Genomic DNA, 57671 nt, shown 5'->3' with positions numbered 1-57671 from the left:
CATATATAATCTACCGCCCCACGTATCAAAATAATTCTCTAACACTGGATTTTTTTCAAGTTCGTCCGCAATAATTCTCCTAAACGCTTGTTTATAACCCAAAGGAAAACTGTTATTGTATGTATCCAGCGTATAAAACCCATTGTACTGTGCGATAGTTGGATGCATTCCAATACTTACCACTCGGTAATCTTCGAGATTCTTACCAATATATAACTGAATTTCAGTAAACAATTCTTCAGAATAAAATTCTTTAAATGTCGGTGTGCCAATAGAATTATATTTACTTTCCTCATTTAATGGAAATAAAACCAGCCCGCATTGAGCAATAATTAAAAAAACAGCAATGAATCTACCAAAGCGAAGGTGTTTCCAAATAATTGCCAATGCTAAAGCAAAGCAGATGTACCAAATAGCTGGATCGAAAAAGTGAATCCGGGCAAAATTGAAGGTGTTGGCAATCATAAAATTATCCTTCACTACACGCCATCCCTCCCAATACCAAAATGCATACCAGATGGAAAGGGAAAAATTAATAAAAAATAATCCTAATAACCATGTTGGTTTAATAGACCGATAGCCTGCAATGATAAAGGCAAACCCAATTACCGGTATAATAATCCAGTAATGCTGTGCCATATCATGGGTATGACCATAGAGGAAATTTTCAAATGATAACTCTACACTTCGTTGCAAGGAATTATGCCCTAAATTTAATGCGTCGCGATGAGAAGTGAATCCCGAACTAAAAAACATGGACGTGATTAATAGGTAATTTTTTAGTACATAAATACTTGTCATTGCTGCAATTGCCCCAAAAAACGGCCAATGAAACTGCTTCAAGCGAATCCAATCGATAAGCCAAATTAGACCCATGATGGTTAAAAAGAAAACAAAGGTTAGCACAAAACTAGACAGAAATGGGATAAGCAATAGGGTTAGCCAATAATACCAAGGTGTTGCTTTCCCATATTTCCGAATGGATAAAAATAAGAACAAGGCTAGTGGTAATCCAGCAATCGATAGCATACCTGATGGCCAATAGGGTAATAAAGCAAACCCTAACGAGGAACCAACAGTAATGATTGGTATCTTCCTACCAAACGAAGTGAAATGCTTTAATAATAGATACATACCGAAAAAAGCCACGAACCGCATGATAGTTTGCCCAATGCTGTACGCTGTCATGGGTTCAAACATGGTATATAGCCATACCATTGCATCTAATCCAGAAGGTAGGGAACTTCTTGGTAACCCATTAATGATGTTGGGAAATGTCGTATCCGTTAAGCTAAAAATTTGGCCACTTTCTGCAAGCAAGTGATACCATACGATATTGGAGTCTAAATTATCGTGTACACGAATATGTGTGTCTTCACCTAGAATGTAATACGGCATCAGGTAGGTAACGATAACTAGACAAGCAATGCCTACCAGAAGCTTATGGTTGGAAAAACAGTTGTATTTTGTTGACCACATCATTAATTGCCTCTTCTCCTATCCCATAGTAAAGCGGTAAGCGTAATAAGCGATTACTTTCCGTTGTAGTATGCGTATCCTCACCAATAAATGCACCGAATTGTTTCCCAGCATGTGCGCTATGTAAGGGAACATAATGAGTAGCTGTCACAATCTCATGTTCGTCTAAAAACTGTTGCAATTGATATCTTTCTGACTGGTTTTTCATTTTAATATAATACATATGTGCATTATGTTCACATGGATTGGGAACGGTTGGTAAATCAATCTTTCCAGCCAGCTGTAAGTTTAGTAAACCGTGATTGTATTGGTTCCAACTATGTAGACGATCGTGATGGATCTTACTAGCGTGTTCAAGCTGTACGGATAAATAGGCAGCATTAATTTCACTTAATAAATAGGATGAACCAACATCTCTCCATGTATATTTGTCGATCTCTCCACGAATAAATTGAGAACGATTCGTTCCTTTTTCCTGGATCATCTCTGCCCGTTCGCTAAGGGAAGGATCGTTAATGAGTAATGCACCGCCCTCACCACACGTATAATTCTTAGTATCATGAAAGCTAAGTGTTCCCATGTGTCCAATCGAACCAAGTGCTTTTCCTTTATATGTACTCATTAAGCCTTGTGCGGCATCTTCAATAACCCATAAATTATGGCTGTTTGCTAACGTTAATATTTCATCCATATCACAGCTTACACCAGCATAGTGAACGACCACAATGGCTTTGGTCTGATCGGTAATCGCCCGTGCCACTTCCTTTGGATCAATATTCATGGTGCCTGGATCAATATCAACAAATCGAATCGAAGCACCGCGTAATGCATAGGCATTGGCAGTAGAAACAAATGTATAAGAAGGCATAATAACTTCATCATCTGGTTGAACATTCAATAATAAAGCGGTCATCTCTAATGCTGCGGTACAGGAAGGGGTCAGTAATGCTTTATCACAAGTTAACTGGTTCTCTAACCAGTTCGTACATTTTTTTCCAAATGAACCATTACCCGAAATTTTGTTGGACGTGATAGCTTGTTGGATAGCGGTCATCTCTGAACCAATCACACAAGGTTTATTAAACGGAATCATAGAATCACCTCATTATAATAATACCTGCAATTACAAGGGAAAATCCGACTATTTTTGGAGGAGATACTGGTTCCCCAAATAGTACAGCAGAAAGTATAAATACAAGTACAAAAGAAAGACTCATAAAAGGATATGCATAGCTAATATCAAACTTAGTCATCGCTGCCATCCAGCATAGCGCTGCTAGAAAAGCAGAAAACAAGCCAGATAGAATCCATGGATTTAGTAATAACTGTAGTAGGAAATTGATTTTCCCCATAAATGCATTTGGTAAACTTCCATATTGATCAATTTTCCATTTTAGAATTAATTGGCCATAAACTGTGAACCCAATGGTCCCAAGAATATACAGATATCCCATTGTTACACCCCAACTGGTAAAGAGCCATTTAATTTATGATAGACATCTACAGCACCATTTAATCGGAAGCCTAATGAAATAAAAACATTTAATGATGCCGGATTCGAAGGAGAAATCGATGTTCTGACTTCCTCATAATTGCCAATACGAAACAATTCATCAACACAATGGCTGGTAAACGATTTTGCAAGACCTCTCCCGCGATAGGATTTATCCATCGCTAGTAGAAGGACTTTATTAGAATCATAAGCAAAGAAGCCAGCTAAATGATTTCCGTAGATTAGCGCAACAATTTTATCTGCTTGAATTAAATCATTTACCCAGTTTTTATAGCGATGATCAGCCATGAAATTAGGAATATTAAAGTCACGATGAAATCGTCCATTTGTAAAGACTTCACCAGCGATTTCTAAAATATGTGCTTTATCATAATCTCTAGAAAGCTCCATACCATCTTGTTTGAATAATTTCAATTTGCTTTTTTGGCATACTGGTTCTATTAACGTATCTGTATAATAAAAGCCGTATTTATACAACTTCTCTGTATTGATAGTTGGATCAATCTTTAGAGTGAAATGTCCTTCTATTTGATTCGTTTCCTGTAAGGCTTCCTCTGAAGCGCTGGTGAGCTCATACGTATTAATATGAAAATTCCGTTTATCCCAAGGGGTTGGTTTTAAGTATGTGTCCATGCTATCAGCTCCGTTTGTTTGTTTCATATTCTTTACTGTCTGTTGTTTCTCTTATCAAATAAAGCGGCCGATCTTTTGTTTCATTAAATACCTTTCCGATATATAATCCTAGAATTCCAAAATTAAAGAAAATCAATCCACCAATGAAATAGATAGAAACCATGACACTTGTCCAACCTTGTACAGGTTCAGCAAGGAAAAAATATCTACCAAATAAGTACATACCGTAAATAAAGGATACAGAAGAAATAAGAAATCCGAATTGAATGGATAGCCTCAATGGCTTATTAGATTGGGAAATAATCGCATCCGTTGCTAACGTAATTAATTTCTTTAGATTATAGGAAGATTTCCCTTCTTTTCGTGCGTCATGTTCAATTGGAATAGAGGTGCTTTCATATCCCATCCACTGCAAAAACAAGGGAAAAAAACGATTTTGTTCTCGCATTTGTCGATAGCCTACTACTACTTTTTGAGATACGATACTGTAATTGGCAATTGTATAATCAGATGTCCCACCAGAAAAATAATCATAGATGCGGTAGAAAAATTGTGATGACTTCTTCTTCAACCAATTATCTCTGCGTTCCATACGTTTTCCGAAAACCACCTCATAACCTTCTTGACTCTTTTTATACAATTTTTTTATTTCTTCTGGTCGATCTTGTAAATCACAATCCATGACGACAACCCAGTCTCCGTTTGTGTAATCAAGTCCTGCCGTTATTGCATGGTGTTGTCCAAAATTTCGAGCTAAGTTCAATCCTCTAATTTGTTTATCTTTATTATTCAAATCTTTAATGGTCTGCCAAGCATTATCCGGACTAGCATCATTAACTAGAATGATTTCGTATTGGGCTGGAATCTCTTCTATCGTAGTTTTGATTCGACTGCATAATTCACGGAGGCATTGTGTACAGCCGTAGACCGGAATAACGACAGAAATTAATGGACTTTGCTTTTCGCCCATTGCCTTATATACCATTTTATAGTCTTCTGAAGGCCGGTATGAAAGTCCTCTACCGGTTTCCAGCCCAATTCTGTTCGTATTTTTTGATCGTCAACGGCATAACGTTGATCATGTCCAGGGCGATCTTTTGTATACGTGATAAGCTCCCCATGCGAAGAAAGGCCATTTTCCCTTTTAGACTCAGGAGTTAGCTCATCTAAAATGTGACAAACCTTCTTAGCAATTGCTATGTTTGTCTGTTCATTGGAACCACCAATATTATATTTTTCCAAAGATTTCCCATGATGAAAAACAAGATCGAGTGCACCACAGTGGTCTGACACATATAACCAATCACGAATATTAGATCCGTCACCATAAATAGGAATTGCTTCCCCTTTTAGTGCTTTTCGAATAATGGTTGGAATTAATTTTTCATCATGCTGTTTTGGACCGTAATTATTTGAACTACTCGTCACCACTACATCCATTCCGTACGTGTATCCAAAGCTTTTAACGAGCATATTTGCCCCAGCTTTTGATGCACTATAGGGATTTCGAGGATTATAAGGTGTTGTCTCCGTAAATTTCCCTTTTTCACCTAATGAACCGTAAACTTCATCTGTAGAGATATGATGGAATCGTCTGTGTTGTAATTGCCGCTTTCTTTGCCAATCATTTTTGGCAATTTGTAGTAACACCATGGTTCCAAGCACATTTGTTTGAATAAAATGGTTAGCATCTTCAATAGATCTATCTACATGTGATTCAGCTGCAAAATGAATAACACCACCGATATCATAGCGATTGAATATAGTTGTAACAAGTTGTTCATCCGTAATATCTCCATGAATAAAATGGTAGTTAGGTGAATCACTTACCTCGGTTAAATGTAATAGATTACCTGCATACGTCAGTTTATCGAGATTGATAATAGTATAGTCTGGGTGTTTTTTCATGAAATATGGAATGAAATTAGCACCGATAAACCCTGCGCCGCCAGTAATTAAGATAGTAGATTTATTTGTTTTCATTATTCAACCAGCCCTAGCATTGGATTACGATCAATAGTATCCCAATATTGTTGTGTGTGTTTACGGTCAGCGATTTCTAATAGATAGGCTCCATAATCGTTTTTTTTCATCGCTTTTCCTTTTTTATATAATTGCTCCCTAGAAATATACCCTAGGTAATAGGCGATTTCCTCGAGACAAGCTAACTTAAACCCTTGACGTTGTTGAGTAATTTTAACAAATTCCGATGCGTCAAACAGTGATTCATGGGTTCCAGCATCCATCCAAGCAAATCCTCTGCCAAGCAGTTCTACATCTAGCTGCCCTCGTCTTAAATATGCTTTATTTAAATCTGTGATTTCGAGTTCTCCTCTTGCTGATGGTTTTAATGTATTTGCTAGTTTCACAGCTTGATTGTCGTATATATAAAGTCCAGTCACGGCAAAGTCAGATCTTGGCTCCTCCGGTTTTTCTTCGAGTGATATTGCCTTTTGTCGATGGTCAAATTCTACGACACCGAAACGACCTGGGTCCTTTACACGGTAACCAAAAATAGTTGCATGCTTATGATTTCTAAGCGCATGGCGAAGTAGTGTTGTAAACCCTTGTCCGTAGAATATATTATCTCCTAGAATTAACGTGACAGCGTCATTCTTTAAAAAATGTTTAGAAAGTGTTAAAGCTTCTGGAATGCCATTAGGTTGTTTTTGTTCACTATACTTCAAGGTAATACCTAGTGATGAACCATCTCCGAGCAGTTCTTCAAATCTTGGCTTAGCTTCGGGTGTACTAATAATCATGATTTCCTTAATACCCCCAAGCATGAGAACAGATAATGGATAGTAGATCATTGGCTTGTCATAGACTGCTAGCAAGTGCTTATTGATACTGTCTGTGCTAGGAGAAAGTCTTGAACCACTTCCCCCAGCTAAAATGATTCCCTTCATGTACGACACCCCTTATCTCGATATCAATGCATCCATATTTTAACAATAGTATCTTATATAGTATTACCTCAAATGTCTTCATTCTAATCTTACATTTTTATTTCAAAAGTATGTCAAAGATAAAAAAGGGGGAATGAAGGAGTTGAAGAAGTAGAGAAATAAGTATATCATTTGATAATTAGCTAGATTTTAAGTTTTTATTTCGAACAACAAACTAGTATCACATATCTACAAGTGAAAGCTAAATTGTTTTAAATGGTTCATTTTCTATACGTAGTAGTCTGTTATGAAGTCGTTGAAAACTAGAAAAGATTGCCTCTCATCTAGCCTAGAAGGTCAAGAGAGGGGCAATCTTTTCATGTATCTCGTAAATTGCTATAAGCGTGGCATAGAAATAGTTTATCTAAAAATAGAAAAACAGAAGCTCTGAAAGAATCGTAAAATAAACATGTTCTTTGCTAGTGTACGAATGACTTTTAAAATAATTATAGGTTGTTTCTAAATTCGCTTATACTTTTTGATGCTAATTGTATAATGGTCATATCATCCATTGGTGGATTATGCAATCCAGCACGAACATCTCTATAGTATCGTTGAAGTGGGTTACTGCTAGATAGGCTACGCGCTCCGTTAATTCGCATCGCTAAATCAACTACTTCAATGGCTTTATTAACAACGGATAGTTTTACTGCGCCTAACAGAGGTTTCATTTCTGAGCGCTGATCTATCGTAGCATGGTCCCATTTTTCTGATACACCATAGAGAAAGTATTCGCTTTCCATTAATAGAAGTTCCATTTCTCCTAGTTTTTGCTGTACGTTTGGTAAGTCGGAGATGGTCCCCTTAATGCTATTTGGAGAGTAGCTAGAAGCAAATTGTAGGGCAGTTTCCTGGGCTGCTCTAGCAATACCTAAATAACATGCAGGAATATGGAGCAGCCAACCAACTGCTGGTTTTTTCTCTGATGAAAGCTCCTCGACAAAATCGCTGTCGTCCAATTTCACTTGATCTAAAACTAAGTCGTGACTTCCTGTACCTTTCATCGCAATAGAGTCCCAAGTCTCATCAATAGATACACCGTCACGTTCGCGTTCTACTAAAAAATTCCCTGTCTTATCCGTTCCCTTTATAGAAGCACTTACTATAAAATATGAAAGCACTGGTGCTAATGTTGTAAATGTTTTTCTTCCATTAACAAGCCAGCCGTCATTGGTTCGTTCTGCTGTAGTTTCTGGTCGCCCACCCCTAGTAGGACTACCAGTGGCTCGTTCAGACGCTGCATTATTTAATAATGCACTATTTGTCAATACATCTTTCATAACGGATTCATACTTTTGAGGTTCCCAAGCGTCTGTTTCTCCTAAATGCTTCGTAATTCCCATATGCCAACCTATTCCTAAAGCCGTTGAGCCATCCATTTTAGCAATGATTTCTTGCATCTTGAGCATTTCAGTTAGTGAAATGCCTAATCCTCCATACTTTTTTGGAATGGTTAGTGAAGGGTAGCCAATTTCTTTTAAATCGCGGAAGTTTTCGAAAGGAAATACATCATCCTTATCCAGTTGGTATGCACGCTCAGCAAACACGCTTACCTTATCTTGTAAGATTGCTACCCTTTCCTCTGCCGTTTTAAAATCTGCAAGCTTCATTATAATGCCTCCTCATGTTTTGTTGCCTGGAACTGCCTTTACATTGTATAGTTCCGTTAAAATTCATGGGCTATTTTCACTTATTAGCATTCAATGGTTGATTTTTGTGCTTATCTTTATTATTCCATTAATCAAAACATCCTGTAAAGCAATCAGAATAGTAAGGATTTAGAAAGGAAGCTTCCATTTACTATTAGATATAAACGAAAATAAAGAAAGGTAATATTATTTAAATTTTTAAATAATATATATCATAGTCAACTATTACAATTACGTTACATTTCCATAACAGCAAAAAGGGGGCAATATCATTGATGAAAAATAATAAAACACTACTAGAAATAAAAAATTTACATACTGGTTTTTCAATTAATGGACAAATATATCATGCTGTTGATGATGTGAGCTTTGAGATTCAAGAGAAGGAAGTTATTTGTGTTGTTGGTGAATCTGGCTGTGGAAAGAGTGTGATGTCCTTATCCATTATGCAATTACTTCCGCAAGAAAATGCAAAAATTACAAAAGGAGAAATAAGGTTTAATGGGATGCCATTAACAAATAAAACGGATAAAGAGATGAATAACGTCCGCGGAAAAGAAATAAGTATGATCTTCCAAGAGCCTATGACAGCGCTTAATCCGGTTTTTACAATTGGTTCACAAATACAAGAGGTACTACATAATCACTTAGATATCTCTAAACAAGCAGCACGTAAAAAATCGATTGCATTGATGAAGCAGGTTGGAATTTCTAGACCAGAGAAGGTAGTAGATGAATATCCCCATCAATTATCTGGGGGAATGAGACAGCGTGTGATGATAGCGATCGCCATTGCTTTAAATCCGAAATTATTGATAGCTGATGAACCTACAACTGCGCTAGATGTAACTGTTCAAGCACAAATATTAGAATTGCTTACATCCATTCAGCAAGAAGCGAATACAGCAATTATGTTAATTACACATGATTTAGGAGTTGTAGCTGAGATGGCAGATAGCGTAATGGTTATGTATGCAGGGCAGATTGTAGAAACGAGTACTACAGTAGAATTATTTTCTAGCCCAAAACACCCTTATACAGAAGCCTTATTACATAGCATTCCTAAAATGGAAGAAGATGTTGAACGTCTCCATACAATTGGAGGAATAGTGCCTTCGTTAACGAGTATGCCGCAAGTCGGCTGTCGATTTCGTGACAGATGTCCAAAGGCTTTTGCGGATTGTAGGTCTATAACACCAAAGCTCGCTCCTGTAGGTGATGGTCATTTGGCCAGATGTCTCCTTTATCATTCATGCTATCCAAAGCAGCATAGAACAGCAGAGGAGGGAGTTGAAAAATGAAGGAGCTAAAAAAAATAGAAGAGGACTATGAACTACTGCGAGTCAAGAATCTAAAAAAATATTATCCAATTCATGGAGGATTCTTTAAACGGAAGATTGGTGATGTAAAAGCGGTTGACAGAATCTCCTTAACATTAAAGAAAGGCGAGACTTTTGGGCTTGTAGGTGAATCAGGCTGCGGAAAATCAACTGCTGGTAGGACCATACTACGTTTGACAAATGCAACAGACGGCGAAATTATTTTTGATAACCAAGATATTACAAGGTTAAGAGGTAGAAAGCTTAGAGAAGTTCGTCGGCATTTTCAAATGGTTTTTCAGGACCCTTATGCATCCCTAAATCCCAAAATGATGGTTGGTCATATTGTTGATGAGCCAATACGGAACTATAGTTCGAACAATCACCGTGACATACGGCCAAAAGTGAAACAACTTTTAAATAAGGTTGGCCTTCGGGAAGAAGATTATTATAAATATCCCCATGAGTTTTCTGGAGGCCAAAGACAGCGAATAGGTATTGCTAGAGCATTGGCTTTAAATCCAAAATTAATTGTAGCAGATGAACCAGTCAGTGCATTGGACGTTTCCATTCAATCACAGGTTTTAAATTTATTAAAGGATATCCAAGAAGAATTTGATCTAACTTATCTTTTTATTGCGCATGATCTAAGTGTTGTGAAACATATGAGTGATCGAATCGGTGTTATGTATTTAGGGAATTTAGTAGAAGTAGCTACAAAACAAGACATGTATAAAAATCCAATGCATCCCTATACACAAGCGTTAACGTCAGCTATACCTAATCCGAATCCACTTCGTAGAAAGGAGCGAATTATCTTAAAAGGAGATGTACCTAGCCCCCAACATCCGCCAAGTGGTTGTGTTTTCCATACACGTTGTCCAATGGCGATGGAGGCCTGCAAAAAGGTAGTTCCTGAATTGAAGGAGGTGAGGCCGAATCATCAGGTCGCATGTCTTTTATATGATAGATAGACTTTCTTATTTTAGGGGGGAGCTAATTTGAAGAAATATTGGTTTTCATTCATGTTATTGCTTATGTTAACAATGTTATTAGTGGCTTGTTCAGAAGAGGAGGGCGATAAGGAAAAGGAAAATAATGAGACGCAATCGGAGGAAGGGGATAAGGAAGAAGCTACAGGTCCAGTTGATGGTGGGACATTAGTTTATGCACTTGATTCGGCTCCTGAGGGATTATTCAACATTAATTTCTATGGAATAGCAGTTGATGCCGAGGTGATCGATTTTTTAGATGATGGATTAATTACGTATGATGAGGAACTAAAACCACAACCAAATGTGGCGGATTGGAAAACAGAAGATAATCAGCATTATACATTTACCTTCCAAAAAGGGGTGAAATGGCATAACGGCGAAGAATTAACTGTACATGATTGGGTTTTTGCGATAGAAACACTAGCACACCCTGATTATGATGGACCACGATATACTAATGTCCAAACCATAAAGGGTGTACCAGAATTTAAAGCCGGAGAAGCTGATGAAATCGAGGGAATACATGTAGTCAATGATTATGAAATCGAGATTACATTTGATAAAGCTCGTGTTAATAACCTAGAAAACTTGTGGACATATCCTCTCTCTAGAAAGGAATTTGAGGGTATTCCAGTAGCCGAAATGTCGGAATCTCCGCAAGTGCGTCAAAAACCTATCGGAATTGGACCTTTTAAAGTAAAAGAGATTATTCCTGGTGAATCTATTCAGTTTGAGGCGTTTGACGATTATTGGCAAGGGAAGCCTCATTTAGATAGTATCGTGTTAAAAGTTATTGACCCAAGCTTAGTAGTTGGCGAGCTGGAGAATAATCAATTGGATATGACAGCTTTTCACCCAAGTAATTTTGAGTCTATTCAAGCACTTGATAATACGGATGTAATAAGAGCACCAGGACTCTCTTATTACTATGTTGGGTTTCGATTAGGAACGTGGGATGGAGAAAAAAATGTCATGGATTATGAGAAGTATCATGATAAGCAGCTTCGGAAGGCGATGGCTTATGCTATTGATCGGGAGTCGTGGATTAACGAATTTTTCTTTGGTTTAGGTCAGCCTGTAAATCGACCAATTCCAACTGCTCACTGGATTTCAGCGGATGATTCTGATGTAACAGTGTACAATTATGACCCTGAAAAGGCAAAGGAATTATTAGATGAGGCAGGATATGTGGATGTAAATGACGATGGTATTCGAGAAGATCCAAATGGTGAAGAATTTAAAGTCAAGTTCAGTCATTATGCTACACAGAATCCGACGTTTGAAGCTCGTGCAAAAGCACTAACACAATATTGGAATGATGTCGGATTAGCTACAAAGTTAGAAATGCCAGAAGCGAACCTTTATTATGAGCAACTTGAAGAAGCAGATGAATCTATGGAAGTATTCTTTGGAGGATGGAGTACGGGGACAGATCCAGATCCGACAGCCTTATGGGGCAGTGACCAATTATGGAATTACCCACGTTGGGTAAACGAAAAAAATGATCAATTGCTTGCAGATGCAATTGATATCAATGTAGTGGGTCAAGATCAAGAGAAAAGAAAGCAAATCTATATGGAATGGCAAAAAAATGTAAGTGAAGAAGTTCCAATGATAACGATTGCTGAATTGGAAGAGGTAATGGCTGTTAATACAAGAGTACAAGGTGTTGAGATGGATGTATCAGGATTAAATAGTTCCCATGAATGGTGGATTAAACCTAACTAAAGGCTAGATTTTTAATCTGTAATAGATAAGGAGTATGGCACTATGTGGAAGTATTGCTTAAGAAGAATATTAGGTATGATTCCAATGTTGTTCCTTATCTCCATTGTGGTATTTACCCTGGCAAAAATGATGCCAGGGGATGCCCTCTCTGGAGAAATAGATCCGCTTAATACAGATCCAGTTTATATTGAAGATATGAGAGAAAAGCTTGGGTATAATGATCCGTATCATATCCAATATGGTCGTTGGATTTCTGATTTTATTCAGGGTGACTTTGGTCGTTCAGTACGTTATAAAATGCCGGTATCAGATTTAATAGGTGAAAAATTAGAAAATACTATTTTTTTAGGAATAAGCGCATTAATTATTACGTATTTCCTATCCTTTACGATGGGGATTTTCGCTGGTAGGAAACCTTATACAATAGGTGATCATATTATTGGTGCTGCTAATTATTTTGGAATGGCAATTCCATCGTTTGTTGCCGGAGTGTTTGCTATTTATTTCTTTTCTTTTCATTTAGGTATATTTCCTTCCAATGGTTCTGTTGACATAACCTTACAAAATGGAACAGTGGAATACTGGCTTAGTAAACTACATCATGTTATTTTACCTGCACTCGTTTTAGGATTATTGAGTACTGCGAGCTATACACAATTTTTACGAAATGACATTATTGAAAATAGCCGAAAGGATTTTGTACGGACCGCGCGTGCTAAGGGAACAAGTAATAGAAAAATCTATCATGTACATATTTTGAGGAATTCTATTATTCCGCTCATCACGTTTTTAGGTTTTGATATTGTTTCCTTAGTTAGTGGTGCTATCATAACCGAAACTATTTTTACCTATCCTGGAATAGGACAACTATTTGTACAATCTGTTCAAACGAATGACTATGCGGTATTAATGGCATTAACAATGATGTTTTCATGTTTAGTTTTAGTTGGTAATTTAGTAGCAGATATTCTATATGGAGTCGTCGATCCAAGAATTCGATTAGATTAGGAGGGGGGAGTTTGTCATGATCAATTCTCCAAAGCATTTGAAATATAGTAAGAAAATGTCACCATGGGCAATGGCAAGAAAGAAATTTATGAAAAATAAACTTGCTATGGTAAGCACATGCTTCTTATTGTTTGTGATTGTTATTTCTTTTCTTGTACCTTATATAACTACTACGGATATAACTAGAGTTAATATTGGTGAAACTTCGTTACCACCCTCCTCCGATCACTGGTTAGGTACTGATAAGAGTGGAAGAGATGTATACACACGTTTACTTTACGGTGGAAGGGTTTCTTTAATGGTAGGCATATCCGTTACTTTCATTGTTATAAGTTTTGGTTCTTTAATTGGATCTATTGCAGGCTACTTCGGTGGTGTTGTTGATAATCTACTTATGCGCTTTACAGATTTTGTCCTGAATTTTCCTTTTCTAGTATTCGTTATTGTATTAAATGCAATATTATTTGGTACAGTTTCTGGCGTATGGGTGTTAATTATTGTTATTAGCCTTCTAAGCTGGGGAGGAACAGCAAGAATTGTGCGAAGTAAAATTCTTGCTGAGAAAGAAAATGAATATATTATAGCAGCTCAATCAATCGGAACTTCATCTGCAAAGGTTATCATTCGACATTTATTACCAAATGTTATTTCGGCAATCATTGTGCAAGCAACATTATTATTTGCAGGCATGATTGCCGTTGAGGCTGCCTTGAGCTACTTAAATTTTGGAGTGCCACAAACAGTTCCTAGCTGGGGGAATATGCTTTCATCAGCTAATGAACCAGATGTACTACAAGGAAAACCATGGATTTGGATCCCACCTGCACTTGCGTTAATAGTTACGATTTTATCCATTAATTTTATTGGAGAAGGATTAAAGGACGCACTAAATCCAAAGTCCACGAGGTGATTGTTTTTCTTGAGAAAAACTTATCCATAACGGAAGTTTTGTAATTGTCAATTATGAATTTGCATATAATGGCTAGGTAAATGTAAAGCATCAAGAGAGGGGGACATTATTTTGTGTGGAATTACAGGTTATATCGATTGGCAAAAAGACGTTAGAGAAGATAGCGAAATGCTTAAGAATATGACGGAAACATTGTCATTACGTGGACCAGATGAGTCAAACATATGGTTGGATCAGCACGTTGCCTTTGGACATAAGCGGCTTTCCGTTGTTGACCTCATAGGGGGGAAACAGCCGATGCAAAAAGCTAAAGATAACTATTCTTACACAATTGTTTATAATGGCGAGTTATATAATACGGAGGAATTACGGCAGGAATTACGGAAAAAAGGATATGTGTTCCGTACGATGTCCGATACGGAGGTTTTGCTTACAGCTTATATCGAATGGGAAGAAGCTTGTGTTGATTACTTGAATGGAATTTATGCTTTTGGCATATGGGATGGAAAAAAGGAACAGTTATACATGGCAAGAGATCGACTTGGGGTTAAGCCATTGTTTTTTTATGAATCCGAAGGTCAGTTTATTTTTGGTTCAGAGTTAAAAGCGATACTAGCACATAACGATGTGAAATCAGAGGTTGATCTATCAGGTTTGGCGGAAGTTTTTGGATTAGGTCCGTCTCGAACACCTGGGCATGGCATATTTAAAAATATGAAGGAATTACGTTCCGCGCATGCGCTTACCTTCTCAACGAATGGTTTAAACATATGGAGATACTGGAATGTAAAAAGTCAAGAACATACAGATTCTATTGAAGAAACGACACAGAAGGTAAGGGAATTATTTGTTGATGCGGTAGAACGACAGCTTGTTGCAGATGTACCTGTATCCACGTTTTTATCTGGTGGTCTAGACTCAAGTGCAATTACCGCTATTGCTTCGAACTATTTTACAAAGCAAGGAAAAGCACCGTTAACAACGTTTTCTATTGATTATGAAGGAAATGCAGACTATTTTGAAGCAAGTAAATTTCAACCTGCGATGGATCAGCCGTGGATCGATAAAATGGCGGCTACGTTTAAAACAGACCATCATGATGAGGTGATTTCTGGCCGAGAACTTGCTGATCATCTCAAGGAGTCTGTTTATTTACGTGATCAACCGGGGATGGCAGATATTGACTCCTCCATGCTATGGTTTTGTAGGCGAATAAAGAAGCGTACAACGGTAAGTCTTTCTGGAGAATGTGCGGATGAAATTTTTGGTGGGTATCCTTGGTTCCATGATCCGACTACAGCCAGTGGAGCAGGGTTTCCATGGATGCGTTCATTAGATTCACGTATTGACCTTCTCCATCCTGAGTGGCAAGAAAAATTAAATCTAAAGGATTATGTTTTCCAACAATATCAGGAAACGATTGAAGAAACACCTCGATTGGACGGTGAATCAGAAATTGATGCACGTAGAAGAGAGTTATTCTATTTAAATATGCATTGGTTTATGGCACAACTCCTCGATCGTAAGGATCGAATGAGCATGGGAGCAAGTTTAGAAGTTCGTGTACCCTATGCAGACCATAAATTAGTAGAATATGTATGGAATATTCCATGGGATATGAAAATGCTTGAAGGAAGAGAAAAAGGTATTCTTAGGAAGGCAATGGAAGGGATTCTTCCTGATGAAGTGCTATACCGAAAGAAAAGTCCGTATCCTAAAACGTTTCAACCAGAATATACGAAGGCAGTAAAAGCATGGATGGAGCAAATATTATCAGATAAAGATGCCCGTTTATTTGAATTTTTAAATCGTGATAAAGTAGAAGCTATTTTACAAAGCGAAGGGCGTGAATTCAAGGACCCGTGGTATGGTCAATTAATGAAAGGACCACAATTAATCGCTCATCTTTGTCAAATTGATTATTGGTTGCGAACATACGATATAACGGTAAGTGAATAAGTAATAGAGATATAAGACTTTGTTAATGGAAAACAGCTTTCTAGAGACTGGGACAAAAGAATTTTTAGCAATGTAAAACCCAAACCTTATCTGAAATATTTTAGATAGGTTTGGGTTATTATTTTGGAGATAGGTAGTTCATTCATCGCTTAGTCAACATGCTTCGCTTTCCGCGGGCACGTCTGGGCACATCTTCAGGTCGAACTTTTTGCCGTAGGATAAGGAAAGCTTCGGCAACGATACATCATACGCAGAAAAAGCGTTCTTCTTTTTCAAGGAGTCTACGTATTTTGGCTGCGCTTCGTATTAACAATTATTTTATTAAATTAGAGGCTTTGCTACTGTGGTTAACGCTTTTTCTATTAGGAACCAAAACTTTGCCTTATAGGATCTTCCATTATTCGTGCCATCGAATGGTTTCCCCAATTTATTTACTTTCTCTTCAAGTCAAGTTCAGCTTGTTGTCTAGTTAAAGTCAATCAAGCCAATTGTCAAACATTATCCTTGTTTCTCTATGGATAGAATTTCATCTTTACCTGCGGAAACAAATCGTGATTCCATTTGCGAAATTCGCTGCATATCAGCGGTATTCGTAATAATAATTGGAGTAATGGCACTTGCGGCTTTTTCTTTAATTAAGTCGACATCAAAGGAAATTAATTTCTCTCCTAATTGCACGTTATCTCCTTCTTTGACAAAAACCTTAAAGCCTTCTCCTTTTAAGCTAACAGTCTCAAGACCTATATGTATGAGGATTTCTATATTATTCACGCTTTTAAGACCAATTGCATGTTTAGTAGGAAAAACCTGTATAACCTTCGCATCCACTGGTGAAACTAATATCCCGTTACTTGGCTTAATAGCGACACCATCTCCCATCATCTTCTCAGAAAATACAGGATCTGGAACATCTGCTAACTTTATTAAATTACCATCAGTTGGAGCAACTAATTTCAATTGGCTACTCCTACTATTAAAAAGTTTTTGAAACATATAATTCCCTACCTTCTATAAAAATTCAACCACAAAATTAGCTAACTTTTTTGAAAAAGCTGTCTGTAAGCGGTAAAAAACACTTGATAAAAATAGTTTACACAATTAAAATTAAAATGTAAATTATTTTCATATCAAAGAAATGAGGTGGATCGTATGAAGAATGCTTTTTTTGAAAAGGCACAACGGTTTGGTAAGTCATTCATGCTACCAATTGCCGTTCTTCCAGCTGCTGGGCTGCTACTTGGAATAGGTGGGGCATTTAGTAATCCTGCAACCATTCAAGCATATCCAATTCTTAATCATGCATGGCTACAAGCAATTTTTACAATTATGAGCTCTGCTGGAAATATAGTTTTTGCCAACTTAGCATTAATTTTTGCGGTAGGGGTAGCTATTGGACTGGCTAGATCTGATAAAGGTACAGCTGGCCTAGCTGCAGTATTAGGTTATTTAGTAATGAATGCAACGATTAACGCAATGTTAACGATTACTGGAAAGCTAGCTGAGGAAAACCTTGCAGAAGTAGGGCAAGGAATGGTGCTTGGTATTCAATCATTGGAAACGGGTGTATTTGGTGGTGTAATTTTAGGCTTGATGACGTATTGGTTGCATCAAAAATATAATAAGGTAGAATTACCAAAATTTCTCGGATTTTTTGGAGGATCACGATTTATTCCAATTATCACTGCATTTATGTCAATTATATTAGGTGTCATCTTATTTTATGGTTGGCCAGTTATCCAATCAGGAATTTTCTCTCTCGGTGGACTTGTAGAAGTAACAGGATATATAGGTACATTTATATACGGATTCATTCTTAGACTACTTGGACCTTTTGGGTTACACCATATATTTTACATTCCATTTTGGACAACGAGTTTAGGTGGATCAATGGTTATAGATGGTTCACTGGTAGAAGGAACACAGCGGATTTTCTTTGCACAGCTCGCACAACCGGATGTCGAACAATTTTTTATTGGAACAGCTCGATTTATGGCTGGTAGACATATTACTATGATGTTTGGACTTATTGGAGCATGTTTAGCAATTTATCATACTGCAAAACCGAAGAACAAGAAGAAAGTCCTTGGTCTAATGCTATCAGCGGGGTTAACTTCTTTCTTAACCGGTATAACCGAACCGATAGAATTTTCATTTTTATTTATAGCTCCAGTTTTATATGTTATCCATGCGTTTTTTGATGGACTAGCATTTATGCTAGCACATATTTTTGAAATAACGATTGGCCAAACATTCTCGGGAGGTTTTATTGATTTCCTATTATTTGGAGTGCTGCAAGGAAATGAAAAAACAAACTGGATTATCGTTCCTATCATTGGTATAGTTTGGTTCTTCCTATATTACTTTACGTTTAAGTTTATGATTAAAAAATTTAATTATAAAACACCTGGACGTGAAGATGAAAATACAGAAACACAGACTTATACAAAAAGTGAAAGAGCAGAGGCTATTATTTCAGGATTAGGTGGCGAAGCAAATATTAAAGATGTAGATAATTGTGCTACTCGCTTAAGAGTTAGTGTATTTAAAGCGGATTTAGTGAAGAAAGACGACTTAATGAAAACTGGTGCCAAAGGTGTCGTAGCTAGCGGAAATGGTGTGCAAGTTATTTATGGCCCTGAAGTATCCACCATTAAAAATCAAGTAGAAGAAGCGTTAGGAGAAATTGAGTAATGAATGTTTTAAACCAACTAGAAAAACAATTAATTGTATCATGTCAAGCTTTAGAGGAAGAGCCACTTCATTCTTCAAAAATCATGGGAAAGATGGCTATCGCTGCTCTAGAAGGAGGTGCTAAAGGGATACGTGCTAATTCCGTAGCGGATATCTTAGAAATTAAAAGTCTGGTAGACCTTCCAGTTATAGGGATTATTAAGCAGGAGTATGCAGATAGTAACGTCTATATTACTCCTACACGAAAGGAAGCAGAGGCATTATTGGCAGCGGGAGTAGACATTATTGCAATGGATGCAACAAATCGTAAAAGACCAAAGAATGAAAAGCTAGCTGATATTATACAACTGGTGAAGTCTCAATCTGCAAATGTAACTCTCATGGCAGATATTTCTACAGTTGCAGAGGCAATTCAAGCTGAAAAGCTAGGATTCGATTGTATATCGACAACACTAGTAGGGTATACCGAGGCCACTCAAGGAGCGAATATTGCCGATGATAATTTTGCGTTACTAAAGCAAATGATTCGGTCAGTTTCAATCCCTGTAATTGCTGAAGGAAAGGTCGATACGCCATTGAAGGCGGTAAAAGCATTGGAAAATGGCGCCCATTTTGTTGTGGTGGGAAGTGCGATTACAAGGCCACAAATAATTACCAAGACTTTCACAGATGCTTTAAAAAAAGGTTAATCAAGACATAGGACCGGTAATCGCCGGCCCTATATTTTTTTATACTCATTTAAGGCATGTAATGTTAAGTCATGTTTTTCTTGTGCATCTTCTTTATGTAAGAGAAGTAGCATGCTTAATATATCTAATGAGAGTAGAATGGATAGTTGGCTATTCATAAAACCAATTTCCTGATATGTTTTTAAGTTTGAAGTATATAATATAAGGTCGGAACTGTTTGCTAATTTTGTTTTGGAAAAATTTGTAACAGCTATAATTTTTGCATTGTTTTTTTGGGCGAGCTTTACACCATCAATAACTTCCTGCGTTTTTCCTGAACTGGAAATCGCAATGACTAGATCCTCACTTGTAAGAATAGAAGCATTAATAATCATATCATGTGAGTCCGTGTGTGTATCTACTGTAAAACCCATTCTCGCCAGCCGAAGCTTTAATTCCTGTGCTGATAATCCTGAGCTCCCTAGTCCATAGATATGGATAGCTTTTGAAGAAACAATCCAATCACAAGCCGTTTCATACTTCTGTATAGATGTAAGAGAGTTTGTAGATTTAATGACGGAGTGATAAATTTGATCTACTTTCTCAACCGCATTATGAGTTTCTAAAGTTTCCTCTACGGCGTCTCTAAGTAAGATTTTAAATTCAACAAAGCTAGTTGCACCTATTTTTTTACAAAAACGGGTAATAGTAGCGATGGACACATTGATTCTATCGGCTAATTCCTGTATATGTATATTTAATAATGTTTCACTATGGTGTATTATATAATCAGCTATTTTCTTTTCTGTTTTACTTAGTGTTTGGTACTTTAGTTGAATTTCATCTAAAATTGACCTCATTTTCTACCTCCAGCATTTTTCCCCACTTCTAATATATACTAATTTTATTATATAGAAGAAATAAATAAATGAAAATATAACAATGCTTGGGAAAGGTGTTTTTCGATATTCCTCCCGTAAAAAGAGTGGCTGTAATTATTTGGAGAGAGGATAATAATCCATGCTTGGCGAATAGTATTACATAAAGGAAGGTGGTTAATAGTGGAAGAAAGAATACCTAAAGAACAACCAATGAAAAGAAAAAAAAGAAATAAGAAGAAAATTGTCTTATTTAGTTTTAGTGTGCTATTAATAGTGAGTATATTTTTATTTTTGTTTGTAAACGCATACATAAATCGGTCATTGGCTCTGGTGGAGGGGAAGATTGAGTTGCCAATGCTGAAAAAGGATGTTCTTGTACGTACGGATGATAACGGAGTTCCGCATATTCAAGCTGCTAATGAGCATGATTTATACATGGCACAGGGTTATGTACAAGCACAGCATCGTTTATTCCAAATGGAGATGTCGAGAAGACAAGCATCTGGTACATTAAGTGAAGTAGCTGGAGAGTCAGCAATAGATCATGATAAATATTTTCGTACTTTAGGTCTGCGAAGAGCAGCTACTAAGTCTTATGATGTATATAGTACTGAGGCCAAGCAGGTACTTGATGCATTTGCTGCTGGGGTCAACGCGTATTTGACAGAAGCGATAGAAACGAACAGTTTGCCTATTGAATTTACATTAATGGGCTTTAAACCGGAAAAATGGACGCCGATAGATTCACTTACAATAGGTAAATATATGGCTTTTGACTTAGGAGGACATTGGGAGCGGCAAGCGTTTAATTATTATTTATTACAGAATTATAATAAAGAAGAAGCATATGAATTATTTCCAAGCTATCCATCTGGAAAACCAGTTATTATGAATGAACAACCTGTTTCTGTTATCGATAGTTTCGAGAATGCAATTATACCTCATGCGTTTAATGGTAGTAATAATTGGGTTGTAAGCGGTGAAAAAACAGAATCAGGATTACCATTATTAGCTGATGATCCTCATTTAGGATTAGCAACACCGTCTATTTGGTTGCAAATGCATTTAGAAACGGAAAGTCAGAATGTTAGTGGCGTCATTTTTGCTGGTGTACCCGGTATCATATTAGGTCATAACGATCAGATTGCATGGGGGGTTACTAATACAGGTCCAGATGTCCAACAACTATATCTTGAAAAAAGAAACCCTGAAGATACTACAGAATTTTTATATGAGGAGGAATGGGAGCAAGCTAAAATTATTGATGAACCAATTAAAGTAAAAGATGGTGAAACGATCGATTATCAAGTAATTGAAACAAGGCATGGTCCAGTAGTTTCAGAGTTTGCTAAAGATAGTGGAAAAGATAACGTATTATCATTAAAATGGACTGCTTTAGAGCCTACGACAGAATTAGAAGCAATCCTTGAAATAAACCGTGCAAATGATTGGAAATCCTTTGAACAGGGCTTAGAAAAATTTCTTGTTCCAGCTCAGAATTTTGTGTTTGCCTCAACGGATGGAACAATAGCTTATAAAGCAAATGGTAATATACCAATTTATCAGAATGGCAATGATGCTTTATTACCTCTACCTGGATGGAAGGAATCTTATGAATGGAAGGGCTATATTCCATTTGATGAGCTTCCAATTATGATCAACCCCAAAAAGGGCTATATAGCAACAGCTAATAATAAAATAACTACAGATGACTATCCGTATCATATTAGTAATGTGTGGGCACAACCTTATCGTTATGAACGAATTGCAGAAGTACTAGATGCTAGTCATTCACTGACAGTGGAAGATATGAAAGGGCTGCAAATGGATGATATGAATTTGCAAGCAAAAGAATTTTTACCTCTTTTTTTAGAGGCTTTAAACCAATTAGAATTAACTACGCAAGAGGAAAAAGCTTTAGAAATACTTCGTAATTGGGATTATCAGGATGATTCTACTGCCGCACAACCGCTACTATTTCATTATTGGATGGATAAAATCGAAGCAATCATTTATCAGGATATTCCTGAAGAAATGATGGATTTGTTTGGCTCACGTGGCCAAACGACTGATCAATTGCTTAGAAAAGCTTTACATGGTGAGTCTACTTTTTGGATTGATGAACAAGGTGGAATGGAGCGTTTATTACAAGAATCCTTACGTAAAACGTTGAAAAAATTAAATGAGGATTATGGAAGTGATATGAAAAATTGGCAGTGGGGAGATTATCATCAAGTACAATTTGTTCATCCATTATCAGGAATTCATCCCGTCTTAGAATTTTTCTTTAATAATCAAGATCCTGTCCCTGTGGATGGAAGTGCAGTAACTCCAATGGCAGCTAGTTATGAAGAAAACGGCCTAGTTGATCATGGAGCATCATGGAGATTTGTCATCGATATGGCATCCCCGAAATCCGGGTATCATATTGTTGGCCCTGGACAATCTGGACATTTCAAAAGCGATTGGTATCATGATCAGGTGGATGACTGGGTGACAGGAAATTATCACAAAACGCAGTTAGATGATGTAAAAGGTAAAACACTAATACTGCAGTCGGTCAAAAATGACTGAGTTTTATAAACATAATTCGATAAAATAGGACAAATTTATTACCCGGGAAATAAATAAGAATTACTGTGATCAATACGATAAAATGTAAACGCAATAAAGTGAAACTTCAATCAGTGGAGAGGTGATGATCCCTCACTGATTGTTAGTACCACAAGGGTATGATTTAAAGGCCCTAGAACCAACTGGACCTTCACTGCCAGTTGTATACGGGATAAAGCTATATGGTAAATGGGTAATATTACCATGAATTGGTTAACTGGAGAAACCACAGTATATTCAGAGACAATTTTAAAATGTTGTTGACAGCGTTTCCATACTAAAGTAGAATAAAACTACAAGTTAATTATGTGGCGGAGAATAGGAGATCCACACTTTAATTGCAACTTCCTTGGGGAAAGTATGTCTATTAAAGTGTGGATCTTTTCGTGTCAATTGCTTTCTTTTATTTCTCAATCTGCATACCATGTGGTTTAGCTATTGATGAATTGCTAGTTATTTTGATGGGAGAGGTTGAATCAGCATCAGTTGGCCAAATCTTCGGTTTTCCATGATTAACTTATAGAATAATAGAATAAGGGGTGTTATACATGTCTGAATTTTTAGCAGAACTTATTGGAACAATGATATTAATTATCTTTGGTGGCGGTGTTGTTGGAGGCGTTGTTCTAAAACAAACCAAAGCTGAAGGTGCTGGCTGGGTAGTCATTACGATCGGCTGGGGACTTGCTGTAGCAATGGGGGTATACGCAGTTGGTAACTTTTCCGGAGCACATATTAACCCAGCAGTTACATTAGGATTTGCTGCGATTGGCGAATTTCCATGGTCCAAGGTTCCTTTGTATATAACGGCACAGATGATTGGAGCAATTATTGGAGCAGTAATTGTATTTTTAAATTATTTACCACATTGGAAAGAAACAAAAGATCAAGGTGCTAAGTTAGGTGTTTTTGCTACTGACCCTGCCATACGTAGTCCTTTTTCTAACTTGTTAAGTGAAATTGTTGGTACTTTTGTTCTTGTAATGGGACTTTTATTTATAGGTGCAAACGAATTCACAGAAGGCTTAAACCCTATTATTGTTGGCGCTTTAATTATTGCTATCGGTATGTCGCTTGGTGGAGCAACTGGATATGCAATTAATCCTGCGCGTGATTTAGGTCCAAGAATTGCACACGCTTTACTTCCTATACCAGGCAAAGGTGGATCTGACTGGGGATATTCCTGGATTCCAGTGCTTGGCCCAATTATCGGTGGAATTTATGGTGCGTTATTCTACAATGCTTTCTTCACAGGTAGTTTCTCGACTGGTTTTTGGATTATGAGTGTAATGATGGCTGTCATCATAATAGGTGCAGTTAGTGCGGAATTAAAGAAAAAGGAAACGCTTGCTGATAAAATGGAAAATAAAGCTATATAGGAGGAATGGATGATGAATAACCAATTTATTTTATCTATTGATCAAGGTACTACAAGTTCTCGAGCGATTATTTTTAACCACAAAGGAGAAATTGTCCAGACAGCGCAAAAAGAGTTTGAACAATTCTTTCCACAGCCTGGTTGGGTTGAACATGATGCCAATGAAATTTGGACCTCCGTTCTAGCTTGTATTGCAGAGGTATTACGCAAGGCTGATCTAGAACCAAATCAAATTGCTGGTATTGGTATTACAAATCAACGGGAAACAACGGTAGTATGGGATAGAAATACGGGGAAACCAGTATACAAAGCGATTGTCTGGCAGTCTAGACAAACGGAGGCTATTTGTAAAGAGCTAAGAGAAGCTGGCTACAATGAACTATTTAGAGAGAAGACAGGATTGCTGCTTGACCCTTATTTCTCTGGTACGAAGGTTAAATGGATTTTGGATAATGTGGAAGGTGCAAGAGAAAAAGCAGACAACGGTGACTTAATGTTTGGCACAATAGATAGTTGGCTAGTATACCGTCTGTCTGGTGGTAAAACGCATATTACTGATTATTCCAATGCTTCTCGAACATTAATGTTTAATATTTACGATTTAAAATGGGATGACGAGTTATTAGATATACTAACTATTCCGAAAAGCATGCTACCAGAAGTAAAACAATCCTCAGAGGTTTATGCTCATACGGTTTCTTATCATTTCTTTGGAGAAGAAGTACCAATTGCCGGTATTGCTGGGGACCAACAAGCAGCGTTATTTGGGCAAGCTTGCTTTGAGAAGGGTATGGCGAAAAATACTTATGGTACTGGATGTTTTATGTTAATGAATACAGGTGAAGAAGGAGTTGCCTCTGAGCATGGATTATTAACAACACTCGCATGGGGAGTCGATGGTAAAGTTGAATATGCATTAGAAGGAAGTATTTTCGTAGCAGGCTCTGCTATCCAATGGTTACGAGATGGCTTAAGATTAATAGAAACTGCTCCAGAAAGTGAGAGCTATGCAACAAAAGTAGAGGGCACAGATGGTGTATACATGGTACCTGCGTTTGTCGGTTTAGGCACACCGTATTGGGATAGTGAGGCAAGAGGTGCTGTATTTGGACTTACCCGTGGTACAACAAAGGGTCACTTTATCCGGGCTACACTAGAATCATTAGCATATCAAACAAAAGATGTTTTAAATGCAATGATTGCGGATTCAAAAATAGATCTAAAGACATTACGTGTGGACGGTGGTGCAGTCAAAAATAATTTCTTAATGCAATTTCAAAGTGACATCATCGGTGTCCCTGTAGAGAGACCAGTTGTTCAAGAAACAACTGCTTTAGGATCTGCATATCTAGCTGGGTTAGCCGTTGGTTACTGGAAGGATAAGGATGAAATTGCAAAACAGTGGAATATAGAGAAAACATTTACGGATAATATGGAGGAAGAGAAGCGTAAAGCTCTATATGGCGGCTGGAAGAAAGCTGTTGAAGCAACTCGAGCATTTAAATAAAGCTTTAGCAAGAAAGGGGTCATGACTATCTAAGGATAAGAATGGCCCTTTTTTATAAAAAATTTCTAAGAAATAGTATTTATTTGTGTGATTAGGCTATAAACAGGGTATTTTTATAATAAGAAGATGAAAGGGGTAGTAAAATGAAAAAAATTATTAACGATCCAGATCAAGTTGTTCAAGATATGGTGAATGGGTATATTGCTGCTTACCCTGAGAAAGTTAGGTTAATACCTAATACGTTAGTGTTAGCAAGAAAGGAAGCGCCAATTAAAGGTAAAGTAGGATTAGTAAGTGGTGGTGGTAGTGGACATGAGCCTGCTCATGCAGGATATGTTGGAAAAGGTATGCTTGATGCAGCAGTTGCTGGTGAAGTATTTACTTCACCAACTCCAGATCAAGTGCTCGAAGCGATAAAAGCTGTAGATGGAGGTGAAGGGGTTTTTTTAATCATTAAAAACTATACGGGTGATGTATTAAACTTTGAAATGGCTGCAGAAATGGCTGAAGCTGAAGGTATCCAAGTCGAAAAGGTAATTGTTAATGACGATGTTGCAGTTGAAGATAGCTCCTTCACTACTGGTCGAAGAGGGATAGCTGGGACAGTATTGGTTCACAAAATAGCTGGAGCTAAGGCAGAAAGCGGTGGATCACTGAAGGAAATCAAGCAAGTAGCGGACAAGGTTGTAGCAAATGTACGCTCGATGGGAATGGCACTCACCTCATGTACAGTACCAGCTGCTGGAAAGCCAAGCTTTACATTGAAAGAGGATGAGATGGAGATTGGGATCGGAATTCATGGAGAACCGGGAATTGAGAGGAAGCCAATTACTTCTGCTGATGAAATTGCAACAGAATTAACAAATAGAATTCTCGAAGATATCGAAATATCAAAAGGAAATAATATTGTTGTAATGATTAATGGTTTAGGAGCTACTCCAGAAATGGAATTGTATATAGTAAACGAGAAAGTTCAGGGAATACTTCATGATAATGGCATTCATGTATATCGAACATTTGTCGGAGAATATATGACATCATTGGAGATGGCTGGTATTTCCATAACTTTATTGAAATTAGATGATGAACTAAAGACATTATTAGATGCTGGATCAGAAGCACCCGCTTTTCGCAGCTAGGAGGGATTTAATATGGAATTGGATGTATCACGTACTATAAAATGGATAAAACTTGCAAATGAAAAAATACAAATGAATAAAGATTACTTAACTACACTGGATCAACCTATTGGCGATGGTGACCATGGAATTAATATGGCTAGAGGATTTCAAGCTGTGGTAACTAAGTTGGATGAAGAGGATTATCAAGAGGTATCTGACGTTTTAAAGGATGTAGCGATGACCATCATGTCAAAGGTAGGTGGTGCATCTGGTCCTTTATTTGCAACAGTCTTCTTGAAATTAACGAATGCTTTAAAGGGTGAACAAATTATTAATCAGAAGCAGTTTGCAATAGGATTAAATGAAGCTGTTAGTGGATTAAAGCAACGTGGTAAAGCAACAGAGGGAGAGAAAACAATGGTTGATGTATGGTCCCCCATTGCTGATTTATTTCAGACAAATGAGGAAGTCGATCATTCTTCCATTTTACAGACTGCAAGCAATGCTTTAGAAAAAGTAAAAGATATGATGGCCACAAAAGGACGGGCCTCCTATTTTAAAGAAAAGTCGATTGGACATTTGGATCCAGGAGCTGTGTCATCATACTATATTTTTGAAGCATTGGCTGAAGTATGGAAAGGAGCATCTAAGTAATGGCTTATGTAGGTATTGTACTTATTTCCCATAGCTCAAAAATCGCTGAAGGAGCAAAGGAGCTTATCCGACAAGTAATAAAGGACGTACCAATTGAAACAGCTGGAGGTACAGAGGATTTAGAGATTGGAACAAGTATAGAAAAGATTAATGCTGCCATTGAGCAAGCTAATCAAGGTAATGGTGTGTTGTTATTTTATGATTTAGGTAGTGCAAAGATGAACGCTGAAATGGCAATCGAAATGACAGATCTTAAAGCGATAAAGTTAGTAGAAGCTCCTATTGTAGAAGGTGCTTATGTAGCAGCAGTAGAAGCTGGTATGGGCAAAAATTTAGAAGATGTATACGACTCGGTAATACAAGCTTTCGAACATAAATAGAAAAAACCCTTTACGGTTTGAAATACTCCGTAAAGGGTTTTTTCAATCTGGTGTTAGTATATAACTTGGATTATCAGCAAAGTAGAGGAAACTATTGCTATGCTGTCTGTTATACTTGAAAGTACAAGGCATGATGGGAGGATTTATATGATTACGGTAAATGATATTTACAATGCGAGAGAAACTATTACAGATACAATAAATAATACGCCCATTTTAGAATCTACACAGCTATCTTCTATCTGTAAGAATCAAATGTTTTTTAAAGCTGAGCACCTACAACAAACAGGGTCTTTTAAGATTAGAGGTGCCACGAACAAGGTTAAACGTGCGGCTCAAGAAGGGTCATCATTTGTTACGGCAGCATCATCAGGAAATCACGGCCAGGCAGTAGCCTATATTGCAAATCAGTTAGGAATACCAGCTACGATTGTCGTTCCTGAGGATGCTAATGAAAGTAAGGTAAATGCAATTCGTTCATATAAGGGGAAAATTGAAAAATGTGGAATGACTTCCTCTGAACGGCTTCCACGTGCAGTGGAAGTCGCAAAAGAAAATAATGGTATGATTATTCCTCCTTATGATGATCCATTAATCATTGCTGGCCAAGGTACAGTTGGATTAGAGATATTAGAACAAATAGATCATGTTGACGTTGTCGTAGTACCAATTGGTGGTGGTGGATTAATTTCCGGGATACTAACTGCTATTAAAGAAACGAAGCCATCGATTAAAGTTATTGGAGTGGAGCCTGAAACTGCTAAAGATACTTTTATTTCCTTACAGGAAGGAAAAATAACGAGTATACCACCAACGATAACAATAGCGGATGGCTTACGTACAACGCACCCAGGAACCCTTACCTTCCCCATTGTGAAGCGATTTATAGATGATATTGTTCTTGTAAGTGAAGTACAAATTAAACAGGCGATGACCTTTGTTTTACAGCGTATGAAGCAGTTGATCGAGCCTTCTAGTGCTGTAACGGTTGCAGCAGCTATGTTTGATAAACTTGGTGTCTATGATAAAAATGTGGTCTGTGTATTATCTGGAGGGAATGTTGACATCCAGCTGTTGAATGCATTCATTGTCCAGTAGTCACCTATATATGTATAGATAAAAATCTATTTATCCATCGATTTCTTCGTCGTAAAAGGATCGATGGATGTTTTTAATCTATTATCCAATTCCTCCATAAATTAATAAATCTATCCATTCTTTTATGTTACAATAATTTGATATTTTTAATTATTTGTACCGTCTGTTAATATAAAAATTACGTTTCTCTACCACTTCGATTGATTCCGCATATAATTTTGCAGTAAGTCCCCACTCCGGCAATAAAGTGAACCGTTCTGGAATGAGTGGGGGCGACTGCAATAAATGTCCGATTGGTTCGAGGGCCTTTAGGTCATACCCTTAGTGGTACTAACCATCCGTGGGGCTAAACAAAAACCCCCAACTGATTGAAGTTTCACTTTTATTATTTGCAATTATTTATGCTCTTCCTAAAGGCAGCTAATAGTACTATCCCATTCATTCCGTTGTGTTCTGTGTTTAAGGAGGGGAGATATGCTTCGTGTTTCATTACAAACAAAGATACTTGTCCTAATCTGTGGATTAATTATTTGTATAACTATACTACTGACTGGGATAAATGCTTATTTTGAATCGCAAGATATTGAAAAACAAATAGGGGAAAGAGCTTTAAATGTAGCTATTACATTTTCTCATATGCCTTCGGTAAGGAGTGCTTTTGATGAGGCACATCCAGAAAAAACGATTCAACCAATTGCTGAGGAGGTTCGAGAATACATTGGTGCAGAATTTATTGTAGTAGGAAATAAGGATAGTATACGTGTAGCTCATCCTGATACAAAGAAAATCGGAAAACATATGGTTGGGGGAGATAATGATAGAGCATTAAAACATGGTGAATATTATACATCAAAAGCTGTAGGAAGCCTAGGCTATTCGTTACGTGGAAAAGCGCCTATTTTTAATAAAGATGGTGACATAATTGGGATCGTTTCTGTTGGGTTTATGGTTGAAGATATTAAGTCGATTGTTTTCAATAAATTATTAAAACTAGGTGGAGTATCGTTATTGGTATTGTTGGCTGGTATCGTTGGTGGGGTCTTATTAGCAAGAAATATTAGAAAGGATACGTTTGGTCTGGAACCATATGAGATAGCAACTCTTTATCGTGATCGGAATGCCATCCTCTCTTCGATAAAGGAGGGGATTATTGCAATTGATCAAACTGGTAGAATTAATTTAATGAATGAGTCTGCGCAAAGAATTTTAGGAATTAATAATAACAAAGCGAATCAAAAAATAGAGGATGTTTTTCCAAATACAAAAATGTACGATGTACTTCAATCGGGAAACGTAATAAAAGATGAAGAAATAGCTTTAAATAATCGACAGGTTATTGTTAACCGTAAGCCAATCATAGAAAATGAACAAGTAGTAGGCGTAGTATCAAGCTTTAGGGATAAAACAGAGCTAAATGAAATGATAAATACATTGTCCGAAGTTAGGCAGTATTCCGAAGATTTACGTGCCCAAACACATGAGTACACCAATAAACTATATGTGCTTTCAGGGTTATTGCAATTACAACATTATAAAGAGGCTATTGAGTTAATTCAAAAAGAATCAAAGATACATGCGGATCAAAATAAAATTTTGCTTGATCAAATAAAAGATCAAACCGTCCAAGCTATCTTGTTAGGAAAAATAGGAAAGGCGTCAGAAAAAAAGATTGCGCTTACAATTGATCCGAATAGCTACTTACAGCCATTGCCGAAGCAAATGGATATGGCAAAATTAATTACAATTGTTGGTAACTTAATTGATAATGCTATGGAAGCAGTTGAACAACAAAATGTTAAAGAGGTTGTAATTTTTGCAACTGATATAGGTCAAGATATTGTATTTGAAATTGCCGATAGTGGCGAAGGCATCAATGATATGGAGGTTCAGCAAATTTTTCAACAAGGCTATTCTACAAAAGGAATGAAGGATCGCGGTTATGGATTAGCTATTGTTAAGGATACAGTAGAAGAACTTCAGGGAACTGTTGAAGTACATAATCAAAAACACAAAGGAGCAGTGTTTTCTGTTTTTATTCCTAAACAGACAAAAAGTGATTAGCAGAGGGGGGATGGAATGATACGTGTCATTATTGCAGAGGACGATTATCGAATTGCAAATATTCATGAAAAGTTTTTAGAGACAATCTCAGGTATAGAGGTTGTTGGAAAAGCGTTAAACGGAGAGCAAACACTGGATATGGTTAGCAAAACTGCAACTGATTTAATATTACTAGATATTTATATGCCTGATATGTTAGGTAGTGATATTATGCTAGAAATTCGTCATCGTAATCCTAACATTGATTTTATTATGATATCTGCAGCAACGGAGACAAAGATTGTTGGTAATGTCATACGCAATGGAATCTTTGACTATATCATTAAACCAGTTAAAATGGAACGGTTTATAGAAACTATCAAACGCTATAAAAATATGAAACAACAATTAGCAGCAAAAAATGAGGTAGATCAGTCATTTTTAGATGATTATTTTGGACAGAAGCTAAGTACTAGAGAACCAACACCAAAAGGAATAGACCCATTAACGCTTGAAAAGGTTGAAGGAATATTACATCAAGTAAATACTGGTATTACTGCTGAGGAAATGGGTTCTAAAGTTGGCGCCTCACGAACAACAGCAAGGAGATATTTGGAGTATTTAATATCCATTAATAAGGTTACGGCTGAATTAGAGTATGGTATCGTAGGAAGACCAGAGCGAAGATATCATTTAAAGTAGGAATTATGATGAAGGCTAGGCTCCGATAATTGATAATCTAAGGAAGCAGCAATGCACAAAGAATGAACTAATCATATAGTGTAACATGTTAGTTGTATAACACTGCTGGAAGTATGATGGAAGCAATCCCCATATGTATACGCCTGAGAAGGCTTGCCACTCATTTTGAAATAGCCACCATTCAGCAGTTGATAAATTCCCTCTCCGTTATTATGCTTGTCTGTATCGAAGAGGGAATTTTTGTCATCTTTTCGATAAACAGCTGATAAAAGATGAATAAACAATACATAGAAGTTAATCTCCTATTCCCGTGAACAAAATGCTCAAAATAGACAAAAAATTCTTATTGCATCTTATTTTGTAAACGGTTACATAAAGAAGGGATTTTATTAGAGTAAATAGTAGAAAGCAAACAATGATTTAAAACAGGGAGGAATGAGGAGTGAAACGGTGGATTACGCTTATCGGGTTTCTTGTGATCATACTTACAGTAACAGCATGTTCCGGTAAAGATGAAAAGGCAACTGGCTCATCAGGAGATTGGACACCTGAGAAACCCATTGAAATTATAGCACCAGCAGGAGCTGGTGGAGGCTGGGATACTACAGCACGCATGGCTGCTAAAGTATTCACAGAAGAAGGATTGATTGATCAGGACATTGGGGTTGTAAATAAACCAGGTGGTGGAGGTGCGGTAGGTTGGGCGTATATCGCAGGCAAACAAAAAAGTTCATATAATTTATTTGTATCCTCACCTCCAATTGTTTTAATTCCGTTAAATGGGCAGTCGGAATATGGACACGAGGATTTTACACCACTTGCTAATATGATAGCAGACTACGCTGCATTTGCGGTGTCAGCAGATGCAAAATGGGATAATCTTAATGATTTATTTGAGGATATGAAGAAAGATCCTGCTAGTATTACAGTTGTTGGTGCCTCTTCACCGGGGAGTATGGATCATATCCAGTTCATACAGATTGCAAAGGCTGCAGGGGTTGATGTGACAAAAATTAAGTATGTATCTGACCAAGAAGGTGGGGGACTGACGCAAGTGCTAAATGGAAGTGCAGACGTTTACTCAACTGGAGTGGCAGAAACAGTAGAACAAGTAAAGGCTGGGAAAATAAAGGTATTAGGAGTGTCTTCTGAGGAGAGATTAGAGGGTGAAGTTATAGAAGATTTTCCAACCGCTAATGAACAGGGGATTGATGCAACCTTTGTAAACTGGCGTGGATTTTTTGGACCTCCGGATATGGACGATGCAGCTGTGAAATATTATGAAGAAAAATTTAAAGAATTAAGTGATTCACAGGCTTTTGCAGATATCAGAGAGCAATATGGTTGGGATGAAATGTATATGGACAGCAAATCATATAAGTCATTTTTAGATGAACAGAAAGAAGAGATTCAGTCTTTACTAGATGAATTAGGTCTATCGAAATAGACCATTTCCTAGAAGTCAATGGCTAAGGTCATTGGCTTCTATCTTTACAATAATGAATAATTATATATGTTTCCTTACAGTTAGCGTATATCATCACACAAATTAATAAAGCGTAGCGTCTAAATTAGGTTTTAGCAATAAGGTATTTTAAATTATAGGTGGTGAAGGCATGTTTAAAGCATTAAATCAACGTATCAGCATTATTCTACTAATTATAGCAGTAGCTTATTTAGTAATGGCATATCAACTACCTGCTTATCCATACACACCTGTTGATGCGGATGTTATTCCAAAAGGATTGGGTTATTTGCTAGTTTTTTTATCGATTTGTTTATTTTTTGCTAAGGATTCAGAAACAGAAGAACAGCGATCGCGTAGAAATATTCCTTTGAAAGATATTGGTACATTAATTGCTGTATTCTTATTTATTTTGCTTTATATTACACTATTGGAATTCTTAGGATTTATTATAACTACAACACTGTTTATCTATTTTTGTTCATGGTTCTTAGGATATAAAAAACATCTTACAAATGGGGTGGTTGCTCTTATTTTTCCAATTTTTATGTATATAACGTTTACAAAATTTTTGCAAATAAGTTTACCCCAAGGATTATTACCGTTTTAGAGGAGGTTCCGTATGGATTCTATTGAAGGAATTATAACTGGCTTTCAGGTTGCATTTAGTATGCAAGGGTTACTTTTCGTTTTAATTGGTGTTTTTGTTGGTACATTCATCGGTATGTTACCAGGGCTGGGACCAATCAGTGCTATTGCTGTCATGATACCAGTGACGTTTGGAATGGAACCAACCGTTGCATTAGTGATGATGGCAGGTGTTTACTACGGTGCCGTTTTTGGTGGATCTACATCTTCCATATTATTAAATGCACCTGGGATCTCTGGAACGGTCGCAACAGCATTTGATGGTTATCCGATGGCACAACAGGGAAAGGCAGGCAAAGCACTTGCTATAGCTGCTACGTCATCTTTTGTTGGAGGTACTGTAAGTGTCATTTTATTAATGCTTTTAGCACCGATACTATCAAGTGTTGCAGTCTCCTTTGGTCCACCTGCTTATTTTGCTTTAATGTTTATGGGATTAACCTTAATAACAAGCTTATCCGAAGGGTCAACGATTAAGGCTTTAATCTCAGCTGTTATTGGATTTATGGTGGTCACAATTGGCATCGATGCCCAGACGGGAACACAACGATTTACGTTTGGAAATGTGAATTTGTTGGAGGGCTTAGACTTCCTGGTAATTGCTTTAGGTTTATTTGCATTAGCAGAGGTTTGTACATTAATTATAAATCGTAAAGATTTATCAATGGATAATGCTCATAAATTAGGTAGTTTAAAGATAACCAAGCAGGAGTTTAAGGAAATGCGTGGTCCAATGTCACGTCAATCCATCTTAGGTTTTTTACTTGGAGTACTTCCAGGGGCAGGAGCAACTATTGCCTCATTTATAGCTTATATTACTGAAAAAAGAATTGCCAAAAGTCCTGAAGCGTTTGGAAAAGGCTCAGTAAAAGGACTTGCTGCACCGGAAACTGCTAATAATGCTGCGACTAGTGGTGCTTTTGTTCCATTACTAAGCTTAGGTATACCAGGATCCGGAACAACAGCTGTTATGTTGGGCGCTTTTCTTGTGTTAGGCGTTCAGCCTGGTCCATTATTAATGACCGATAGACCTGAGATTTTCTGGGGGATTATCGCTAGCATGTATATAGGGAATGTATTTCTACTAATTCTTAATTTACCGCTAATCCCTTACATAGCGAAAATATTAAAAATTCCCCGTCCATTGCTTATTTCATTAGTCATTATGTTTAGCATTATTGGGGTTTATGCGATTAGTTTTAATACGTTTGATTTATACATGCTTCTCTTATTTGGTGTAATTGGCTTTTTTATGCGACTATTTTCGTTTCCAGCTCCGCCATTAATTTTAGCATTTATCCTAGGAGGGATGATGGAACAGGCGTTTAGACAGTCATTGACCATATCAAATGGAAGTTTGATGATCTTTGTACAAGACCCACTAGCTTTAACACTACTAATTATTGCATTATTGTCTCTTGCTTTTCCTTTGATTCAACAAATAAGAAGGAGCAAGAGAGCATAAATGCGAATCATCAGAAGTGTTTACTATAAAAGCTATAAGAAAATATACTGGCTGTCTTTTGTACTGGTAATATGTTGTTTAGTACTATTGCTTGTAAAAGACGCGATGGCTACACACTTCACAGCTGAACAACTTCGTACATTGTTTGTACTAGGAATAGCGGTTTACTTATGGGTGGCGGCTCCAATTCCTACTGGAGCTGGTAGTATATTAATTATTGCATTATTGATGGTTTTTCAGTTAGCTGATAGTATGGAAGAGGCAGTAGTAGGATTTTTATCACCAGCGATTTACTTTATTTTTATGTTATCAATTATCAGTCAGGTGCTTATTAAGGCGGGTGTTGATGGCATAGTGGCTCGATTTTTGTTGAAAATGAGTAAAGGGGGACCGAAATTTATTATTATCGGTCTGCCTCTATTTAGTTTACTGCTACCTGTGCTGCTTCCATCAGCTGTAGCACGTTTCAAAATGCTATTACCTTTGATAGATCGATTAAATGACTATTTTGCTCTAGGAGAGCAAAGTCCATTTCGTAAATATGGCATTCATGTTATTGGAATGATAAACCAGCATGCAACAATGATTGTTTATACTGGTGGGGGATTTCCGATTTTGGCTTCTCAACTCTTAAGGGATTATCAAATTGCTGATTTAGGATGGTTAGACTGGTTTTTACTTATGGCCCCTCCAATATGGATTGGCTCCATTTTGACCCTTCTTTTTGTTTATAACTATATTTCGAGGCAATCCCGTAAAATTAGCTATTCTAACGTACCCAGTTCTACTTCTAGTATATTGAAGGAAGATCAAGGAGAGCCTTCGAAGCAAATGTGGATAGTTAGTATAAGCTTTTTCGTAATGGTATTGACGTGGGTCGTTACTGATCCCCAGCAAGTACCTTTATTATTGCCACCTATGCTCTTAGTTGTTTTTTACGCCATTCCGAAAATTGACTTAGTAACAAATAGTGATATACGTAAGCTTGACTGGGAGAATTTTTTGTTGCTGGGAGCTTCTTTTTCATTAGGTTCTGTCCTTGAAACTAATGGAACTGCATCTCAATTAGCGCAACTATTAATGAAAGTCGTACCTGAAGGAGCAGGAGTAGTATTAAGTGTTAGTATTATTGCAATAATGGTGTTCATATTACGCTTCTTTTTTATCGTACCATCATCGGCAATTATTGTTATTTTTCCAGTTGTTATGTCTTATTCTCACCAGGTTGGACTTCCTCCTGTTCCCTTAGCACTTTTAATTATTATGATTGTCGGTAGTATGATTATTTTACCTATTCATACAACTACGACCTATTTGGCGAGTCAAACGCTTGCGTACTCTAGGAAAGAGCAAGTGTTTATTGGATTATTTTCTAGTACCGTATTTTTTATCATTGCGATCTTGGCAGCACTATATTTTTGGTAATACGAAATAAAGGTGATTTCATAAAGGACATCACCTTTATTAGGTGTGACTACAATTTAAACCCAGTTCTACTTTTAAATCGCTTTAGGATAATTGAGCTTTCTACTCGAGTTATTCCCTCAACAGAATATAGTTCTTCGTTAATGAATACTTCAAGATTTTGAAAGTTTTCTACAAGTACATGCATATGTAGTGTACTGGGTCCTGTCATTTGATAAATACTTGCTACCTGAGGGTGATCAGCTAAATTTTGAGCAACTCGTTGAAGCTGTTTTGGTTCCACATCTACTTCAAAAAAAGCGGATACTTGCTTTCCGAATTTCTCTGAGTTAATGACAACTGTAAACTTTTCAATAACGCCTTTTTCCTTTAAATTTTGAATTCGATCCTTAACAGCCACACGCGATAGTCCAACTTTATCAGCTAATTCAACATAAGATAATCGGCCATCTTCAGCAAGTTCCTCTAACAATTTTACATCAATGTTATCCAGTTTCATCGTTTCTGCTCCTACGATTTATTTAAAGCTAAATATAGTTTAACAGATAACTTTCCTGAGAAAAACAATGTAATACTCAAACATTTGATAAATACAAATGGTAAGATTTTTTATGCTTTGATTTTATTTTGTAAGGTTTTATCATTATTTTTATTTGTTTTTGACATAATAAATTGTTGACAGCTAAATATTTGTTTATTAGTATAGAATTTAAATTGGTGTAAGAGTAAGAAAATACAGATTTTCCGAACGGGCAAGCCCACTTCTTGAGACGTGGGATGAATATTTAGTGTAAGCTACATTATCGAAAAGGTACGTGAGCCATGAGGAATCATTGGAATATCTTTATAGCATTTTTTCGAGTTGGAATTTTAGGATATGGTGGTGGACCAAGTTCTATACCACTTGTCCATAAAGAAGTGGTAGATAATTTTAAGTGGATGAATGATGAGGAATTTGGTGATTTACTTGCATTGGGAAATACACTACCGGGCCCAATAGCTACAAAGCTTGCCGGTTATATTGGTTACCGGGTATCAGGGGTTTTGGGAATGATTAATGCGGTATTAGCAACAATATTACCTACCATTTTTCTGATGATTTTACTTCTTTCATCCTTATCCTCCATAAAAGAGTACGATTGGGTTCAGGGGATGACGGCTGCAGTCATACCAATAGTTGGAGTCATGCTAGCAACGTTAACATGGCAATTTATTCATAAAGCAGGAAAAGGAATGGGGTGGCTACAAACAGGACTAGTACTTTTAATTGTCTTCGTTTTATTGCAAGTTCTACATATACACCCAGGACTTATTATAGCGGCTTTATTAATCCTAGCACTCGTAAAGAAGGATAAAGCGCCAAATACAGAAGAAAACATCACCGGTAGGGAAGGTGATCCGTCATGATCTATTGGGAAATATTTCTTGCGTTTTTCATACCGGGAATACTGGGGTATGGAGGAGGACCAGCCTCGATACCGCTTATAGAAAATGAAGTAGTTACTCGTTATGGATGGATGAATGTTCAGGAGTTCAGTGAAGTTCTTGCATTAGGAAATGCACTACCCGGACCAATAGCTACAAAAATGGCCGGCTATATTGGCTATGATGTCGCGGGAATCCCAGGGGCTGCAATAGGTGTTTTTGCTACGGTAGCACCGTCCCTACTATTAATTATTGTATTGTTAAGTATACTGTATAAATATAAGAATTCACCGAAAGTAAAGCGAATGACGCTCTACATTCGACCAGTTATCGGTATCTTACTAGGTGTAATGGCATGGCGCTTTTTTAGTGAATCTTATGAAGGTATCGGTTTATGGCAAACAGTTATATTGATGCTTGTAAGTTATTTATTACTGGAGCGTATGAAAGTACATCCAGCATTTGTCATCATAGGTGCGCTTATTTACGGTGGATTTTTCTTATAAAAAAGAGGGCAAGCAGATGTGTACCCTTTGTAAAGGATATTTTAATGACCTGGCTTCCCTTTTTTTCATTCACTTCACTAGACCTAACTGTTTCAGCCCATTGAAGATACCAGAATTCTGTACGGATGTGGTTTGGTGTTTTGCAAATGGTAGAAGATTAGGATCACCGTTCTCCATAATAAAACCCTCTCCTACAGCTTGTAGCATTTCTTTATCATTCATACCATCTCCAAATGCGATAGCCTGTTCTTTTTTTATTTGTAGATGCTCTAGGACTCCCTTAACTGCTTCTCCTTTATTCACTTGTTTGCGAATGATATCATAACAGTTTTCGACTCCCTCTACATTTACCTTAGATAAATGAATACCTTCTTCCATTGCCTCATACAATTTTATTTGGTCTGGACTGACGTTCATAATTGAAGCGCCAAGTATCTGATCAAGTACATGATCTGATAGCCTTTCGTTTTGCTTTAACTGAAAAACTTCTGCAAAATCTTTCGTAATTGAATTAAATAAAGTTGTAAAATAGTTTTTTTCACTTGTATAGCAAACGAGTTCATGATGATGCTTGCTTGCAAGTAACAGAAAACTTTCTAATGTATGCTGTTTCATAGGTTCATTGACAAGTGGCTTATCTTGATATGCGGCATAGGCACCATTATAGCCAATGTATGCATCAATTCCCAGGTCATGAGCTAAGTCGTTTACTTCGTGAAGGGGCCTTCCTGTACAAAGGAAAACAAGTATTCCTTGCTGTTGTACTTGGACGATTGCCTCTTTTGTAGAAGGTGAGTATGTATGGTCTGGTTTTAATATAGTACCGTCGATATCGAGGAATAGAATTTTATAGTTCATGGACTTCTCCTTTGTTTGCATATTCAACCTTATGCTACCTATTATTCAAATACGAAAGCCATTTGTCAATTCCGTTGAAAGTGGGAAGGTTATCTAATAGTATTATCTATTAAAATTTAAAAAATCTGTTTATTGATATTAGAAAAAAGAAGTGAGTTTTTTAATCCCACCTCTTATGTTTCATTCGTAATAATGGTATCTATACGATATTCGTTTAACTTGTTTAAAAATGGTGACTCGATTGGCTGATCTGTAATTAATCGATCAATCTGTTCAAATTTGGCAAATACCGCACTGGAAGATTTACCGATTTTGGAGGAGTCAACTAAAGCAATTACTTTTGAGGCTCGTTTCACAATCTCCTTTTTAATTTGTACTTCATATAAGTTAAAATCCTCTAAACCATTTTCGAAGGAAAATCCATTTGCAGATGTAAACATAATATCAATATTTACGTAATCCAGAATATCAATTCCTAATGTGCCTTCAATTGAAGTTGATTTTTTAGTTACGACACCACCAATTAATATTACAGTAATATCTGGATTATCCTTTAATTCAATTGCTGTTTGCAGTCCACTCGTAACAACGGTTAAGCGTAGTGATGCCGAATTTAATAAGCGAGCCAACTCTAATGCCGTGGAACTTGCATCGAGTAAGATACATTGTTTTTCTTCAATGAGTTCAATTGCTTTTTTAGAAATTTGGATTTTTTCTTCTTTATTCTTCTTTTGTCTTACGTTGAAGCTATTATCGTTTTCTTTATCTTCATTAAGCACTGCCCCACCATGAGTTCTTGTTAAAAGCCCCTCATGCTCCATTTTATTTAGATCAGCTCGCAATGTAGCTTCGGATACCCCAATCTGGGAAGCGATTTCTTTAACAGTAATCCGCTTTCTCTCATGAAGAAGATCAATAATCTTACTCCTTCGTTCACTAGCAAACATTTTCATGAAGTTTCACCCTTATATATATTCTATCCTTAATCTTATTTCATTTATCGGTATTTATCAATATCTAACCATATATATTTTCGTTTTATGTTAATTAATAAAAAATACTTATTTAAATAAGTAAAATTGAAAAAAATCAAAAATAATATTGACAATACGAAAATGAATGATAATATATAAATAGAAATTGAAAACGATTTCAAAAAAATTCGTGATTCATTTCTACGAAAATAATGCTTTACGGATACGAATTGAAAGGGAGATGGGAGTATGGAAAAGGCATTAGAAAAAAATGTTAGTAAACAACAAGAAATTCCTGAACATATGAAAGCGATTGTAGCATATAGCCCGAAAAATTATAAACTTGAGGAAAAGGTTAAATCACCGAAGTTAGAAAATGAAAAGGAAATAATCATTAAAGTAGAAGCATGTGGTATTTGTGCTGGTGATATTAAGGCTTATGAAGGTGCTCCGAGTTTCTGGGGAGATGAAACACAGCCCGCCTATATAAAAGCTCCAATGATTCCAGGTCATGAGTTTATTGGTCGCATCGTGCAAAAGGGGGAAGCAGTTACTGATTTTGAAGTTGGTGATCGAGTGATTTCCGAACAAATTGTTCCTTGTTGGGAATGCCGCTTTTGTAACCGCGGTCAGTATTGGATGTGTGAAAAGCATGATTTATATGGTTTCCAAAATAATGTAAACGGTGGCATGGCTGAATATATGAAGTTTACAAAAGAAGCTATTAATTACAAAGTACCTGAAGATTTGCCGATTGAAGATGCTATCTTAATTGAACCGTATGCTTGTAGTCTTCACGCTGTACAACGCGCTCAAGTGCAATTAGGTGATATTGTTGTACTTTCTGGTGCAGGAACTTTGGGGTTAGGAATGGTTGGTGCAATTAAAAAAGCTGGACCCAAAAAATTAGTCGTATTGGATATGAAAGAAGACCGTTTGAAATTAGCGAAGCAGTTTGGTGCAGATATTGTTTTGAATCCAAGTAAAACAGATGTTGTAAAGGAAATTAAAGATATGACCGATGGATATGGCTGTGATATTTATATTGAAGCAACAGGTCATCCGAAATCAGTGGAACAAGGTCTGCATGCTATTCGAAAACTTGGGCGATTTGTGGAATTTAGTGTGTTTGGCGAGCCGGTTTCCGTGGATTGGAGCATTATAAGTGATCGGAAAGAGCTTGATTTATTAGGTTCTCACCTCGGCCCATACTGTTACCCTTTAGTGATAGAAGGTATTTCCAACGGAGACTTTCCAACAGCGGGGGTTGTTACACATCAACTACCACTAGAAGACTTTGAAAAGGGCTTTGAATTAATGAAAAAAGGCGATAAGTCGTTAAAAATTATTTTACAGCCATAACGATGTCTAATACAAGGGGGGAGAATCATGCCAAATTTAAATCAAAATCAAACATTTTTAGACAGAATAGGTATTCCAGCAAATTTAGCCTGGGGGTACTTTGGTGTATTGATTTTTATGATGGGAGATGGTCTAGAGTTAGCCTGGATTAGCCCATTTCTTGTAGATGAAGGGTTATCCGTTCAGCAAGCAGCATTTCTTACAACATCTTATGGGGTAACAATTGCTATTGCAGCTTGGTTATCCGGGGTCTTAGTGGAAGCATTTGGTCCTAGAAAAACGATGACCACTGGTCTGGTTCTATATTTAATTGGGCATATCCTATTTGTCGGCCTAGCCATACCGAACCTTCATTATGAATTGATGATTCCAACATATGCGTTACGTGGGTTTGGTTACCCATTATTTGCCTATGCATTTCTTGTTTGGATAACGTATCGTACACCACAATGTCAACTAGGAACTGCCGTAGGTTGGTTTTGGTTTGTGTTTACCGGCGGCCTAAGTGTACTAGGGGCGTACTATTCAAGCTGGGCAATTAAAGCAATTGGACATATACCGACGATGTGGAGTGCGGTTTTATGGGTATGTGTTGGAGCATTTTTCGCAATAATTGTTAATCGGGATAAATTTGAATTAGAGGCGAAAAATAGTGCGGATAATAAATTAAAAGAATTAGTAAATGGAATAACGATTTTAAAAAGGGAGCCAAAGGTTGCTATAGCTGGTATTGTTCGTATTATCAACCAAGCATCTCAATATGCTTTTCCGTTATTCTTACCTATTTATCTAGCAGATCAAGGCATCCAAACTACCGTTTGGCTAAATATTTGGGGAACCATCTTCATTTCCAATATAGCATTTAACTTAATCTTTGGCTATGTGGGAGACAAATTTGGTTGGAGAAATACTGTCATGTGGTTTGGGGCAGTTGGTTGTGGGGTCTTTACCCTGATGATGTTTTATGTCCCACAGGTTTTTACAGGGAATATTTTCTTAATTGGATTAATTGGTATGCTATGGGGAGCTTGTTTAGCTGGATTTGTACCACTTTCTGCTTTAACACCTTCATTAGTTGGAGATGGTGACAAAGGAGCCGCCATGTCTATTCTAAATTTAGGGGCTGGCTTATGCGTTTTTGTAGGACCTGCACTTGTTGCATTATTCTATGATTTAATAGGCACGCAAGGTCTAATGTGGTTATTAGCTGGATTATATTTTGCTGGAGCAATTATGACTATGTTCTTAAAATTACCTGAGCAAGAGGTTGAAATAGAAGAAAAAGATAGAGCACGCTCCGTTGTTTAATAGCATGTGAATACGTATGAATAGTCCACAGAAGCATGGGCTATTCATAAGCTAATGTAACGGTTTATTATGATAGAATGAAAAGTGGGAAGTTTCTAATTTTTTGAGGTTACTATTAAATGAGAGGTGTGCATCAATGAAAAAGCTAATAAATAATCCAACCAATGTAGTAGAGGAAATGATTGAAGGATATATGAAAGCGCATTCTGATTACATAAGGCAATTACCAGAAAACAACCGTTCATTAGTTACTGCTAGACAAACAAGGGATAATAAAGTAGGTATTCTAATCGGTGGTGGTTCAGGGCACGAGCCCGGTTTTATGGGATATGTAGGTGATGGAATGGCTGATGGTGTAGCTGTAGGAAATATATTCGCTTCTCCGTCACCAGATCCTATTCTAGAAGTAACAAAAGCTATTGATAAAGGAGCAGGAGTAGTATACTTATACGGAAATTATGCTGGAGATGTTATGAATTTTGGAATGGCAGCGGAAATGGCTGATTTAGAGGAAGATATTCAAGTAGGATCAGCGCTCGCAACAGATGATGTTGCATCTGCACCAAAAGAAGAAATGGAGAAGCGTCGTGGTATAGCGGGAGAATTCTTTATTTATAAAGCAGCTGGAGCAGCAGCAGATTTTGGGTATAATTTAGAAAATGTAGTACGTGTTGCTGAAAAAGCGAATTCTAACACCCGTTCGATGGGAGTTGGTTTATCACCATGCTCCTTACCTCAAACGGGGAAACCTAGTTTTGAACTAAGAGAGAATGAGATGGAAATTGGTTTGGGACATCATGGAGAACCTGGAATTGAAAAGGGTCCACTTGAAACTGCAGACCATGTTGCAGATCGACTTGTTAAGGACATATTACAAGATATTCAGATTAACAAAGGGGAGCAGGTGGCAGTATTAATTAATGGTTTAGGTTCAACTCCAAGAATGGAACTATATATTGTTTATCGTAGAGTAGAGCAATTATTAAAAGAGCAGGGTATAGGGATTTACCGTTCTTATGTAGGTGATTACATTACTTCACTTGAGATGGGTGGTTGCTCTGTAACAATTATGAAGTTAGATGCTGAATTAAAGAAAACAATGGACCATCCAGTAAATTGCCCGATGTTTGTACAAAAATAATTCTATGTCCTAAATGGGGGGATCAAAAATGGAGATAACAGCTAGAGATTTTAAGGATTATTTTATATTGATTGTAAATATGATTGAAGAGCAAAAAGATTACCTTTGTGAACTTGACCGAAGGATTGGTGATGGAGATCACGGAGTTACGTTGTCTATTGGCTGGCAAGCTGTACATGAAAGGCTGTTAAATGAGCTCGCTGAAGAAGAAGACAGTGCAAAAATTAGTCTAATTGTTGGAAAGACATTTTTAAATGCAGTCGGTTCTTCTGTCGGTCCTTTATATGCAACAGGTTTTATGAGAGGTGCTAAAACAATTAAAAATAAATCGACGGTTCATACTGATGATCTGGTAGCATATTGGCTTGCTTTCGCTAAAGGAATTAAGGAACGGGGAAGGTCTGAAGTTGGAGACAAAACAATGGTTGATACACTTGAACCATTTGCGACGATGTTGGAGACGAAATATAAGGAATCGAACGACTTTATTGCAGCATATAGTGAGGCAATTGCTGCGGCAAAAGAAGGTATGGAATCTACGAAGGATTTAGTATCGAGAAAGGGGCGTTCTAGTAGATTAGGAGAAAGATCGGTAGGTGCTCTAGATCCAGGAGCTACTTCTGCCTATTTCATACTTGCTACGTTTTTAGACTTTGTGGAAGCGAAAAAAGTAAAAGCAAGTTAAGGGTAATAAAAAAAGAGTAAAGGATCGAAAAAAATAGGATCAGATACTTTTCTCTGATTCTATTTTTTTGTAATTATTATCGCGCATTTTATTGGAAGTAAGATCCCCATTTTATTTTAAAAACAATACAATAAATAAAAACGAAAATAAATATTGAAAAATAATAAAATATGAAATAAAATGAAAAGAAATGAACAGAAATATGGGGGCTTTGTAACATGAAAATTGGGATTGGCAGTGATCATAATGGATATGCATTTAAAGAATCTATAAAAGAATTTTTGAAGGATACAGAACATGAAATGATTGATTATGGATGTCATTCCTGTAATGCTGTTGACTATCCAGATGTAGCCTTTGAAGTTTCGCAGGCGATTCGAGCAGGAGAATTAAATAGGGGAATATTAATTTGTGGAACAGGCATTGGTGTATGTATAGCTGCAAATAAATATCCGGGAATTCGTGCTGCCCTTGCTCACGATACGTACTCTGCAGAACGTGCCCAGTTAAGTAATAATGCACAAATTATAACAATGGGTGCACAAATTATTGGCATTGAAATTGGAAAAAAGGTGGTTGAGGCCTTTTTAAATGTTTCTTGGGCAAATGGTTCAAAACGAAAAGTAGATAAAATTATTGAAAACGAAAAGAAATTTTTAAATCAAAGTTGTGAAGAAGTAGCTGCAGGTAATCATTGCAGCTAAACTAGGGGGAGTATCTAATGCAAGCATTGTTATTAGATTTTTTGAAGGTTACTGAAGCAGCTGCGATTGCATCAAAGCCTTGGGTTGGGAGTGGAGATAAAATTGCAGCTGATGAAGCAGCAACATCCGCTATGAGAGAGGAACTGAATCGACTAAAGATGAGTGGGACTGTTGTAATTGGTGAAGGGGAAATAGATGAGGCCCCCATGTTGTACATTGGTGAAAAGGTAGGTATTGGAACAGGTCCTGCTGTTGATATTGCAGTGGATCCTATTGAAGGAACAACACCAATCGTCAATGGACAAAGAAATGCCATTACAGTGATCGCCGCAGCTGAAAGGGGCTCGTTACTTCATGCACCAGATATGTACATGAAAAAGCTAGCTGTCGGCTCAAAAGCAAAAGGGAAAATTGATATTGAAGCCCCGTTAGAAGATAATTTACACACGTTGGCAAAGGCGTTAGATAAACCGATGGATCAATTAAATATTCTTATTCAAGATCGACCAAGACACAGAGAATATATTAATCGTATTCGGAATTGTGGTGCAAACGTACTTTTATTCAATGATGGAGATGTTATTTATGCGACTGCGACTTGTATGGAAGAATTAGATATTGATATGTTTCTGGGGATTGGTGGAGCACCAGAAGGGGTGTTGGGAGCTGTTGCAGCACGATGTCTTGGTGGAGAGATGCAGGCAAAGCTAATGCCCAGGAATAGCGAGGAAATACAACGATGTTTACAAATGGGAATAGTAAACCCGGAACAAGCATTAACTCATCAACAATTAGTAAATACGGATAATTGCATTTTCGCTGCTACGGGAATTACCGCAAATTTATTTCTAAACGGAATAAAGACGGTCAATGGGAATTATATTACACATTCTATTTTAGTGAACGGAAAAGATAAGCAATTACGATATGTTGAAAGTACGTATCCCATTTTAACGACTGCATAAACATAGTGTTGATAATTTTTGTGGTATTAACAATCAGTGGGGATAACAAACCCCCCGCTGATTGAAGTTTCACTTATAAAGCTTGATCATCTATAGAAGACAACCAATCCTTTATGGTTTCTACAACAGATTCTACCGTCCCTTCACTAAAAGGTGAAGAGAGATTCGCTGATTTTACCAGTTGTAAGAAAGGTATAGAACCTCCAAGCTTGCATAGTTTGATGTAATCTTTCCATGCTGATTCATGATCTTCACGTGATCGTTTCCAAAATTGGAAGGCGCAGATTTGAGCTAACGTATAATCAATATAGTAGAAAGGGCTATCATATATATGTCCTTGGCGCTGCCAAAAACCACCAGATTCAAGATAATCATTGCCGTCATAATCACGATGTGGTAGGTAAATCGCTTCGAGATTCCTCCAAGCTTGTTTTCGCTCTGCAGGTGACCATTGTGGATTTTCGTATACGAGATGCTGGAATTCATCCACTGCTACACCGTATGGTAAAAATAGCAGACCTTCAGTTAAGTGAGCATATTTATATTTTTCAGTATCCTCTCCGAAGAAATACTTCATCCATGGCCATGTGAAAAATTCCATGCTCATTGAATGGATTTCCGCAGCCTCTGATGTTGGAAATAAATATTCAGGAATTCTAAAATGACTACTTGCGTATGCTTGAAAGGCATGACCAGCTTCATGTGTAAGAACATCTATATCTCCTGACGTTCCATTGAAATTAGCAAAAATAAATGGAGCTTGATAATCTTCTATTATCGTGCAGTAGCCTCCAGCTTCTTTTCCCTTTTTTGCTTCCAAATCCATTAAATGTCGATCCAACATAAATTGAAAGAATTCGTTAGTCTCAGGAGAAAGCTCTTTATACATTTTTTTACCATTCTCAATAATCCACTCCGGATTGCCCTTTGGTGTTGCATTTCCGCTTTGAAAACGGAAATTTTCATCGTAAAATTTTAATGTATCCACACCAATACGTTTTCCCTGCTGGTTATATAGCTCCGAAGCTAAAGGAACAATGACATCTTTTACTTGCTTACGGAAATTATGGACCATCTCAGCATCGTAATCGATGCGTTGCATCCGTAGATAGCCTACCTCCACAAAATTTTTATACCCCAGTGTTGTCGCTATTTCATGTCTGATTTTTACTAATTGATCATATATCTCATCAAATTGCTCGCGGTGTGTGTTAAAAAATTCTGCACTAGCTAAGCTTGCTTCTTTTCGAACATTGCGATCTTTATCCTGAGCAAATGGTCCAAGTTGTGCAAGTGTATAAGTTTCTCCTTGAAACTCGACTTCAGCGGATGCTACTAGTTTTGCGTATGCGGAAGTCAATCTATTTTCTTTTTGAAGCAATGGAATAATTTCTTGTGAAAATGCTTTTAATTCGCATTCTGCAATGTGAAAAAGTTGAGCCCCCCATTGTTTTTCTAATTCATCTCGGTATGGAGAAGCTACTAATTCTTTATAAAAATCAAAGGTAAGGCCTCTTATTTCTGGCTCTGCCTCGTCAAAGAAATCCCTCTCATTTTGATAGTATTCATCATTTGTATCAATAGAAGCTCGAATATAGACCAAATTGAACATAGTTGATAATCGATTTCGAAAATCGTTAATTGCTGTTAAGGATTGATTTGCCTGGTCGAGTGATTGAGCTTGTGTAAAAGCAGTTACTAACTTTTTGAATGTTAGCTTTACTTGAGGTAAATTAGGGCGTTCATATGTATAATTTTCAAATGTTGTTTGCATGATTATCCTCCTTATCTTTCCTAATATATATTATTCAACATAAATGCCAAAATGTCCTTTTAAGTATTGTAAAAGACTATTAAAGCTAGTCAAAATATCTATGTACCTCCTATAATAAAGCGAGTAGACAATAATTATGAAACTAACTGTAAAATAAAACAGAGAAAACTGGAAAAATCTATCTTGTGTAGTATAATAGTCATATGCTGATTTTACTGAAAATTTAAATTCTTATCATTATATTATTGAGTAAGGTGATGGTTGATGGCAAGCGAGAGAATATTAATTGTTGACGACGATTTAGACATGCTAGAGGTCTTGGGATTATATTTGACGAAAAATGGATTCTCGGTTCATTTAGCAGAAGATGGTTACCAAGCAATCGAATGTGTGGATAAAATAAATCCTGATTTAATATTATTAGATGTCATGATGCCTTATTTAGATGGATATGAATTTTGTCAAATGATCCGAAAAAAATCAGAAATTCCTATATTATTCCTTAGTTCGAAGGAAGAGGATGTAGACAAGATCCTTGGTCTTGGAGTTGGTGGAGATGATTTTATCCCAAAGAGTACAAGTATGCCAGTTATTGTAGCGAAGGTTAAAGCACATTTACGACGTCATCGAGTATTATCGACCAAAGTTGAAGGAGAAACTACCTATGCAACGGCTAAGCAAATTATCTATCCTGGAATTTTGATAAAACCCGAAAGTATTGAAGTGATAGCGCACGGAAAACAGGTGAAATTATCTGCAAAAGAATTTCAACTACTGTATTTGATGGCAAGTAATCCCAATCGCGTTTATAGTGTGGAGCAGTTATTTGAATTGATTTGGGGAGTGAACAGTCTTGGGGATCATCGAACAGTTATGGTCCATATAAGTAATATTCGGAAGAAAATAGAGCATAATCCAGAAGACCCCCAATATATACAAACGATCCGAGGTATAGGATATAGGTTTGCTAGTGAGCAGCGTAGTTAGTAGTCTTTTTCTTTTATACATTTAATGAAGAAACGTACTTCGTTTGTAGTAAACCCATAGAATTTAGCTAAGGAAATTAATTGAATCCATTCTTCATCGTATTGACATTGATTCTGAGTAATCTCCTGTTTTTTCATTCTAACTCCCCCTTTATTTATAAGATTAAATAATCATGTATAAAGGGAGTTTAAAATTAATTAAATTTTCATTTAAATATAGTTAAAGAGTCAAATGTGTTCTTTAACGTACTTCCGAAAGAAGTCTCCATTTACGAGAAAGTTTACGTTGTTCTTTTGCTAATTTATTAAGTATTTGTCGATAAAACTTACCAAAGCTTGTTCGAGTTGCGGAAATATCCAACCAATGCCTATAGAAATTAGAACATACGCTTGTTCGTGTGGGTTAAATCTCGATAGAGATTATAATTCAGCTCTCCATATCAAAAAAGAAGGCATTCGCTTATTAGCAAGTGCCTAATGAAAATATAAACTCTTGGAACAAGAGGGTTAGCTTGGTCCATTTCGTCAGCTACCAAAAGTGGCGATTACCCAAGAAGCCCCCACTTCAAGCAACCCGTAAGGGTGGTAAGTGGTGGGAGCAGTTCACGAAGCAATTCTTGAAAATAGGGAGAGATGTTTTCATGATAACATTACCAGGGTACCGAATAGTAGATACGGTGATTGAAGCAGATACTTGGGATTTATATAAGGCATTCTCCATGCAAGATAAAGCGATAGTCTGTATAAAAAAAGACACTAAAAGTACAAATTACGCTCAACGCAAGGCGGAGGTGCTTCATGATTTTTATATGGCAAAGCAGTTAACGAGTAATTATGTTCTTAAACCCTTGCAACGAAAGAATCATGGTGGCGATATATATATAGTGATGGAGCCGTTTTCTGGTAGAACGCTAATGGATTGGTATGAAAATAGTAAACCAACTGTCAAAGATTTAATAGCTATTGCCTTAAGAATAGCACATGCACTTGGTACAATACATCAAGAGCGCGTTATACATAAATCTATTCATCCTCAAAATATTTTAATAGCTTCACAAGGGAATGGCATTAAGATAACAGGGTTTTATCAATCAACAACACTTTCGTCTGAGCTTCCACATCCAAATGTAAGTCCTTATCAAATAAAAGATCATATTGCATATATGTCCCCGGAACAAACAGGTAAAATGAACAGGTCGTTGGATTATCGTACAGATCTATACGCTCTTGGAGTCGTTTTATATGAGATGCTTACTGGAGATTTGCCATTTCAAACAGATCATCCCGCAGAAATGATTCATGCTCACCTCACAAAATTACCAATTGACCCAAGTAGTATTACTACAAAAATACCAGTAATGCTATCAACGATCATTATGAAACTTTTAGAAAAAATGCCTGAAACTCGGTACCAAAGCGCTTTTGGTTTAAAAGAGGACTTAGCGATTTGTTTAAATCAGCTAAATCAGACCGGTACCATCGTTCCTTTCATACTTCAACAAAAAGATAAAGCTAGCGTTTATGAAAGACCAAGCGAATTGTTTGGCAGAGAAGAAGCTAGTAAGCAGCTGTTAGAAGGTTTTTACCGTATTAAAGAGGGAGGCACAGAATTTCTTCTAGTACCAGGACCTTCAGGTATTGGCAAGACAGTGTTGATAAATGAGTTACATAAACCACTTGTTAAGGAAAAGGGATATTTTATTTCCGGGAAATTTATGCACCTAAATAAGGAGATACCATATGCGCCAATTATTCATGCATTCCAGATATTATTACGGCAAATTCTATCAGAAGGAGAAGCAAGTACTGCGAAGTGGAGAAGTCGCTTAATAGAAGAATTAGATACGTATACAGCTGTCATTGTCAATTTTATCCCTGAGATAAAATGGTTGATTGGCTCACAAGCAGAACAAAGTGATTTTCCTCCTGAAGGAATTCATAATCGCTTCAGACAAGCAATTAGGAGGTTTATTGGTGTTTTCGCTAAAGGAGATCATCCACTTGTTTTATTTTTAGATGATTTACAATGGGCGGATAGTGCTACACTTGATTTGATTCATTATCTCTTAATCAATCCTAATAATCAGCATTTACTTATTATAGGCGCATATCGTGATAATGAAATATTTGTCGGGCACCCATTTGAAGCAATGCTAGAAAGGCTAAAACAAGAAAAAGTACAGATTACAAAAATTCCAATTCAGCCTCTAACGAAAAAGCATATAAAGGAGTGGGTTAGTGAAACCCTTTCTTTAACTAAAATGGACACTTCATATGTTGAGAAGCTAGTTTACCATATAACACAAGGGAACCCATTTTTCATTGTCCAACTATTTCAATCGTTTCATGATGAGGGTGTTATTGGGTACCATCAAGATACGACAGAATGGAGAATTGATACCGTTGCGTTGAAACAAATTTCGATGTCAGATTCAATTATCGATTTTATTTTAAAACGGATGGGAAAATTACCTATTCATACCATAAAAATTTTACAGTTAGCCTCATGTTTCGGTAACCAATTTGATTTAAAGTCATTAGTTACTATTTCTGAGAAGAGTTATCATGAAGTTGCAGACAATCTATGGCATGGCCTTGAAGAAGGATTAGTCCTCCCGTTAGATGCAAGTTATAAGTGGATATATCCAAACGAAGATATCTCCCTATTAGATAAGCATCCGCCTACGTATCGATTCCTACACGACAAAGTGCAACAAGCTTTCTACACCAGCCTTTCAAAAACGGAAAGAGAAGCATATCATCTCATGATAGGGCTGCAGTTATTGAATAATTATACTAAAAAAGAGCGAGAAGCATATATTTTTGATATTGTTAATCATCTAAACCTTAGTCGAAACCTATTATCAAGGCAGAAACAGCTAGAGTTAGTAGAATGGAATTGGAAAGCTGGGGAAAAGGCTAAGTATCGTGCGGCAACAGATGCTGCTCTTCATTATTTTCATATTGGCTATGAGTTACTTTCGGATGTGAAATGGAAAGAGCAATATTATGCAATTACATATAAAATTATGATTGGGCTTGGTGAAGCTCAGTATTTAAATCAGCAGTTTGATCTAGCTGAAAACACATTAAATGAAACTCTTCATTATGCTACTTCGATACAGGATAAATTACGCATCTATGATCTAAAAATCACGCTGTATACACATATTCATCAAGTAGAAAAGGCTACAGAAGCAGGATTGGAAGGATTACAGCTAATTAATTGGAACTTCAAACGAAATCCAAGTAAGTATGATATTACGAAGGAATATTTGCTGACAAAGCTGGCTTTAAAACGGAAAGAACGTCATCTATTAAACCTTCCAGAGGTAGCAAATAAAACCGTACATTCTATGATGCGAACATTAATTAATACAAATGCACCTACCTATCATGTGAATCAAAACTTAGCAACAATACTGATGTTGCGAGCGCTTCGCTTGACTTTAAAACATGGAGATATGGATGTCACTGCATTGGTTTATAATAATTATGCCTTAATGATGAGTGCTGGTTTTAACGATTATGATGCAAGCTACTACTTTGCAAATTTAGCAATAAAGCATACCGAAAAGTATTCGGATAACAGTTTAAAGGCTCGCGTATATTTTGTGTTTGGCAGTTTTGTTAATCATTGGAAAAATCATATTAATGGCAACATCTATTATTTAGAACGTTCACAGCAATTATGCATCGAATCAGGTAACCTTCATCTCGCTGGTGCTAATAGCTCATTTATTGGGTTGATTTTATTTATAAAAGGAGAACACTTACTGGATGTAAAAGCAGGAATTCAAAGACAATTGGAATTTGCAAGACGAAATGAGTATATATTGTCCAATGATTTCTTAGATGAAGTGGTGGACTGGATTAATGTGTTATCATCTAAATACTCAGAGGTAAACTGGGAATTTGCCGAATTTACGAATGATCCTTCTGCAACGATTATTCATTATACAATTCGATTGCAGATGACATATTTGTTTCAAAATAAGCAAGAAGCAATTGCTATTATGAAGAAATTAGATCGCCTAGTTGATGACAACCTTATTCTTGTAATTGTGCCGGATTACTATTTTTATGACGCGCTTTGGACGGTAAGATTAATAAGAGATGGTCAGTTATCTAAGCAAAAAGGGAAAGCTATTGTAAAGAAGCGGTTAGCCAAATTAAAAATGTGGTCAACGCATGGAGAAGCAAACTATTTGCATAAGTTTTTACTTGTAAAAGCAGAATTAACATCTATAAAAGATGCGAATGATAAGTCAATTTATTTGTATAATCAAGCAAGTAATTTTGCGAAACAAAATGGTTATATTCAGGATGCTGCATTAGCAAATCTATGTGCAGGTCATTACTATTTGAATAGAGATTTACCGAAGTCAGCAATGGCTTATATGGTTGAGGCATATCAGTACTTCATGGATTGGGGAGCAGTCAACGTAGCATTACAAATATCGCAGGGCCATCCAGAATTATTTGCTGAACGGCAAAAAGAGATGCCGATTATGCAAATGGAGAAGGAAAGCTTAAATGTGAATGCTATTTTCGAAGCAGCGAGCGTTATCTCGCGTGAAATTAAATGGAACCGTCTATTACAGCAATTGATGAATCTCGTTGTGAAAAATGCAGGAGCAGAAAAGGCGTTTCTTATTCTAAATTATCCTGGAGAATTGAAGCTGGCAGCAGCTTATGAAGAAGAAAAGGTTAGTATCTACGAAAAGACAAAATCCATTGACGGTCAGAAAAATTTTTCTGTTTCACTGGTTCATTATGTTGCAAGTTCAATGGAACCAGTTGTGCTAGGAGAAGCCTTTAAAAAGGGCGGATTTCTAAACGATAACTATATAAAAGAAAATCAGGTTAGATCAATTCTAGCAATACCTATCGTTTATCAACAAAAATTAACTGGAGTACTGTATATAGAAAATAATAAGGCGTCCTACGTTTTTACACAGGATTCCATTGTGTTGCTCACATTATTAGCTTCACAGGCTGCCATATCTATTGAAAATGCATATTTATATGGATCATTAGAGGCGAAGGTAGAAGAACGGACAAATTTATTACATAAAGCCAATCAAAACCTTATACAAGCGAATGATTCCTTAGCTAAATCAAAAGAAATGAGAAGAAAGCTATTATCTAATATATCGCATGATTTGCGATCGCCGATTGCGACCATTCAGAGTTATGTGAATGCAATTTTAGATGGAACCGTTGATGAAGATGAAAAGAAGCTTTCTTATCTACAAGTAATTAAGAAACGACTATTCTCTTTAAATCGGCTTGTTCAAGATTTATTTGACCTTGCTCAATTGGAGGCTGGAAATCTAGATTTTTCGATGGAAATAGTATCATTACGTCAACTATTTAAGCATCTTTGTCATCTATTTGAATTAGATGTAACGCAGGCTGGTCTGCGTTACCAGTGGAATTTTAATACAATGCCAGAACAGGAATTATTGGTTGAAGTTGATGTGAAAAGAATAGAACAAGTAATGACGAATTTAGTTGCTAACGCAATCAAACATACAAAGAAAGGAGAAATTCGAATACGATTAACGGTTATTGATAAACAAGCAATTATTACGGTAGAAGATGAAGGATCAGGGATTCCAGCTTCAGAAATTGCTTATGTGTTTGAACGATTTTATACAAACAATAGTGATAAACAAATGCGTGGACATGGGTTGGGTTTATCCATTAGTAAAGAGATTATCAACTGTCATAAAGGAGAAATATGGGTGGAAAGTGAAGAAGGTGTGGGATCAAAGTTTCATTTTTCTTTAAATGTCTTTTAACAATTTCCTGTGTAACAAGCATGATCTTAGAATAAGGGTAGGTTAGTTAAAAATTACAAGTGAATGAACCTCGTTTACTTTGTAACTAACATTCGGAGGAGAATAAAATCTTCTTCAAATGAAATACTATTTTCGTTTACCCCATATATTACTGGTAGTAAGCTCCCCACAATCAGTGGGGGGGGAAACAAACCCCCCCACCTGATTGAAGTTTCGCTTTATATTATCGATCTGTGAACAAGGAGATGAATCGCTTACATGTCTCGTTTCTTAATTACGTTTGGTGTTTACTTCGTTATTTAGTATAGCTATGTTTTATTTCTCGCTGCGACTCGGATGCATCAACGACAACACTTGCTGATGCGTCTCCGATGACATTAACGGAAGTACGCATCATATCAAGAATTCTGTCTATACTTGCAATCAGTGCGATCCCTTCGAGGGGCAGACTAACAACTGTTAATGCCATTGTAAGCATGATTAATCCTGCACCGGGTACACCAGCAGTACCAATAGAGGCTAATGTTGCTACTAGTGCTAAGGTTAGTAATTGTGGAAAGGAAAGCTCAATTTGATAGTATTGGGAAATAAAAACAGTTGCTATTCCAAGATAGATAGCAGTACCATCCATATTTATTGTGGCGCCTAATGGCAATGTAAAACTACTTGTTTCCTTAGAAACATTTAAATTTTCTTGTGTGTTTTTCATTGTCACTGGTAGTGTTCCAGAGCTACTTGAAGTACTGAATGCAACAGCTGCAGCTGGGAAGATTCCTTTAAAGAAATGGAATGGATTCATTTTTGCCATTGATTTTACAGCGAGTGCGTAAACGATTCCTGCATGGATAATACATGCTGCCAGCACTGCTAAGATTAATTTTAGTAATGGTAGGAGGACGGATAAACCATATTCACCAATGATAGGTGTAAGTAATCCGAATATACCAAATGGAACTAGCAACATAATGCTATTCGTAATTTTATACATGATGTCGGCAAGTCCATTAAAAAATCGTTGAACCGGTAGCGCAGATTCTCCTACTAAAATAATGCCAATCCCTATACATATTGCAAAAAAGATAATTTGTAAAATATTTCCTGTTGCTAATGCTTCCATTGGATTAGTTGGCACAATGTTTAAAATTGTTTGAATAACACCTTCTGATTCAGCTAGAGCTGAACTTGAACTTGGCTCAGGTGTATCAATTCCTGTATTTGTACCAGGTGTGAACAGGTATCCGAAAATGAGTCCAATGGAGATGGCGATAAAGCTTGTGGCTAAATAATATCCTAATGTTTTTCCTCCCAATCTGCTTAGCTTTCTGACGCTTCCAGCACTGGTGACTCCGACAATAATGGTAGCTAAAATTAATGGAACAATAATAAACTTAATCAGACGTAAAAATAGGTCGCCAAGTGGTTGAACAAAGCTAGCATTTTCTCCTAACATAGTTCCGACAATGATGGATAAAATAAAGGCAGCAAGAATATACCAAATAAAACGCTTCTTCATTTCAAAACCTCCTTTTTACTATTTATAAAACTATATTCATCATTTTATTTGACAATTCTAATTTATTTATCCATTGTCATGAAAACGCCACCGAAAAAAAGGGATGTATAATTGACTTTATGCGTGTTCAATTGTAGACTATATTAAGCAATATATTTATTGTATGAGGTGAAAATATGGTACAGTCAGTGCTTACAATTGGTGCAATACTAGCGGTAATTCTTGTTGCTATCAGTTTAGTCCTGTTAAAAGCAACATCGAAAAAAAGCTATACAGGTTATATTCCCGGATTTTTATTAGTTATTGTGGGTATCGTATTTCTTGTATTAGCTACTTTAGTCGAAAAAGTCGATATTATGGGTGCTGGGTTTGGAGGATGGGGCATTGCTGCTCTATTCGCGTCAGCTATTGGCTTAATTATTACAGCTTTAACTGACTCTTATGCAAATGCAAAAGCGTAAGAAAATAATGGAAGCAAAAAAAGAGCGGGTTGGTACCGCTCTTTTTTTATAATAAGTCATTGGCCGCAAGCTCACCGTGATTCCTTTATCTTCGTTGACTCGTTCCGCGCTCCAGTCGCTACGTTTCTAATCGGCTACTTGCGCTTTTGTTCAAAGATAAGAAAGTATAAAATCAGTGCAATGACTGCGTTAAGCCAGGTAGTTATTTTGAAATGTTTGATGTATATTGGCAATGCTCCGACTAATTACTTCGCTTTCCGCGGGCACGGCCTCAACTAACTTTGCAAAGAAGAACACGTTGCAAAGTGGATTTTCGGCTCGCGCA

48 protein-coding genes and 1 pseudogene (1 of these 49 running past the window's edge) are annotated in these 57671 nt (G+C 36.8%); 33 read left to right on the top strand and 16 right to left on the bottom strand.

Annotated elements, in window-relative coordinates; translation table 11 throughout:
* The 8 genes from RVS70_RS10795 to RVS70_RS10760 all read right to left on the bottom strand — a co-directional run.
* A protein-coding gene (locus RVS70_RS10795; RefSeq protein WP_321133261.1) for a DUF6044 family protein crosses the window boundary here: on the bottom strand, positions 1-1482 show its 5' portion. Its footprint begins 219 nt before the window's first position; the window shows 1482 of its 1701 coding nt (coding positions 1-1482); its start codon is at positions 1480-1482; its stop codon lies off the left edge, out of view.
* A complete protein-coding gene (gene rffA / locus RVS70_RS10790; RefSeq protein ID WP_121605756.1) occupies positions 1442-2572 on the bottom strand; it encodes a dTDP-4-amino-4,6-dideoxygalactose transaminase in 1131 nt (376 codons plus the stop codon). Before rffA ends, RVS70_RS10795 begins: the two co-directional genes overlap by 41 nt.
* Positions 2573-2576: 4 nt before the next feature.
* On the bottom strand, positions 2577-2933 hold the full coding sequence (locus RVS70_RS10785; protein ID WP_121605755.1) for an EamA family transporter: 357 nt from the start codon (positions 2931-2933) through the stop codon (positions 2577-2579).
* Between the two features lie 2 nt (positions 2934-2935).
* Positions 2936-3625: a GNAT family N-acetyltransferase gene (locus RVS70_RS10780; protein WP_026680107.1), complete on the bottom strand. Its 690-nt coding sequence runs from the start codon at positions 3623-3625 to the stop codon at positions 2936-2938.
* Between the two features lie 4 nt (positions 3626-3629).
* The gene (locus RVS70_RS10775) at positions 3630-4610 is read right to left on the bottom strand and encodes a glycosyltransferase family 2 protein (protein WP_321133258.1); all 981 of its coding nucleotides are present in this window, start codon (positions 4608-4610) and stop codon (positions 3630-3632) included.
* Complete coding sequence (rfbB, locus tag RVS70_RS10770) at positions 4571-5608, bottom strand: dTDP-glucose 4,6-dehydratase (protein WP_026680105.1); 1038 nt, start codon at positions 5606-5608, stop codon at positions 4571-4573. The genes RVS70_RS10775 and rfbB overlap by 40 nt, the downstream gene beginning before the upstream one ends.
* A complete protein-coding gene (gene rfbA / locus RVS70_RS10765; protein WP_121605753.1) occupies positions 5608-6534 on the bottom strand; it encodes a glucose-1-phosphate thymidylyltransferase RfbA in 927 nt (308 codons plus the stop codon). The genes rfbB and rfbA overlap by 1 nt, the downstream gene beginning before the upstream one ends.
* Positions 6535-7019: 485 nt before the next feature.
* Positions 7020-8183 (bottom strand): acyl-CoA dehydrogenase family protein, encoded by a 1164-nt coding sequence (locus RVS70_RS10760; protein WP_321133255.1) that lies wholly within the window; start codon positions 8181-8183, stop codon positions 7020-7022.
* A 314-nt stretch (positions 8184-8497) separates the two neighbouring features.
* Between RVS70_RS10760 and RVS70_RS10755 the strand changes: the two genes are divergently transcribed.
* From RVS70_RS10755 to asnB, 6 genes are all read left to right on the top strand, one after another.
* On the top strand, positions 8498-9523 hold the full coding sequence (locus RVS70_RS10755; RefSeq protein WP_166530515.1) for an ABC transporter ATP-binding protein: 1026 nt from the start codon (positions 8498-8500) through the stop codon (positions 9521-9523).
* Positions 9520-10515, top strand: a complete 996-nt coding sequence (locus tag RVS70_RS10750; protein ID WP_026680101.1) for an ABC transporter ATP-binding protein — start codon at positions 9520-9522, stop codon at positions 10513-10515. The genes RVS70_RS10755 and RVS70_RS10750 overlap by 4 nt, the downstream gene beginning before the upstream one ends.
* A gap of 27 nt (positions 10516-10542) precedes the next feature.
* Entirely contained in the window at positions 10543-12264 is a 1722-nt protein-coding gene (gene opp4A, locus RVS70_RS10745; protein ID WP_026680100.1) for an oligopeptide ABC transporter substrate-binding protein, read from the top strand.
* 42 nt (positions 12265-12306) lie between these two features.
* Positions 12307-13272, top strand: a complete 966-nt coding sequence (opp4B, locus tag RVS70_RS10740; protein WP_321133249.1) for an oligopeptide ABC transporter permease — start codon at positions 12307-12309, stop codon at positions 13270-13272.
* Positions 13273-13288: 16 nt separating this feature from the next.
* A complete protein-coding gene (gene opp4C, locus RVS70_RS10735) occupies positions 13289-14182 on the top strand; it encodes an oligopeptide ABC transporter permease (RefSeq protein WP_321133248.1) in 894 nt (297 codons plus the stop codon).
* A 111-nt stretch (positions 14183-14293) separates the two neighbouring features.
* On the top strand, positions 14294-16141 hold the full coding sequence (gene asnB / locus RVS70_RS10730; protein ID WP_321133247.1) for an asparagine synthase (glutamine-hydrolyzing): 1848 nt from the start codon (positions 14294-14296) through the stop codon (positions 16139-16141).
* Positions 16142-16639: 498 nt separating this feature from the next.
* On the opposite strand, the gene RVS70_RS10725 is transcribed toward asnB, so the two are convergent.
* Positions 16640-17098: a PTS glucose transporter subunit IIA gene (locus tag RVS70_RS10725; RefSeq protein ID WP_308036020.1), complete on the bottom strand. Its 459-nt coding sequence runs from the start codon at positions 17096-17098 to the stop codon at positions 16640-16642.
* Positions 17099-17290: 192 nt separating this feature from the next.
* Between RVS70_RS10725 and RVS70_RS10720 the strand changes: the two genes are divergently transcribed.
* Both RVS70_RS10720 and RVS70_RS10715 read left to right on the top strand, forming a co-directional pair.
* Positions 17291-18832: a PTS transporter subunit EIIC gene (locus tag RVS70_RS10720; RefSeq protein WP_026680095.1), complete on the top strand. Its 1542-nt coding sequence runs from the start codon at positions 17291-17293 to the stop codon at positions 18830-18832.
* Complete coding sequence (locus tag RVS70_RS10715) at positions 18832-19521, top strand: N-acetylmannosamine-6-phosphate 2-epimerase (protein WP_026680094.1); 690 nt, start codon at positions 18832-18834, stop codon at positions 19519-19521. The genes RVS70_RS10720 and RVS70_RS10715 overlap by 1 nt, the downstream gene beginning before the upstream one ends.
* Before the next feature lie 29 nt (positions 19522-19550).
* Here RVS70_RS10715 and RVS70_RS10710 read toward each other — a convergent pair whose 3' ends face one another.
* Entirely contained in the window at positions 19551-20360 is an 810-nt protein-coding gene (locus tag RVS70_RS10710; RefSeq protein WP_026680093.1) for a MurR/RpiR family transcriptional regulator, read from the bottom strand.
* A gap of 231 nt (positions 20361-20591) precedes the next feature.
* Here RVS70_RS10710 and RVS70_RS10705 point away from each other — a divergent pair, with 231 nt between their 5' ends.
* The 13 genes from RVS70_RS10705 to RVS70_RS10645 all read left to right on the top strand — a co-directional run bounded on the left by RVS70_RS10705 (position 20592) and on the right by RVS70_RS10645 (position 36877).
* Positions 20592-22955, top strand: a complete 2364-nt coding sequence (locus RVS70_RS10705; protein WP_121605949.1) for a penicillin acylase family protein — start codon at positions 20592-20594, stop codon at positions 22953-22955.
* A gap of 587 nt (positions 22956-23542) precedes the next feature.
* The gene (locus RVS70_RS10700; RefSeq protein ID WP_026680091.1) at positions 23543-24373 is read left to right on the top strand and encodes an MIP/aquaporin family protein; all 831 of its coding nucleotides are present in this window, start codon (positions 23543-23545) and stop codon (positions 24371-24373) included.
* Between the two features lie 12 nt (positions 24374-24385).
* Positions 24386-25879 carry a glycerol kinase GlpK gene (gene glpK, locus RVS70_RS10695; protein ID WP_121605747.1) on the top strand — a complete coding sequence of 498 codons (1494 nt, stop codon included), beginning with the start codon at positions 24386-24388 and terminating at the stop codon, positions 25877-25879.
* Between the two features lie 143 nt (positions 25880-26022).
* On the top strand, positions 26023-27018 hold the full coding sequence (gene dhaK, locus RVS70_RS10690; protein ID WP_121605746.1) for a dihydroxyacetone kinase subunit DhaK: 996 nt from the start codon (positions 26023-26025) through the stop codon (positions 27016-27018).
* 12 nt (positions 27019-27030) lie between these two features.
* Positions 27031-27654: a dihydroxyacetone kinase subunit DhaL gene (dhaL, locus tag RVS70_RS10685; protein ID WP_121605745.1), complete on the top strand. Its 624-nt coding sequence runs from the start codon at positions 27031-27033 to the stop codon at positions 27652-27654.
* Entirely contained in the window at positions 27654-28034 is a 381-nt protein-coding gene (gene dhaM, locus RVS70_RS10680; RefSeq protein WP_026680087.1) for a dihydroxyacetone kinase phosphoryl donor subunit DhaM, read from the top strand. Before dhaL (RVS70_RS10685) ends, dhaM begins: the two co-directional genes overlap by 1 nt.
* Positions 28035-28181: 147 nt before the next feature.
* A complete protein-coding gene (locus RVS70_RS10675) occupies positions 28182-29132 on the top strand; it encodes a threonine/serine dehydratase (RefSeq protein WP_121605744.1) in 951 nt (316 codons plus the stop codon).
* A 474-nt stretch (positions 29133-29606) separates the two neighbouring features.
* A complete protein-coding gene (locus RVS70_RS10670; protein WP_121605743.1) occupies positions 29607-31193 on the top strand; it encodes a sensor histidine kinase in 1587 nt (528 codons plus the stop codon).
* 15 nt (positions 31194-31208) lie between these two features.
* Positions 31209-31874 (top strand): response regulator, encoded by a 666-nt coding sequence (locus RVS70_RS10665; RefSeq protein WP_205388858.1) that lies wholly within the window; start codon positions 31209-31211, stop codon positions 31872-31874.
* Between the two features lie 442 nt (positions 31875-32316).
* Positions 32317-33321: a tripartite tricarboxylate transporter substrate binding protein gene (locus tag RVS70_RS10660; protein WP_051388257.1), complete on the top strand. Its 1005-nt coding sequence runs from the start codon at positions 32317-32319 to the stop codon at positions 33319-33321.
* Between the two features lie 169 nt (positions 33322-33490).
* The gene (locus RVS70_RS10655) at positions 33491-33949 is read left to right on the top strand and encodes a tripartite tricarboxylate transporter TctB family protein (protein WP_121605742.1); all 459 of its coding nucleotides are present in this window, start codon (positions 33491-33493) and stop codon (positions 33947-33949) included.
* A gap of 12 nt (positions 33950-33961) precedes the next feature.
* Positions 33962-35452, top strand: coding sequence for a tripartite tricarboxylate transporter permease (locus RVS70_RS10650; protein ID WP_121605741.1), 1491 nt, complete (start codon positions 33962-33964; stop codon positions 35450-35452).
* Positions 35453-36877, top strand: coding sequence for an SLC13 family permease (locus tag RVS70_RS10645; protein ID WP_121605740.1), 1425 nt, complete (start codon positions 35453-35455; stop codon positions 36875-36877).
* Between the two features lie 49 nt (positions 36878-36926).
* Here the strand turns inward: RVS70_RS10645 and RVS70_RS10640 are convergent, their stop codons facing one another.
* On the bottom strand, positions 36927-37376 hold the full coding sequence (locus RVS70_RS10640) for an Lrp/AsnC family transcriptional regulator (protein WP_026680079.1): 450 nt from the start codon (positions 37374-37376) through the stop codon (positions 36927-36929).
* Positions 37377-37699: 323 nt separating this feature from the next.
* On the opposite strand from RVS70_RS10640, the gene RVS70_RS10635 reads away from it, so the two are divergent.
* Both RVS70_RS10635 and RVS70_RS10630 read left to right on the top strand, forming a co-directional pair.
* The gene (locus tag RVS70_RS10635) at positions 37700-38284 is read left to right on the top strand and encodes a chromate transporter (RefSeq protein WP_026680078.1); all 585 of its coding nucleotides are present in this window, start codon (positions 37700-37702) and stop codon (positions 38282-38284) included.
* The gene (locus RVS70_RS10630) at positions 38281-38808 is read left to right on the top strand and encodes a chromate transporter (protein WP_026680077.1); all 528 of its coding nucleotides are present in this window, start codon (positions 38281-38283) and stop codon (positions 38806-38808) included. The genes RVS70_RS10635 and RVS70_RS10630 overlap by 4 nt, the downstream gene beginning before the upstream one ends.
* 69 nt (positions 38809-38877) lie before the next feature.
* Here the strand turns inward: RVS70_RS10630 and RVS70_RS10625 are convergent, their stop codons facing one another.
* On the bottom strand, positions 38878-39666 hold the full coding sequence (locus RVS70_RS10625) for an HAD family hydrolase (RefSeq protein ID WP_121605739.1): 789 nt from the start codon (positions 39664-39666) through the stop codon (positions 38878-38880).
* Between the two features lie 173 nt (positions 39667-39839).
* Positions 39840-40619 (bottom strand): DeoR/GlpR family DNA-binding transcription regulator, encoded by a 780-nt coding sequence (locus tag RVS70_RS10620; protein WP_121605738.1) that lies wholly within the window; start codon positions 40617-40619, stop codon positions 39840-39842.
* A gap of 270 nt (positions 40620-40889) precedes the next feature.
* Between RVS70_RS10620 and RVS70_RS10615 the strand changes: the two genes are divergently transcribed.
* The 6 genes from RVS70_RS10615 to glpX all read left to right on the top strand — a co-directional run bounded on the left by RVS70_RS10615 (position 40890) and on the right by glpX (position 46805).
* Entirely contained in the window at positions 40890-42002 is a 1113-nt protein-coding gene (locus RVS70_RS10615) for an MDR/zinc-dependent alcohol dehydrogenase-like family protein (RefSeq protein WP_026682980.1), read from the top strand.
* Between the two features lie 27 nt (positions 42003-42029).
* Positions 42030-43310: an MFS transporter gene (locus RVS70_RS10610; RefSeq protein WP_121605737.1), complete on the top strand. Its 1281-nt coding sequence runs from the start codon at positions 42030-42032 to the stop codon at positions 43308-43310.
* A 136-nt stretch (positions 43311-43446) separates the two neighbouring features.
* The gene (locus tag RVS70_RS10605) at positions 43447-44451 is read left to right on the top strand and encodes a dihydroxyacetone kinase subunit DhaK (protein WP_026682982.1); all 1005 of its coding nucleotides are present in this window, start codon (positions 43447-43449) and stop codon (positions 44449-44451) included.
* 28 nt (positions 44452-44479) lie between these two features.
* Positions 44480-45136, top strand: a complete 657-nt coding sequence (gene dhaL, locus RVS70_RS10600) for a dihydroxyacetone kinase subunit DhaL (RefSeq protein WP_321133234.1) — start codon at positions 44480-44482, stop codon at positions 45134-45136.
* Positions 45137-45354: 218 nt separating this feature from the next.
* Positions 45355-45840, top strand: coding sequence for a ribose 5-phosphate isomerase B (gene rpiB / locus RVS70_RS10595; RefSeq protein ID WP_026682984.1), 486 nt, complete (start codon positions 45355-45357; stop codon positions 45838-45840).
* A 17-nt stretch (positions 45841-45857) separates the two neighbouring features.
* Positions 45858-46805, top strand: a complete 948-nt coding sequence (glpX, locus tag RVS70_RS10590; protein ID WP_121605735.1) for a class II fructose-bisphosphatase — start codon at positions 45858-45860, stop codon at positions 46803-46805.
* Between the two features lie 73 nt (positions 46806-46878).
* Here glpX and RVS70_RS10585 read toward each other — a convergent pair whose 3' ends face one another.
* A complete protein-coding gene (locus RVS70_RS10585) occupies positions 46879-48579 on the bottom strand; it encodes a M3 family oligoendopeptidase (RefSeq protein WP_121605734.1) in 1701 nt (566 codons plus the stop codon).
* Positions 48580-48843: 264 nt separating this feature from the next.
* Between RVS70_RS10585 and RVS70_RS10580 the strand changes: the two genes are divergently transcribed.
* Positions 48844-49566: a response regulator transcription factor gene (locus RVS70_RS10580; protein ID WP_321133232.1), complete on the top strand. Its 723-nt coding sequence runs from the start codon at positions 48844-48846 to the stop codon at positions 49564-49566.
* On the opposite strand, the gene RVS70_RS10575 is transcribed toward RVS70_RS10580, so the two are convergent.
* On the bottom strand, positions 49563-49703 hold the full coding sequence (locus RVS70_RS10575) for a hypothetical protein (protein ID WP_161629299.1): 141 nt from the start codon (positions 49701-49703) through the stop codon (positions 49563-49565). The two genes, RVS70_RS10580 and RVS70_RS10575, sit on opposite strands and share 4 nt — an antisense overlap.
* Before the next feature lie 190 nt (positions 49704-49893).
* On the opposite strand from RVS70_RS10575, the pseudogene RVS70_RS10570 reads away from it, so the two are divergent.
* Together RVS70_RS10570 and RVS70_RS10565 are read left to right on the top strand one after the other, a co-directional pair.
* Positions 49894-50043: pseudogene (locus RVS70_RS10570) on the top strand (zinc ribbon domain-containing protein); the annotation flags it as partial.
* A gap of 163 nt (positions 50044-50206) precedes the next feature.
* A complete protein-coding gene (locus RVS70_RS10565; RefSeq protein WP_321133230.1) occupies positions 50207-55372 on the top strand; it encodes an ATP-binding sensor histidine kinase in 5166 nt (1721 codons plus the stop codon).
* A 295-nt stretch (positions 55373-55667) separates the two neighbouring features.
* Here RVS70_RS10565 and RVS70_RS10560 read toward each other — a convergent pair whose 3' ends face one another.
* On the bottom strand, positions 55668-56885 hold the full coding sequence (locus RVS70_RS10560; protein ID WP_321133228.1) for a dicarboxylate/amino acid:cation symporter: 1218 nt from the start codon (positions 56883-56885) through the stop codon (positions 55668-55670).
* A 176-nt stretch (positions 56886-57061) separates the two neighbouring features.
* Between RVS70_RS10560 and RVS70_RS10555 the strand changes: the two genes are divergently transcribed.
* Positions 57062-57346 carry a hypothetical protein gene (locus tag RVS70_RS10555; RefSeq protein ID WP_026682990.1) on the top strand — a complete coding sequence of 95 codons (285 nt, stop codon included), beginning with the start codon at positions 57062-57064 and terminating at the stop codon, positions 57344-57346.
* Positions 57347-57671: the final 325 nt, after the last annotated feature.

The sequence above is a fragment of the Virgibacillus sp. M23 genome (assembly GCF_034190895.1).
Lineage (GTDB): Bacteria > Bacillota > Bacilli > Bacillales > Amphibacillaceae > Virgibacillus > Virgibacillus salarius.
This window is presented reverse-complemented; position numbering and strand designations above follow the sequence as displayed.

What these genes read in the sequence shown, in the direction of transcription:
- rffA (WP_121605756.1), bottom strand. Translation starts at nt 2,572, where the DNA reads ATGATTCCGTTTAATAAACCTTGTGTGATTGGTTCAGAGATGACCGCT.
- RVS70_RS10785 (WP_121605755.1), bottom strand. Translation starts at nt 2,933, where the DNA reads ATGGGATATCTGTATATTCTTGGGACCATTGGGTTCACAGTTTATGGC.
- RVS70_RS10780 (WP_026680107.1), bottom strand. Translation starts at nt 3,625, where the DNA reads ATGGACACATACTTAAAACCAACCCCTTGGGATAAACGGAATTTTCAT.
- RVS70_RS10775 (WP_321133258.1), bottom strand. Translation starts at nt 4,610, where the DNA reads ATGGTATATAAGGCAATGGGCGAAAAGCAAAGTCCATTAATTTCTGTC.
- rfbB (WP_026680105.1), bottom strand. Translation starts at nt 5,608, where the DNA reads ATGAAAACAAATAAATCTACTATCTTAATTACTGGCGGCGCAGGGTTT.
- rfbA (WP_121605753.1), bottom strand. Translation starts at nt 6,534, where the DNA reads ATGAAGGGAATCATTTTAGCTGGGGGAAGTGGTTCAAGACTTTCTCCT.
- RVS70_RS10760 (WP_321133255.1), bottom strand. Translation starts at nt 8,183, where the DNA reads ATGAAGCTTGCAGATTTTAAAACGGCAGAGGAAAGGGTAGCAATCTTA.
- RVS70_RS10755 (WP_166530515.1), top strand. Translation starts at nt 8,498, where the DNA reads ATGAAAAATAATAAAACACTACTAGAAATAAAAAATTTACATACTGGT.
- RVS70_RS10750 (WP_026680101.1), top strand. Translation starts at nt 9,520, where the DNA reads ATGAAGGAGCTAAAAAAAATAGAAGAGGACTATGAACTACTGCGAGTC.
- opp4B (WP_321133249.1), top strand. Translation starts at nt 12,307, where the DNA reads ATGTGGAAGTATTGCTTAAGAAGAATATTAGGTATGATTCCAATGTTG.
- opp4C (WP_321133248.1), top strand. Translation starts at nt 13,289, where the DNA reads ATGATCAATTCTCCAAAGCATTTGAAATATAGTAAGAAAATGTCACCA.
- RVS70_RS10720 (WP_026680095.1), top strand. Translation starts at nt 17,291, where the DNA reads ATGAAGAATGCTTTTTTTGAAAAGGCACAACGGTTTGGTAAGTCATTC.
- RVS70_RS10715 (WP_026680094.1), top strand. Translation starts at nt 18,832, where the DNA reads ATGAATGTTTTAAACCAACTAGAAAAACAATTAATTGTATCATGTCAA.
- RVS70_RS10710 (WP_026680093.1), bottom strand. Translation starts at nt 20,360, where the DNA reads ATGAGGTCAATTTTAGATGAAATTCAACTAAAGTACCAAACACTAAGT.
- RVS70_RS10705 (WP_121605949.1), top strand. Translation starts at nt 20,592, where the DNA reads ATGAAAAGAAAAAAAAGAAATAAGAAGAAAATTGTCTTATTTAGTTTT.
- RVS70_RS10700 (WP_026680091.1), top strand. Translation starts at nt 23,543, where the DNA reads ATGTCTGAATTTTTAGCAGAACTTATTGGAACAATGATATTAATTATC.
- glpK (WP_121605747.1), top strand. Translation starts at nt 24,386, where the DNA reads ATGAATAACCAATTTATTTTATCTATTGATCAAGGTACTACAAGTTCT.
- dhaK (WP_121605746.1), top strand. Translation starts at nt 26,023, where the DNA reads ATGAAAAAAATTATTAACGATCCAGATCAAGTTGTTCAAGATATGGTG.
- dhaL (WP_121605745.1), top strand. Translation starts at nt 27,031, where the DNA reads ATGGAATTGGATGTATCACGTACTATAAAATGGATAAAACTTGCAAAT.
- dhaM (WP_026680087.1), top strand. Translation starts at nt 27,654, where the DNA reads ATGGCTTATGTAGGTATTGTACTTATTTCCCATAGCTCAAAAATCGCT.
- RVS70_RS10675 (WP_121605744.1), top strand. Translation starts at nt 28,182, where the DNA reads ATGATTACGGTAAATGATATTTACAATGCGAGAGAAACTATTACAGAT.
- RVS70_RS10670 (WP_121605743.1), top strand. Translation starts at nt 29,607, where the DNA reads ATGCTTCGTGTTTCATTACAAACAAAGATACTTGTCCTAATCTGTGGA.
- RVS70_RS10665 (WP_205388858.1), top strand. Translation starts at nt 31,209, where the DNA reads ATGATACGTGTCATTATTGCAGAGGACGATTATCGAATTGCAAATATT.
- RVS70_RS10655 (WP_121605742.1), top strand. Translation starts at nt 33,491, where the DNA reads ATGTTTAAAGCATTAAATCAACGTATCAGCATTATTCTACTAATTATA.
- RVS70_RS10650 (WP_121605741.1), top strand. Translation starts at nt 33,962, where the DNA reads ATGGATTCTATTGAAGGAATTATAACTGGCTTTCAGGTTGCATTTAGT.
- RVS70_RS10645 (WP_121605740.1), top strand. Translation starts at nt 35,453, where the DNA reads ATGCGAATCATCAGAAGTGTTTACTATAAAAGCTATAAGAAAATATAC.
- RVS70_RS10640 (WP_026680079.1), bottom strand. Translation starts at nt 37,376, where the DNA reads ATGAAACTGGATAACATTGATGTAAAATTGTTAGAGGAACTTGCTGAA.
- RVS70_RS10635 (WP_026680078.1), top strand. Translation starts at nt 37,700, where the DNA reads ATGAGGAATCATTGGAATATCTTTATAGCATTTTTTCGAGTTGGAATT.
- RVS70_RS10630 (WP_026680077.1), top strand. Translation starts at nt 38,281, where the DNA reads ATGATCTATTGGGAAATATTTCTTGCGTTTTTCATACCGGGAATACTG.
- RVS70_RS10625 (WP_121605739.1), bottom strand. Translation starts at nt 39,666, where the DNA reads ATGAACTATAAAATTCTATTCCTCGATATCGACGGTACTATATTAAAA.
- RVS70_RS10620 (WP_121605738.1), bottom strand. Translation starts at nt 40,619, where the DNA reads ATGAAAATGTTTGCTAGTGAACGAAGGAGTAAGATTATTGATCTTCTT.
- RVS70_RS10615 (WP_026682980.1), top strand. Translation starts at nt 40,890, where the DNA reads ATGGAAAAGGCATTAGAAAAAAATGTTAGTAAACAACAAGAAATTCCT.
- RVS70_RS10610 (WP_121605737.1), top strand. Translation starts at nt 42,030, where the DNA reads ATGCCAAATTTAAATCAAAATCAAACATTTTTAGACAGAATAGGTATT.
- RVS70_RS10605 (WP_026682982.1), top strand. Translation starts at nt 43,447, where the DNA reads ATGAAAAAGCTAATAAATAATCCAACCAATGTAGTAGAGGAAATGATT.
- dhaL (WP_321133234.1), top strand. Translation starts at nt 44,480, where the DNA reads ATGGAGATAACAGCTAGAGATTTTAAGGATTATTTTATATTGATTGTA.
- rpiB (WP_026682984.1), top strand. Translation starts at nt 45,355, where the DNA reads ATGAAAATTGGGATTGGCAGTGATCATAATGGATATGCATTTAAAGAA.
- glpX (WP_121605735.1), top strand. Translation starts at nt 45,858, where the DNA reads ATGCAAGCATTGTTATTAGATTTTTTGAAGGTTACTGAAGCAGCTGCG.
- RVS70_RS10585 (WP_121605734.1), bottom strand. Translation starts at nt 48,579, where the DNA reads ATGCAAACAACATTTGAAAATTATACATATGAACGCCCTAATTTACCT.
- RVS70_RS10580 (WP_321133232.1), top strand. Translation starts at nt 48,844, where the DNA reads ATGGCAAGCGAGAGAATATTAATTGTTGACGACGATTTAGACATGCTA.
- RVS70_RS10575 (WP_161629299.1), bottom strand. Translation starts at nt 49,703, where the DNA reads ATGAAAAAACAGGAGATTACTCAGAATCAATGTCAATACGATGAAGAA.
- RVS70_RS10565 (WP_321133230.1), top strand. Translation starts at nt 50,207, where the DNA reads ATGATAACATTACCAGGGTACCGAATAGTAGATACGGTGATTGAAGCA.
- RVS70_RS10560 (WP_321133228.1), bottom strand. Translation starts at nt 56,885, where the DNA reads ATGAAGAAGCGTTTTATTTGGTATATTCTTGCTGCCTTTATTTTATCC.
- RVS70_RS10555 (WP_026682990.1), top strand. Translation starts at nt 57,062, where the DNA reads ATGGTACAGTCAGTGCTTACAATTGGTGCAATACTAGCGGTAATTCTT.